56 protein-coding genes (2 of these 56 cut by a window edge) are annotated in these 56,812 nt (G+C 53.5%); 26 read left to right on the top strand and 30 right to left on the bottom strand.

All coding sequences use genetic code 11. The annotated features are described in order from the left end of the window. Positions 1-233: the 5' end (the start) of a 7-cyano-7-deazaguanine synthase QueC gene (gene queC / locus EYB48_RS04235; protein ID WP_162019066.1), read on the bottom strand. Its footprint begins 490 nt before the window's first position; only the first 233 of its 723 coding nucleotides appear in the window; its start codon is at positions 231-233; the stop codon falls past the left edge of the window. Between the two features lie 107 nt (positions 234-340). On the opposite strand from queC, the gene EYB48_RS04230 reads away from it, so the two are divergent. Continuing rightward, a complete protein-coding gene (locus EYB48_RS04230; protein ID WP_162019065.1) occupies positions 341-1,642 on the top strand; it encodes a lipopolysaccharide biosynthesis protein in 1,302 nt (433 codons plus the stop codon). On the opposite strand, the gene EYB48_RS04225 is transcribed toward EYB48_RS04230, so the two are convergent. From EYB48_RS04225 to EYB48_RS04185, 9 genes are all read right to left on the bottom strand, one after another. Then, positions 1,590-3,413, bottom strand: a complete 1,824-nt coding sequence (locus EYB48_RS04225; RefSeq protein WP_162019064.1) for a serine aminopeptidase domain-containing protein — start codon at positions 3,411-3,413, stop codon at positions 1,590-1,592. The two genes, EYB48_RS04230 and EYB48_RS04225, sit on opposite strands and share 53 nt — an antisense overlap. Beyond that, positions 3,410-5,977, bottom strand: a complete 2,568-nt coding sequence (locus tag EYB48_RS04220) for a glycoside hydrolase family 2 protein (RefSeq protein WP_162019063.1) — start codon at positions 5,975-5,977, stop codon at positions 3,410-3,412. The genes EYB48_RS04225 and EYB48_RS04220 overlap by 4 nt, the downstream gene beginning before the upstream one ends. Continuing rightward, positions 5,974-6,969: a DUF1839 family protein gene (locus tag EYB48_RS04215; RefSeq protein WP_162019062.1), complete on the bottom strand. Its 996-nt coding sequence runs from the start codon at positions 6,967-6,969 to the stop codon at positions 5,974-5,976. The genes EYB48_RS04220 and EYB48_RS04215 overlap by 4 nt, the downstream gene beginning before the upstream one ends. Further along, on the bottom strand, positions 6,966-7,877 hold the full coding sequence (locus EYB48_RS04210) for an amino acid--[acyl-carrier-protein] ligase (protein WP_162019061.1): 912 nt from the start codon (positions 7,875-7,877) through the stop codon (positions 6,966-6,968). Before EYB48_RS04210 ends, EYB48_RS04215 begins: the two co-directional genes overlap by 4 nt. A gap of 13 nt (positions 7,878-7,890) precedes the next feature. Continuing rightward, a complete protein-coding gene (locus EYB48_RS04205) occupies positions 7,891-9,054 on the bottom strand; it encodes an acyl-CoA dehydrogenase family protein (protein WP_162019060.1) in 1,164 nt (387 codons plus the stop codon). A gap of 2 nt (positions 9,055-9,056) precedes the next feature. Continuing rightward, positions 9,057-9,296, bottom strand: coding sequence for an acyl carrier protein (locus EYB48_RS04200; protein ID WP_162019059.1), 240 nt, complete (start codon positions 9,294-9,296; stop codon positions 9,057-9,059). Positions 9,297-9,312: 16 nt separating this feature from the next. Continuing rightward, positions 9,313-9,819 (bottom strand): holo-ACP synthase, encoded by a 507-nt coding sequence (gene acpS, locus EYB48_RS04195; protein WP_162019058.1) that lies wholly within the window; start codon positions 9,817-9,819, stop codon positions 9,313-9,315. Positions 9,820-10,041: 222 nt separating this feature from the next. Next, complete coding sequence (locus EYB48_RS04190; RefSeq protein ID WP_162019057.1) at positions 10,042-10,776, bottom strand: DUF3108 domain-containing protein; 735 nt, start codon at positions 10,774-10,776, stop codon at positions 10,042-10,044. After that, the gene (locus EYB48_RS04185) at positions 10,776-11,996 is read right to left on the bottom strand and encodes a DUF3108 domain-containing protein (protein WP_162019056.1); all 1,221 of its coding nucleotides are present in this window, start codon (positions 11,994-11,996) and stop codon (positions 10,776-10,778) included. The genes EYB48_RS04190 and EYB48_RS04185 overlap by 1 nt, the downstream gene beginning before the upstream one ends. Positions 11,997-12,199: 203 nt before the next feature. Between EYB48_RS04185 and EYB48_RS04180 the strand changes: the two genes are divergently transcribed. Further along, positions 12,200-13,093 carry a PhaM family polyhydroxyalkanoate granule multifunctional regulatory protein gene (locus tag EYB48_RS04180; protein WP_202927666.1) on the top strand — a complete coding sequence of 298 codons (894 nt, stop codon included), beginning with the start codon at positions 12,200-12,202 and terminating at the stop codon, positions 13,091-13,093. Between the two features lie 94 nt (positions 13,094-13,187). Here EYB48_RS04180 and EYB48_RS04175 read toward each other — a convergent pair whose 3' ends face one another. The 3 genes from EYB48_RS04175 to EYB48_RS04165 all read right to left on the bottom strand — a co-directional run bounded on the left by EYB48_RS04175 (position 13,188) and on the right by EYB48_RS04165 (position 17,712). Further along, positions 13,188-14,102 (bottom strand): hypothetical protein, encoded by a 915-nt coding sequence (locus tag EYB48_RS04175; protein ID WP_162019055.1) that lies wholly within the window; start codon positions 14,100-14,102, stop codon positions 13,188-13,190. A gap of 73 nt (positions 14,103-14,175) precedes the next feature. After that, the gene (locus EYB48_RS04170; protein WP_162019054.1) at positions 14,176-17,025 is read right to left on the bottom strand and encodes a serine/threonine-protein kinase; all 2,850 of its coding nucleotides are present in this window, start codon (positions 17,023-17,025) and stop codon (positions 14,176-14,178) included. 135 nt (positions 17,026-17,160) lie between these two features. Next, positions 17,161-17,712 carry an ECF-type sigma factor gene (locus tag EYB48_RS04165; RefSeq protein ID WP_162019053.1) on the bottom strand — a complete coding sequence of 184 codons (552 nt, stop codon included), beginning with the start codon at positions 17,710-17,712 and terminating at the stop codon, positions 17,161-17,163. A 306-nt stretch (positions 17,713-18,018) separates the two neighbouring features. On the opposite strand from EYB48_RS04165, the gene EYB48_RS04160 reads away from it, so the two are divergent. Next, entirely contained in the window at positions 18,019-18,834 is an 816-nt protein-coding gene (locus EYB48_RS04160; RefSeq protein WP_162019052.1) for a substrate-binding periplasmic protein, read from the top strand. Here the strand turns inward: EYB48_RS04160 and EYB48_RS04155 are convergent. Continuing rightward, entirely contained in the window at positions 18,821-19,372 is a 552-nt protein-coding gene (locus EYB48_RS04155; protein WP_162019051.1) for a PadR family transcriptional regulator, read from the bottom strand. The genes EYB48_RS04160 and EYB48_RS04155 overlap by 14 nt on opposite strands. A gap of 312 nt (positions 19,373-19,684) precedes the next feature. Between EYB48_RS04155 and EYB48_RS04150 the strand changes: the two genes are divergently transcribed. After that, a complete protein-coding gene (locus EYB48_RS04150) occupies positions 19,685-21,700 on the top strand; it encodes an NADPH-dependent 2,4-dienoyl-CoA reductase (RefSeq protein ID WP_162019050.1) in 2,016 nt (671 codons plus the stop codon). A gap of 101 nt (positions 21,701-21,801) precedes the next feature. Here the strand turns inward: EYB48_RS04150 and EYB48_RS04145 are convergent, their stop codons facing one another. The 8 genes from EYB48_RS04145 to EYB48_RS04110 form a co-directional block, all read right to left on the bottom strand. Beyond that, positions 21,802-23,103 carry an MFS transporter gene (locus EYB48_RS04145; RefSeq protein ID WP_162019049.1) on the bottom strand — a complete coding sequence of 434 codons (1,302 nt, stop codon included), beginning with the start codon at positions 23,101-23,103 and terminating at the stop codon, positions 21,802-21,804. Positions 23,104-23,292: 189 nt separating this feature from the next. Then, on the bottom strand, positions 23,293-23,724 hold the full coding sequence (locus EYB48_RS04140; RefSeq protein WP_162019048.1) for a nuclear transport factor 2 family protein: 432 nt from the start codon (positions 23,722-23,724) through the stop codon (positions 23,293-23,295). An 83-nt stretch (positions 23,725-23,807) separates the two neighbouring features. Continuing rightward, positions 23,808-24,575, bottom strand: a complete 768-nt coding sequence (locus tag EYB48_RS04135) for an SDR family NAD(P)-dependent oxidoreductase (RefSeq protein WP_162019047.1) — start codon at positions 24,573-24,575, stop codon at positions 23,808-23,810. After that, on the bottom strand, positions 24,572-25,150 hold the full coding sequence (locus EYB48_RS04130; protein WP_162019046.1) for a DUF3833 domain-containing protein: 579 nt from the start codon (positions 25,148-25,150) through the stop codon (positions 24,572-24,574). The genes EYB48_RS04135 and EYB48_RS04130 overlap by 4 nt, the downstream gene beginning before the upstream one ends. Positions 25,151-25,188: 38 nt before the next feature. Further along, entirely contained in the window at positions 25,189-25,821 is a 633-nt protein-coding gene (locus tag EYB48_RS04125; protein ID WP_162019045.1) for a chalcone isomerase family protein, read from the bottom strand. Continuing rightward, the gene (locus EYB48_RS04120) at positions 25,818-27,062 is read right to left on the bottom strand and encodes an SAM-dependent methyltransferase (RefSeq protein ID WP_162019044.1); all 1,245 of its coding nucleotides are present in this window, start codon (positions 27,060-27,062) and stop codon (positions 25,818-25,820) included. Before EYB48_RS04120 ends, EYB48_RS04125 begins: the two co-directional genes overlap by 4 nt. After that, positions 27,059-27,916 carry a DUF1365 domain-containing protein gene (locus EYB48_RS04115; protein ID WP_162019043.1) on the bottom strand — a complete coding sequence of 286 codons (858 nt, stop codon included), beginning with the start codon at positions 27,914-27,916 and terminating at the stop codon, positions 27,059-27,061. The genes EYB48_RS04120 and EYB48_RS04115 overlap by 4 nt, the downstream gene beginning before the upstream one ends. A gap of 8 nt (positions 27,917-27,924) precedes the next feature. Next, entirely contained in the window at positions 27,925-29,235 is a 1,311-nt protein-coding gene (locus EYB48_RS04110; RefSeq protein WP_162019042.1) for an NAD(P)/FAD-dependent oxidoreductase, read from the bottom strand. A 251-nt stretch (positions 29,236-29,486) separates the two neighbouring features. On the opposite strand from EYB48_RS04110, the gene EYB48_RS04105 reads away from it, so the two are divergent. Further along, complete coding sequence (locus EYB48_RS04105) at positions 29,487-30,110, top strand: TetR/AcrR family transcriptional regulator (protein WP_162019041.1); 624 nt, start codon at positions 29,487-29,489, stop codon at positions 30,108-30,110. Between the two features lie 112 nt (positions 30,111-30,222). Here EYB48_RS04105 and EYB48_RS04100 read toward each other — a convergent pair whose 3' ends face one another. Beyond that, positions 30,223-30,783 (bottom strand): glutathione peroxidase, encoded by a 561-nt coding sequence (locus EYB48_RS04100; protein WP_162019040.1) that lies wholly within the window; start codon positions 30,781-30,783, stop codon positions 30,223-30,225. Between the two features lie 280 nt (positions 30,784-31,063). On the opposite strand from EYB48_RS04100, the gene EYB48_RS04095 reads away from it, so the two are divergent. The 8 genes from EYB48_RS04095 (at position 31,064) to rfaE2 (ending at position 38,665) form a co-directional block, all read left to right on the top strand. Continuing rightward, positions 31,064-32,092 carry a sulfate ABC transporter substrate-binding protein gene (locus EYB48_RS04095; protein ID WP_162019039.1) on the top strand — a complete coding sequence of 343 codons (1,029 nt, stop codon included), beginning with the start codon at positions 31,064-31,066 and terminating at the stop codon, positions 32,090-32,092. Positions 32,093-32,417: 325 nt separating this feature from the next. After that, a complete protein-coding gene (gene ssuE / locus EYB48_RS04090; protein WP_162019038.1) occupies positions 32,418-33,014 on the top strand; it encodes an NADPH-dependent FMN reductase in 597 nt (198 codons plus the stop codon). 211 nt (positions 33,015-33,225) lie between these two features. Further along, positions 33,226-34,080 carry an EAL domain-containing protein gene (locus tag EYB48_RS04085; RefSeq protein WP_162019037.1) on the top strand — a complete coding sequence of 285 codons (855 nt, stop codon included), beginning with the start codon at positions 33,226-33,228 and terminating at the stop codon, positions 34,078-34,080. Between the two features lie 135 nt (positions 34,081-34,215). Beyond that, complete coding sequence (cysT, locus tag EYB48_RS04080; protein WP_162019036.1) at positions 34,216-35,076, top strand: sulfate ABC transporter permease subunit CysT; 861 nt, start codon at positions 34,216-34,218, stop codon at positions 35,074-35,076. Then, the gene (cysW, locus tag EYB48_RS04075; RefSeq protein ID WP_162019035.1) at positions 35,073-35,978 is read left to right on the top strand and encodes a sulfate ABC transporter permease subunit CysW; all 906 of its coding nucleotides are present in this window, start codon (positions 35,073-35,075) and stop codon (positions 35,976-35,978) included. Before cysT ends, cysW begins: the two co-directional genes overlap by 4 nt. A 21-nt stretch (positions 35,979-35,999) precedes the next feature. Continuing rightward, on the top strand, positions 36,000-37,064 hold the full coding sequence (locus tag EYB48_RS04070; protein WP_162019034.1) for a sulfate/molybdate ABC transporter ATP-binding protein: 1,065 nt from the start codon (positions 36,000-36,002) through the stop codon (positions 37,062-37,064). Between the two features lie 86 nt (positions 37,065-37,150). Beyond that, on the top strand, positions 37,151-38,092 hold the full coding sequence (locus tag EYB48_RS04065) for a CysB family HTH-type transcriptional regulator (protein WP_162019033.1): 942 nt from the start codon (positions 37,151-37,153) through the stop codon (positions 38,090-38,092). Positions 38,093-38,173: 81 nt separating this feature from the next. Further along, positions 38,174-38,665 carry a D-glycero-beta-D-manno-heptose 1-phosphate adenylyltransferase gene (rfaE2, locus tag EYB48_RS04060; RefSeq protein WP_162019032.1) on the top strand — a complete coding sequence of 164 codons (492 nt, stop codon included), beginning with the start codon at positions 38,174-38,176 and terminating at the stop codon, positions 38,663-38,665. Positions 38,666-38,688: 23 nt separating this feature from the next. Here rfaE2 and EYB48_RS04055 read toward each other — a convergent pair whose 3' ends face one another. From EYB48_RS04055 to EYB48_RS04045, 3 genes are all read right to left on the bottom strand, one after another. Beyond that, positions 38,689-41,454, bottom strand: coding sequence for a GGDEF and EAL domain-containing protein (locus EYB48_RS04055; protein WP_162019031.1), 2,766 nt, complete (start codon positions 41,452-41,454; stop codon positions 38,689-38,691). Positions 41,455-41,539: 85 nt separating this feature from the next. Further along, positions 41,540-42,010, bottom strand: a complete 471-nt coding sequence (trmL, locus tag EYB48_RS04050) for a tRNA (uridine(34)/cytosine(34)/5-carboxymethylaminomethyluridine(34)-2'-O)-methyltransferase TrmL (protein WP_162019030.1) — start codon at positions 42,008-42,010, stop codon at positions 41,540-41,542. An 8-nt stretch (positions 42,011-42,018) separates the two neighbouring features. Continuing rightward, positions 42,019-42,759, bottom strand: a complete 741-nt coding sequence (locus tag EYB48_RS04045; RefSeq protein WP_162019029.1) for a ComF family protein — start codon at positions 42,757-42,759, stop codon at positions 42,019-42,021. Positions 42,760-42,902: 143 nt separating this feature from the next. Here EYB48_RS04045 and EYB48_RS04040 point away from each other — a divergent pair, with 143 nt between their 5' ends. The 7 genes from EYB48_RS04040 (at position 42,903) to EYB48_RS04015 (ending at position 48,707) form a co-directional block, all read left to right on the top strand. After that, on the top strand, positions 42,903-43,814 hold the full coding sequence (locus tag EYB48_RS04040; protein WP_162019028.1) for a methyltransferase domain-containing protein: 912 nt from the start codon (positions 42,903-42,905) through the stop codon (positions 43,812-43,814). A 236-nt stretch (positions 43,815-44,050) separates the two neighbouring features. After that, positions 44,051-45,223 carry a cytochrome c oxidase subunit II gene (gene coxB, locus EYB48_RS04035; RefSeq protein ID WP_162019027.1) on the top strand — a complete coding sequence of 391 codons (1,173 nt, stop codon included), beginning with the start codon at positions 44,051-44,053 and terminating at the stop codon, positions 45,221-45,223. Positions 45,224-45,246: 23 nt separating this feature from the next. Then, entirely contained in the window at positions 45,247-46,842 is a 1,596-nt protein-coding gene (gene ctaD / locus EYB48_RS04030; RefSeq protein ID WP_162019026.1) for a cytochrome c oxidase subunit I, read from the top strand. A gap of 38 nt (positions 46,843-46,880) precedes the next feature. Then, entirely contained in the window at positions 46,881-46,994 is a 114-nt protein-coding gene (locus EYB48_RS19130) for a cytochrome oxidase small assembly protein (RefSeq protein WP_408058254.1), read from the top strand. 12 nt (positions 46,995-47,006) lie between these two features. Beyond that, entirely contained in the window at positions 47,007-47,594 is a 588-nt protein-coding gene (locus EYB48_RS04025; RefSeq protein WP_162019025.1) for a cytochrome c oxidase assembly protein, read from the top strand. A 7-nt stretch (positions 47,595-47,601) separates the two neighbouring features. After that, positions 47,602-47,814 (top strand): DUF2970 domain-containing protein, encoded by a 213-nt coding sequence (locus EYB48_RS04020; RefSeq protein ID WP_162019024.1) that lies wholly within the window; start codon positions 47,602-47,604, stop codon positions 47,812-47,814. Positions 47,815-47,846: 32 nt separating this feature from the next. Further along, positions 47,847-48,707 (top strand): cytochrome c oxidase subunit 3, encoded by an 861-nt coding sequence (locus tag EYB48_RS04015; RefSeq protein WP_162019023.1) that lies wholly within the window; start codon positions 47,847-47,849, stop codon positions 48,705-48,707. Positions 48,708-48,829: 122 nt separating this feature from the next. Here EYB48_RS04015 and EYB48_RS04010 read toward each other — a convergent pair whose 3' ends face one another. Continuing rightward, entirely contained in the window at positions 48,830-49,030 is a 201-nt protein-coding gene (locus tag EYB48_RS04010) for a twin transmembrane helix small protein (protein WP_162019022.1), read from the bottom strand. 142 nt (positions 49,031-49,172) lie between these two features. On the opposite strand from EYB48_RS04010, the gene EYB48_RS04005 reads away from it, so the two are divergent. From EYB48_RS04005 to EYB48_RS03980, 6 genes are all read left to right on the top strand, one after another. Next, complete coding sequence (locus EYB48_RS04005) at positions 49,173-49,892, top strand: SURF1 family protein (protein ID WP_162019021.1); 720 nt, start codon at positions 49,173-49,175, stop codon at positions 49,890-49,892. Next, positions 49,867-50,469, top strand: a complete 603-nt coding sequence (locus EYB48_RS04000; RefSeq protein ID WP_162019020.1) for an SCO family protein — start codon at positions 49,867-49,869, stop codon at positions 50,467-50,469. The genes EYB48_RS04005 and EYB48_RS04000 overlap by 26 nt, the downstream gene beginning before the upstream one ends. A 2-nt stretch (positions 50,470-50,471) precedes the next feature. Continuing rightward, entirely contained in the window at positions 50,472-51,563 is a 1,092-nt protein-coding gene (locus EYB48_RS03995) for a COX15/CtaA family protein (protein WP_162019019.1), read from the top strand. A 4-nt stretch (positions 51,564-51,567) separates the two neighbouring features. After that, positions 51,568-52,452 carry a heme o synthase gene (cyoE, locus tag EYB48_RS03990; RefSeq protein ID WP_162019018.1) on the top strand — a complete coding sequence of 295 codons (885 nt, stop codon included), beginning with the start codon at positions 51,568-51,570 and terminating at the stop codon, positions 52,450-52,452. Continuing rightward, positions 52,449-53,039 carry an SCO family protein gene (locus tag EYB48_RS03985; protein WP_162019017.1) on the top strand — a complete coding sequence of 197 codons (591 nt, stop codon included), beginning with the start codon at positions 52,449-52,451 and terminating at the stop codon, positions 53,037-53,039. Before cyoE ends, EYB48_RS03985 begins: the two co-directional genes overlap by 4 nt. Before the next feature lie 312 nt (positions 53,040-53,351). Further along, entirely contained in the window at positions 53,352-54,446 is a 1,095-nt protein-coding gene (locus EYB48_RS03980; protein ID WP_162019016.1) for a patatin-like phospholipase family protein, read from the top strand. Between the two features lie 92 nt (positions 54,447-54,538). On the opposite strand, the gene rpoH is transcribed toward EYB48_RS03980, so the two are convergent. The 3 genes from rpoH to EYB48_RS03965 form a co-directional block, all read right to left on the bottom strand. After that, positions 54,539-55,429: an RNA polymerase sigma factor RpoH gene (gene rpoH, locus EYB48_RS03975; RefSeq protein WP_162019015.1), complete on the bottom strand. Its 891-nt coding sequence runs from the start codon at positions 55,427-55,429 to the stop codon at positions 54,539-54,541. 296 nt (positions 55,430-55,725) lie between these two features. Beyond that, positions 55,726-56,640, bottom strand: coding sequence for a cell division protein FtsX (locus EYB48_RS03970; protein ID WP_162019014.1), 915 nt, complete (start codon positions 56,638-56,640; stop codon positions 55,726-55,728). Between the two features lie 23 nt (positions 56,641-56,663). After that, positions 56,664-56,812 carry the end of a cell division ATP-binding protein FtsE gene (locus EYB48_RS03965; RefSeq protein WP_162019013.1) on the bottom strand. It continues 526 nt past the right edge of the window, so the window shows 149 of its 675 coding nt (coding positions 527-675); the start codon falls outside the window, past its right edge; it ends in the stop codon at positions 56,664-56,666.

The following is a 56,812-nucleotide window of genomic DNA, read 5'->3' as shown; positions in this document are numbered from 1 at the left end:
TGGTCTTCACCCAGCCGCTCGCGCCATTCGGGCTGGATATCACGAATGCGTGACAATAACTGTGGTCTGACCGTGAGTTCTATCGCATGACGCTGGCCGTAATCAAAGCCTATGGTCTCCACCCGCGCATAGCGCTCCAGCGCCCAGGCCAGACAGGTGGTCGAATCCTGACCGCCACTGAATAAAACCAGTGCGGTATCGGACGTCATAGCAGAAGTAAGTAAATTGTTCATGTCGTAAAGTAAAAAACTGAGGGTTTTATGTAATATGCCGGAATGTTCTTCCCAGTATCTTCCCTCAATGTTATGGTGAGCGTTGAGTCCAATGTTAACGCAAGCCCATGAGTTTTCATAAAAAATTTCTTTCTTCCTCCATCTTATCTGTCATTGATCAGGGCCTGCTCAGCGCACTGAATTTTCTGATTGGCGCTTTATTAATCCGTTTAGTAGCCAAAGAAGACTACGGCTTATATGGACAGCTGTATGCGGGTGGTTTGCTGGCAGGTTTGCTGGTGGACTCCTGGATTGCCGGGCCGTTGACCACAGTGACCAGTGTGGTCAGTGAAAATACCCGTCGCCATTTGCTGCGTACTTTCTGGATGCGCCAGATTATCTGGACTTTGGTGATGGCGGTGATCGCCTTTGTGGTAGTCGAATTTATTCCTGCAGCCACCCATTATGGTGAAAAAAGCTGGGGGCTGGGTGCAGCATTTGGCCTGTATGTGATCGGCAATGGCTTGCGCGAATACGGCCGCACTGTCGGCTTTATCCAGTCTGCGATTCCCCAGGTGCTGCGTCAGGATGTGGTGTATGTCTTGCTGGTGCTGAGCGGTCTGACCGGCTTGTTGCACTTTGAATGCCTGGCGCTGCTGCCCTTGTTTCTGGTGCTATCCGCTGCTTCCCTGCTGGCCGCCTTATACGGACGCGGCGCACTGATGCAGTTGACAGCGACCCAGGTAGCGATCGAAGCCCATGACCAGGAAACCCTGCAGGCGCATCAGGAAACCATACGCAGTCATGGGCGCTGGGCGGTCGCCGGTGCGCTGGTGGGATGGCTGTCCAATTACAGTTATGTTTATTTGTCAGGCGCGATGCTGGGGGCGGCAGCGATTGCAGATCTGAATGCCTCGCGTCTGTTGCTGATGCCGATACCGCTGGCAGTAGCAGCCTGGACCCGGGTAGCGCGGCCAGAGGCCGGGCGTCTGATGCAGGAGCATAACTGGGCAGGCTTGCGTAAGCTGACTTTGATGTCAGTGATCGGTATAGAGGTGGTGGTATTCAGTTTTGTCACTGTACTCTTGCTGGCCTTGCCCTGGCTGCACACACATTTCATTGATAAAGATAAATACGCCGGACTGGATTTGCTGATCATGTTATGGGGCGCTTACTTTGCAGTAAATGCGGTACGCACTATCGGCACTTCGTGGCTCATGAGTGGCGGCGCATTCCGCTCTATGTTTAAGCTGGGCATGGTGACGCTGGTGCTGGTGATCGCGATCACGACGCTGACCATGCCTTTTTGGGCCAGCGCGGGTGCAATTGTGGCCTTAATTTGCGTCGAGGTGTTTGAGACAGTGGTGGTCTGGCGCTTTATTCTGCCTTCGTTGCGGAGGCAGGCAGAAAACGCACTTGCAAATGGCTGACCAGCAGATCGCTCACATACTGCTGCGTCCATAGCGGGGTGAACGTGTGGTCAGCGCCTTTGAATATCGTCAGGCGTATCCTTTCACTGTCACCCAGCAACACGCCATGCCGCCCCAGATTCTCCGTCATCAGATCGACGCTGGCGTCACCTGCATCCATGATCAGCATGACTTCTACGCCGCGCGCATCCAGCTGACGGAACTGGCGGGCCACCTTGCCTAAGAAATGGTGGTCCTTGATCAGTTTTCCTATCAGCGCCTGAGAAATGGTGCGCAGACGTTTTCCTACCCGTTCACTGAGCTTGCGTATGATCTGGCGTAGCCGGATATCGCCCTTGAACAGGCGTTTCCAGGTGTGCAGATTACGCACTGCCTTGACATAGAAATGGGTGGATTTAATCGATTCCTGTTTGCGCGCAGTAATGGTGTCACCGGCATGCCATTCGAACACCAGCTGATTCATCAGCACTACACCGCGCACCCGCTGATCCTCAAGCGCACTCAGGTAGGCGAAGTAAGCACCAGAGCATAAACCTGCGACGACAAAACCTTCACAATACACGCTGTTTTCCATGAAATACATGGCATTCCGGATATCGTTGACGCCGCCATCGGCATAGACATCGTTTTCTGTGTCTTGCGGCGTAGCCTTGCTATAACCGATCCCGGCTTTATCAAAACGTAATACCGGAAAGCCAGCCTGCGCCAGGACGCGGGCAAAACGCACGTACAGCCTGTGGGTGCCGACCCGGTGATTGGCACCTATATTACACAGTATGACTGCAGGTAAATGCGGAACGATGGGATGCACGGGTTGACTCAGTACACCAGTGTAACCATCGAACTGCACCAGTTTTTCCTGAATCTGTGTCGTCCCCACGTGCAGGATTTTGCTGGTTTCCCGGCTGCTGCTGACAGGTATTTCCTTGTCGCTGATGGGAAATGCGGGACTGAGCCAGGCCAGAATTTCGCTCCAGATTTCATCGGGTACCACGCTCTCATACGCATCGCCAGGCATCATCGCAGCATAACCGGGTGTACTGCTGAGCGTGATATTGGTGCCTGCTTCCTGCCATTGTGTATTCAGCTTGCCTTCCTGACCGCTCACATCATCACGGGCGATCAGCAGCACCGGACAGGCTGGCGCTGCCATGTTCAGCATATCGAGCTTTGCGAGGCTGGTGCGCATCTCTGCATCGAATATATAGCCAGTCAGCTCATCCTCACCCACCTGGCGTGCGCTGTCAGTTTCTTCGACTTGCGTGGTAGCGCCCATGGTACGTAACACCCGCAATTCACGGCTGTAGGCGCGGCCTGAGATCACCGGTGCCAGTCCGATGAGCGCACTCGCATCACATTCCTGCAGCACGCTGGCGGCCAGCAAGGCGCCCAGTCGTAAGCCGAACAAAGCAATCTGATTCACCTGCGCTATCTCGCGCAGCGTCTGACAGGCGCTACGGATATCGGCCTGCCACTGTTCTATCCGGTTACCCGCCTGATCGCCTGCATCGCCAGTATTGCGGTAATCGAAAAACAGTACATCGAAGCCCGCGCGTGCCAGCCGTTCTGCCAGATGTTTATATGAACGGTAAGCCACCATGTATTCATGCCCAAACGGTGCGCATAGCACCACGCCGCATTGGCGACTGCCAGCTGCTTCACGCAGATGGGCGGGATGGTACCAGCCCATCAGCGGTGCTTCCGGTTCACCGAACCAGAATGCCTCAGGCCTGAACAGAATCTGCTGGCTCGGAAATTGTTGCGAATTCAAACCTGGTCCCCGGGGTAGCTATGATGAGATGAATTGAATGCTTCAGCCGGCGGACGTATGCGCACAGCAAACAGCAGATTGATGGCGTTGACTTGCACTTTGACCTGCTCAGCAGAACCAGGCAGACGCAGTCTGACCGTGTACACAAGGCCCGGGCTTAAATGGAAGTAATTATCCAGTGCCTCGGCACCGCTGACTTGTAGCTGTACACCATGCAGGAAGCGGCGGCAGCTCAAATGCAGGCGCAGCATGCCATTGCCTTCCGGCTGCCAGCTGGCATCCAGTCCGGCATCGCTTTCCATGCCGGCTAAGCGCGCCGCCGGAAAGTGATGATCATGGCTGCAGGCCGTGCTTTCACCATCCCGTGTCAGATGGACGCTGGCCAGATGATGACCGGGCGGGCCGAAACGGTAGGCATAGCTGGTATCCATGAAATGCGGCAGCAAGGCATCGGCACGTAACATGATGCTGCTGTGCGGCGCCACCTGAACCGGCACGCTGATGTCCGCGATGTTGGTGTCGGCATGACGTGTCAACCGCAGACTCAGGCTACCATGCAGGCTGCTGGCCGCATCATTTCTGACGTGGATCGCCAGACCGTTCAGGCCTTCATCAGTGAAGAACACCAGTTGCGCTGCCATCGCACGTTTGACAAAGTAATAGGCTGCTTTAGGCTGACCCGATGCATCGACCAGTCCCCAGCCAGCACCGGCCCACAGATCGCGCCAGAACCAGATCAGCGCGCCATGACAAGCGGAACCGTGACGGCGCCATTCATGTAAGGCCTGTGCCATGACTTCACCGCTAGTCAGGCGTGACAGTGCGATGTAGCGTTCACGTTCGGCATAGCGCAGACGTGCCGGGTCTGATCCATATAATTGCTGCAGATAGTGATCGCGCACATCTTCAAAATCCCAGCCTGTGCCATGGTCACGTGGCACGGCTTTTTTCCAGGACGGATGCAGACCCGGGAAGTCGCCCTGTCCAGACATACTGTCGAGCAGACTGTCTTCCGGCATATTGGAAAAACCCAGGCATTCGGAAGTGAAGCGTACACCGCTACGACGCGCATCGTCGAGCGGGCGCAAATAGGCGCCGACGCCAAAATAATGCGCCACGCCGCTGTCGACCTGAAACGGCATCACGCCGCCGCTGGGGCTGGATGGCCAGTAAATACAGTCAGGCCGCAGCTCCTGACAAATTTGCGGCAAGCTCTCGCTAAAAAATGGATTGCTCCAGTTTTCACGCGGCTGACCCAGCATGGCGGCTTGTTGTTCGATTTCACTGTTGCCGCATAAGACGGCGATACAGGCAGAAGTTTGGGTGCGGCTTAAAAAAGATTTTGCTTCCTGACAGACTTGCAAACCGAAAGCGAGGTCGGCCACCGGGTAATCCATATTGGCAAACATGAAGTCTTGCCAGACCAGGATGCCGAGTTCATCGCACAGCCGGTAAAAGTGCGCGTTTTCATACACCATGGTACCGACTACGCGCAGCATATTCATACCGGCGTCACGTGCCAGTGTCAGCATCTGACGCTGCTTTTCTTCGCTGGCATTCAAAGACAGCACATCGGCTGGTGTCCAGCAGGCGCCGCGACAGAAAACCGCTACATCATTCACATGCAGTGAGAAATTGCCATCGCGGGTATCGACATGAATGTGGCGGAAACCCAGCTCACCGAGTGCAATCAGGCTTTGCCCGCGCGCCGTGGTCAGTGCCAGGCAGGCGGTGTACAACTGCGGTCTGCCATGGGTATGTGGCCACCATAACTGCGGTGAGGGGAACAGTAATTCGCCTTGTATCGCAGTGCCGCAGTCGCTCGTCTGGTGTAAATCCAGTTGCTGGGTATAGCTGCCCACATGCAGACTGACCTGCAGCAGCGGTTCTTCGCTGACACAGGTAGCAGAAAAACTGACCACGCCATCCTGAGCCGACAGTCGCGTCTGCAGTTGTACTTCACGCAGGCTTACAGGTGCCGCATATTCTATCCAGATATCACGGTAGGGACCGACCGGTGGCACCGGTGGCGACCAGCCCGGCATGCGGCCCAGCAGACTGGTGCGTAACCAGCGCAATTGCTGATGCTCGACCAGGCGGGTTTTCCAGCGTGGTCGCGGGCGTTTTTTTGCCAGTTCGGTATTTAGTGCGCAGCAGCGTATGGCCAGCGTACCCTGACCATGTACATCCAGTTCCTGCAAATTCAGCGTATAGCGCAGGAACATATTATCGGTACGCTGCAGCAGCCTGTCATTCCAGAAAATTTCTGTATGCGTGGCTAAACCATCGAAATGCAGGAACCGCGCCTCAGGCGACAAATCCAGCTGACAGCGGAACCAGACATCCTTATCATCCAGCTGCAAATCCTGAAACTGAAATTCCCCCGCCTGTGCCAGTGCAGAAATGACAGTACAAGGCGGCTGTACCGGATAGCCATTCAGAAATTCCTGTTCCGCTTCGCTGGCCAGTGCATAGCGCCCGGCATGGACGATTGCCATTTGCCACGCTGCCTGCAGCGCTTGCAGGCTAGGCACAGCGGAGGCTGAAGTGTAATGCCCGTTCATGTGGAAGCTAAGTGATCCAGACTATGTTGTAAGGCACGCATACCCTGATCCCAGTGTTCTGCCATCTGGCTGACCAGTGGCGCTAAATCAACTGCGCGCTTGCCCATGACGGCCCTGGCAGTTTTCAGCAGCAGGGTTTTGCAGTTTTCGGATATCGCCTGAAACTCATGTGCTGCCGTACTGAAATCGGCACCGGTACTGGCTTGCAGCCAGTGCAGATGTTGGCTGCCGAGGCTGAAGCCGGCACCCAGCTGGCGCAGGGTGGCAAATGCATACGCGTGATAAGCCGCCATCCCTTGTTCTTTAAGTGCTTCCACATCCTGTACGAAAACCGGCAGAAATGCAGAAACCGGGTTGCCGTGTGGACGGCGCGCCAGATGTTTGCGCAGCAGCTGCAATGCGATCGCGGCAAGCTCAGGCTCGGTTTTGATTTGTACCCGGTCCAGGCGCACGAATTCAGCAAACAAAGGCATGAACGTCGGATCATAGGGCTTGCCTATGCGGAAGGTCTCAATGAAATCCTCTCCCTGCAATTCATGGTAGCTGCTATTGTGGAAATAGCCCATGCGTTGCTGCTCCAGGTCGAGTTCCTGTATTGCGATCGTGGTTTTGACGTGATTGCTGCGATAGTCAGTGCCGGCCGTGTCCGGCAGGTAAAACGAATCGGTTTCGGTCAGCACCAGCCGCCCGCGCCTGAGCTGCTCACTTGCGTTGGGCAGCAAGCCGCGCCAGACATTGAGTTCTTGCACATCGATGCCGTATAGCGCAAACAAATCTTCATGCGGCGGCTTGTAAAATGTCCACTGGTCACCGTCGAAATCATTCGCAAATACCATGGACAAACAGGCCAGCGGATTGAGGCCTTGCGCATGCAAAACCTCAACCCAGACATCGATATAGCAATTGGTTTCCGCCCAGTCGCGATCCGGACCGTGCAGACTGTGCTGGCGGTACTCGCTCAGTACGATAGGGGGCAGGGCGTGCAGAGTCATAAGCCTAAAATATCGCGTGTCGCTGCAGGCCAGCCAGCGGTATCCATGCCATGGGTTTTGAATAATGCCATCACGATCCGTTCCAGCCCAAAACCCAGGCAGGCGGTATGCGCCACTTCACCATCGGCCGTCTGAATGTCAAACAATTTGCCGAAGTGATCCTGATGGTAATTGAAGGAGCATACCGCTGTCGGTTTCTCTTGTGAAATGACAGGAATCACGACTTCAAATTTCAATTGCTGTTCACGCTGATTCGCGGCCAGCATGCGGCCACCACGGCCAAAGAAAGGATCAGAAGCGACTTCAGAGTGCGCAGGCAGTCCCAGCGATTGCAGGATATCGAGGCCACGTTGCAACCACAGATCGCGCCATGCTACTACCATGTCCGGCGTACCTACACGCACAAACTCGCGCACACGGAAGGATTGCATACGGGTTGGCTCTGGCGAAGGTTCATTGCGGAATACCCAGTTTTGCATATCCACCAGACGACCACCTTCGGGCAGGGTACCGGTGAAACTCGGATATACCGGATAGCAGGCAGCTGGAGTCAGACAGACGCCAGTCATGGTTTGCAAATGGGTCCAGGGACGCCCTTCATGCACGTTTTCTATCAGTTCCTTGTGCTGGGCTTCATTGCCGGTAAAGCTGAATATGGTGCCTGCCAATTGCGGGAAAGAGTCCAGATATTCGCTGCGTTCCAGCACTTTGCGGTCCAGGCAGGGCGGGAAAGACATGCGGGTGGCCTGATCGGCTGCCGCGACGCGCGAGACATAATCATCAAAGCGGCGCAGTACTTCTTCAAACACCGGTCCGCGGCCAAATATGCCTTGTACGCCGACAGGAATAATATGACCGGCTGCGATCAGGTCATTGCTCAGTATTTCAGGAGAAAAATCGATAGACATGGCGCTTCCTTTATCAGTCGTCTTTGAGAACCAGCAACAGGTTGGCATTAGTCGCCAGTATCCGGTCATTACCCACCATCAGTGCGGCAGACAGGCCGTCACGCAGATGACGGCTCATGCTGAATTTGCTGTCATTTTTATAGGCCAGAATGCCGCAGATGGACAGGGCTTTGATCACGATTTGTGGCAAGGCCTGGGTCGCATCCACTTTCAGATTATTCATTTTGAGGGAATACGCAATCGAAGAAAGCGGGCCGGTAGCGGCATCGCTGGCAGCGGATAATTGTTCGTATTCGGTCAGGCAAGCCTGCACTGAAGTGCGCAGGCTTTGCAGCATGCTGACTAATTCCGCCAGGCGCAGTGCAGTTGGCGGGACAGTACCGGGATTGGATCTGGCTTGTCCGCGTACAAAACTGCGTGCCTTGTTGACCGCCGCAGTGGCGCAGCCCAGCCAGCAACCGCCCCACAGCAAATGCGATACCGGCACCACGGTACGCGCAGACATATCGCCGAAAGGAACTTCCATAATCTGATCGCGATGGCCGCTGGCCGTCATCAGGAAGGGCGGGCTGCACGTGCCACGCATACCCATGGTATCCCAGTTTCCTTTTTGCTCCAGCGTGTAATCTGCTTTGCGTACCAGGATCAGTGACTGATCGCTGTTGGCAGCGTCAGCATGGCGACGTGCCGTGACCAGCAAATCATCGGCCTGGGCACCATAGGAAATTGTGGTGGCATCTTTCACCAGACTGAACTGATCGCCATTGAGCTCGACCGCGCAACGGCTGCGGCGCATTTCGCCACCGACGCCGACTTCAGAAGTCACCGAAGCAATCAGATACTGATGTTTGACCAGATCCTGCAGATATTGTCGGTACCAGGGGTGATCGGCAGCATGTTCGACCAGGGTGATGACCTGAATCTGATGCATCGCGAATATCATGGCGGTGGCGGCACACTGGCGCCCCAGAATTTCACAGATCTCCACTAATTCACTCAGGCTGGCACCTGCGCCACCGAGTTCAACCGGTATATAGGCGCTCAGCAATTTTTCCTGCTTTAATGCGTCTATCGCTGCTTGTGGAAAACGTGCATCACGATCCACTGCATCCGCATGGGGTGCAGCAAAGTCTTTGGCTATCAGGCGTGCTGTTTGAATGAGTGAAGAGCTTTGCATGATCAGGCGCTCAATTCTTCAATGGCGGCATGAATCGCATTGATGCTTTCAAACACGCTGCGTTTCAGCATGCGGTCCGGAAACTCCAGATCGAAGGCATCTTCCAGAGCCAGCATCACATTCACGCTGGCATGTGAAGTCATGCCAGCTTCGTACAAATCTGCGTCATCAGACAGGCTGTCGATGTCAGTGCTGAATTTGCCTTGTTCCTTGAGAACCTGGCGGATTTTTTCTTTACTCATGGGCTAACCTTTTTTATCAATGAAATGGGGAAGAGAGAGAAGCTTTGCTGCAACTGCGAGCCGATTTTTTCAAAGATCTCGTTGCGATGACGGTTGCTGTTGCATAGTCGTGGTCGTGACTCATACTGAGTGCGCAGTGATCTATGCCTGCCTGTTTGGCCAGCGCGATAGCCGGCTCGTGCAGGCGTATCGAAGGTGATGTTCCACGGGGCCGTATCACTTCGATTGCGCGCCAGGGGATCGCTTGATCAGCGTGCAGGCCGAGAATTTTCATGACGGCTTCTTTCGCTGCAAAGCGTGCAGCCAGGCTGGCATACCGGCGCTCTGGTATGCCCTCACAGTCACGCAATTCAGTGGCGCTGAACAGTTTATTCAGGTAGCGTTGACCGAAGCGGGAAACTGAGTTGGCGACTTCAGGTATCCATACCAGGTCGGTGCCAACCACCACGGTGCCAGCTCCATGTTGCTGTGCAGAGCGGCGTCGACGAACTGAAAAATGTGGAAAATCCGTGGCGCTTAACATGGCAGCCTGCGAAAGTGTAACTAAAGGTAATAGGATAGCCGATAGACAATTTTTTTGAGTTAAAAACTGTCAAGTTTTATAAAAAAAAGACGGAATATTTTCCGTGTGGAAATTATTCCGTCTTTTTTAACAAGGTGTATGAAATTTGAAATTTCCTTTAGTTTCCACGTGGAAAGTAAAGCGAAAATGGATACAGCGAAATGTCTGCTTTTTTCACTATTTTCAGAGCTTGGTGACACTTTCCAGCACCTGATCGACAAAGTCACCATCTGCGTCATTAAAGCGCAGCCGCACTGGATACCAGTTGAGTCCAGGCGCAAGCCAGATATCGAGTTGCTGATCTTTGGAGTCAGGCGGTGGCGCCTTGCTGATATGGATGCACTGGTATTCTCCGAGCGCGGTGCGTACGTTTTCTGTACCTACTACTTTGAAGGTCCAGATTTCTGCATCCCGGCGGCCCGCAACAAACATTTTCCATTCGCTGCCGGTGGTGAAATGGGTACTGGCCGCCCTGGCCTGGGCGATCAATTGCCAGGTCGCGCTGCTGCGATCCTGTTCTCCACCTTTAATCGGATAGGTTTCGGCTGAAGTGCTGAATTTGATTTTTTTATTCTGGCGGTCAAAGATAGTCTGGGTTTCCGGTTTGCCGAAACGTTTTTCTGTGAACAGCTCAGGTGCCAGACCCTGTTCATCTATGCTGCCCTGACTACTGGTGGTTAGAATTTTCCCAACCAGTACCGCGCGGGTTTCGCTGTGTATGCTGTATTTTCCATCTTGCTGCTGCCAGCGTACCAGCGCTGAGCCGCCTATACTCAAGCCGCTTTGTCTGGCTTTGATGCTGTATTGCAGTTCTGCCGCAGGCGCCAGCTGGGTCGCCGGAAAACTGTCTGCTGCGAATGCCGCCAGACTTTGCCACAGACATACGCCAAGCAGAGTGCGGATGATTGCGTGAGACATCAGGAACTTCCTTTCTCGGGGTTGAGGATGGCGGTCACATATTGGCTGGTGACCGTACCATTCGATTGAGTATTACGGATTTGCACCGGATACCATTGCCTGCCGGGAGCCAGCCAGATTTCCAGTGTGGAGTTATATTTTCCGGCACGCGGCGGACGGATGATATGCCAGGTCTCCAGCTCGCCCATGCGGGTTTTCAGGATTTCTTTGGCCTGTACCTGAAACAGGAATTCCTGCGCCTCGCGGTCTTCAGCCACCTGTACCCGCAATTGCTGTCCCGCCTGGAATAACTGGGGTGAGCCCTTACCGAGTGCACTCAGTTGCAGGAAAATGCTGGCACGGTCTTGCGCACCAGCCTGTAATGCGGTGCTGCGATTGCTGGACGAAAAATTGATGGTCTGGCTGTCGTGCTGAAAGTGGGTGGCGGTCTCGCTGCGCTTACTCCGTTTCTCGATCATGGTCTGCGGCTGCAAGCCGAATTCCGTCCAGTTCCCCTCGCTTTGCATTTGATACAGATTTAGTGTGGTTAACAACAAATCCAGACCTGCCTGGACTTTCACCTGATAACGGCCATCCTGAATCTGAAACGTAATTTCACCCAAGCCATAAACTGGATTTTTGCCCGGGCTCTCGCTGACCAGCTTAGTCTTTAACACAGCGTTGTCCGGCGCTATTGCCGCATAGCCATGTAAGCTCAGACTTTGATCGGATTCGGTCAGTGGTGTCAGCACCGTGACTGGATCGAGCGTGATACTGCTGCTGAGCTCACTGAGTTGATGGAGCGAACCGGTTTGCGCACTTGCTTCCGATGCCGTACTTACGGCGCCGTTATTGTCGCTCCAGCTGACACTGGCCGCAGGCGGTGCAGGCATGGCCTGACTGCGCGCTGCGATTTGGGGCCGTGTACTTTCACGTGCACGTGGCAGTGCAGGCGGCGTAGCCCTTGCTGTGACCTTTGGTTTGACGGCCAGTTGCACCGTCACTGGTGCCAGCTTAGGGCTGACCGCGGGCGCTGGCCGGATGGCTGGTGTACTCCATTGCCACAGCAGCAGATGGCCCGCCAGCGCCAGGCCGGCAAACCACAGGTAGTGCATGCGTCCGGGCGGCATCGCGATCATCATCTGGCTTGGTGTTGAGGACATAGGCGTAGTGTAAACCGACTTAGCGACGGTCGCGATCAGAATTTGCCTGGCGCTCACAGACAGCGCGTAAGGGGGCATGGCATGCACCCGACTTGAGTTTTCATAGTTGACGGACTGTCATGGCTGGTGCAAGATGAAATCTGCTCATCTGTCTTTCAGGATGTAGTGAATCGCAGCGCTGAATTACAGCATTAACCTGCAGCAGTGACTTGCATCAGTGGCTGGCTACAGTGTTGAACATCACTGTGCGCGACTATCCATGATATTAACCGGAGTAACCCATGCAAAATCCCTTTACCGGTGCGGAAGCGCCCGGCATGTCTCAGATGGCTGATCCCCTGGGTTTTATTAAAAAACTGTGGGGCAGTATGCAGGTACCTGGCATGGTAGCGCCACCGATGTCGCTGGATGAACTGGATAAGAAAATTCAGGATTTGAAGACCGTAGAATCCTGGCTGAACGTGAACATGAATATGCTGCGCGGTACCATACAGACGCTGGAAGTGCAGCGCGCCACGCTGGCAGCTTTGCAGTCGCTGGGTGACAGCTTTGTGCAGCATACGCGTGAGGCGCAGCAGGCAGCTGCAGAAACCGCCGCCGCAGCCAGTGCCGGTGCTGCATTTTCGAACGCAGGCTGGCCGATGTCAGCGGCCAGTGACAAGAACACTGAAGTGGCCAGTGAAAGCGGCGATGAAGTGCCGCCTGCCGCAGCCGCAAAAGCAGCCGATGCCGCCGATGGAACGCAAGTAGCAGATACCGCAGCCAGCCGGGAAACATCTGCAGCTGAAGAGTCCGCCAACGCATTTTCTAATCCTGCGGTCTGGTGGAATTTGCTGCAGGATCAGTTTAAGCAGGCGGTCAGTAAGGCGATGCAATCTGAGCCGGGCAGCAGCGAAAACGTAGCAGCAGAAGCACAGCCGGAAGCTGTAAAAAAATCGCCTTCAGTCAGGCCAGCCGCCAAGTCAGCCAGCACGAAGCGCGCGAACTCTGCTAAACCAGCCTCGGGCAAAACTGCGGCGCGTGCCACCGTCAGCAAAGCCAGTTCAGCCAAACCTGCAACAGCAGCCAAAAAGAGCGGCACAGTCGCCACGAAAAAAACACAGAGCCGTTCTGCTGCCAGCACCCAGGTTAAGACCAGCGTGCCGCTCAAGACTAAGAAGCAGTCTGCCAAATAATCATATAAGGAGATCAGCGAACCGCTGACTGACAGAACATGGAAAAAACGCTGGCTTAGCTAACATACGCTATCCAGCGTTTTTTGTATCTGCCTCAGTTCTGTGCTGCGGTCAGCGCAGCTTTCAGATCAGCGTCAGTCCAGTTCAGCGTGCGGCTTTCTTTCGTCGCTTCACAAGTGATAGTCAGCTGGCTCAGGCTGATCAGTTGTACACCTACATTCACACAGGCAGTGCTGCTGCCGCCGACGGCGACATTGTATTTGCCTGCGCTGGGGCGGGTCGTCATGCCATTGGTTTCAGAACCAAATACGATATTGCCCAGATTGACCACACGATTTGCTGAGCCATTATTACGGGTATAGAAAAAACCATTGGCAATGCTCAGGCTGCTGCCAGTGTTGCTGGCATTGCCGCCTACCGCCGTCATGCTGTAATTGCCAGTGCCCAGGCTGAAGCTGGCAACACCGCTACCGATCTGGGTCACATCCTTACTGCTGTCGCTGGTGTCATCGGTCGTCGTGAAGCTGGCGCTACTGATTTGGTATTGGGTCACTGCCGGATTGTCACCGACATTCACCTTGATCGCCCCGCTACTTTGGAAGTTAAGCATTTTAATGCTGCCGATCTGGTTCGGCACACCGCTGAAGGCTCCCTGATACGCGTTATCGGCAGGGAAGCGGCGTACGCAATTGCTCATGCTGGTGGTGCCACCGGCATAGCTGACGCTGCCACCTTTGGGGCAATTGCCGGTGTTGCCTGCAATGACGGCAAAATCATGCAGGCCTGCGACCATTTGTGAAGCAGTCCAGCTCTCAGCAAATACTTTCAATGCCTCGGTCAAACCCGCAGAGCTGCCTGAACCTGAGCCACCTCCAGAACTGCCGCCAGAACTACCACCGCTGCTGCTATTGCCGTTCGAATTTCCTGCGTTGTCATTGCCGCCACCGCAAGCACTCAGTGCAGCAATCAGACTCAGGATAAGCAGGCTGGATGGAATACTTTTTTTCATACTGTCCTCGTTGTGAATGAATCAGAAATAATGGGTCTTCATTCGCTAAGACGGCGTTGTAAGAAAAAAAGCGTCACAGCTTGCGATTTTTTTCCTGTGCCTGCTGCAAAGCTGCACGTGTTTGCTGTTGCCAGATGCTGGTGGCAGGGTCATCCATACTCGCGCGCATTTGTAATGCCAGCCGGAAGGCAGCGATGGCTTGTGGATATTGCGCACGCTGCAGATAAATCCATCCCAAGGCTTCTTGCAGATTCACACTTTGACCGCGCCAGTAGGCAGCTTGCTGTGGTGTTTGCAAATCCAGATACTCAGCCTGAATCAGGCGTAAGTCTTCATCTGTTTTGCTGACGGGCAGACGTGCCAGTTCACGCCAGGCCAGACTGCGCGAATAGTCAGCGCGGTTGTTCGCATAGCTGATGCTTTGACGATAGAGTTGAGCGGCCAATGCAAACTCCTGCTTACGTGTTGCGAGTTGACCCTGCACCAACAGCGCACCGAGCGCACGTTTCCGCTGAAGTGGCCAGTACTGTTCGTGCAATTGCTGACTGCGGCGCAGATCTTGTTGCGCGAGTTCAGTGTCACCTTGTATGGCGGATGCGATGCCACAGTGATCGGCGGCCATTAAACGCAGCCGTGGATAACTGATGGCTGCCTGCATATCCATGCTGCGACAGACTTGCAGCATTTGCGGCAGCTCGCCGGTTCTGAGTAAGATGCGCAGGTACCCGACCTGTGCGCTTTCCAGATAATCGGGTTTTTGGGTGCTCCATTCCGGCAATAGCACGATGTCATAGGCGGTGCGCGCCTGTTGCAAAGCCTCGGGTCTTTGTGTCGAGTCGGCCAGTACATTGGCGATATACAGTCTGGCTTCTGAAACCCGGTAATGATGTATGCCCCAGACCTGCTCCATATTGTGCATGGCCTGGATCGCGACCTGGCTGGATTCGGCCGGGCGCCCCAGCTTGTCGAGGCAGATCGCCACGCCTTGACGCGCTTCTGCGGTTTGCCAGTTATTTTCACCGAATTCCTGCAGCCTGACTTGCAAGGCTTCCTGATACGCGGCCAGCGCCTTGTCGGTCTGGTCAGAATTCAGATAGGCCATCGCCATACTGACCAGTGCATAGCCCAGCTCGTTCCGGTTTGCGCTATTCCGTGCCAGCGTGATTGCCTGCTCCAGATGCTGGAAAATCCGTGGGTCATTCGCTGCATATAATTTGCTCGCGCATTGTCCGGCCTTTCTGTGGGCCTGGGTCAGCTGATCGCGGCTGGCCGCAGCATGCCGGTATATAGCCAGCGCCTGCGAGGTTTGCTGACATGCACGCTGATGCTGACCGACACTGGCCAGCCAGTCCACGCTATCGATCAGCGCATGTGCATACTCGCTGCTCTGTTCACCATAAACCTGTTTTGCCAGCGCCAGATTATGCTCATATAAGGTACTGGCCGCATCGCTCAGGCCCAGTTGTATGGCCAGTTGGCCCAGATCATGGGTCAGCTTGCTACTTTCGGTAGGCAGTGAAGAAAAATCCCTGACGGCGTTTTGTATGCCGGTCGCGACCAGATCTTTCAGGCTCAGATCGCGCCTGGCTAAGTCAGGGTCAGGTTTTTGTTCAGGATTAAAAATACGCAGCACGAATTGGTACATCGCTTGCGAGCGGTCCGCCTCCTGACGTGCCTTATTCGCCTGATAGACAGCGATGGCGCTGGTACTGAGTACCACACTGAGCAGCAACACGCTCAATGCAGTCAGCGCACGATAACGCTGCACGAAACAACTGCTGCGATACCAGAAACTGTCAGGCCGCGCACTGACGGGTTCCCGGTTCAGATAGCGGCGCAAATCACTGGCCAGCGCATGGGCAGTCGGATAGCGCAGCTCAGGCGATTTTTGCAGCGCTTTGTGCAGGATGGCATCCAGATCACCCTGCAATTCCTGACGCAGCTTACGGTCATTCGCACGGCTGGAGGCAGGCGCAGCTGGCTGCTGCAAAATGGCATGCTCGAGCGCGTGCCGTGAACGGTCTTCCGGCTGATATGGACTCTGACCAGTCAGCAGTTCGTAGAGCACCACACCGAGTGCGTACACATCGGTGGTAATGCCGATTTCTTCGCCGCGCAGCTGTTCCGGTGCCGCATAGCGCCAGGTCACAGGCTTGCCCTGAAATGCCTTGATGCCTGTCAGTGCCTGTGGTTCGTCGCTTTGATCTGCCTGCAAAATATGGGCAATCCCAAAATCCAGCAGACGTACATACCCTTCGCTGGTGACCAGAATATTGGAGGGTTTCAGATCGCGGTGTACCACCAGACGTGAGTGAGCGTACTGCACGGCGGAGCAAGCCTGCACCATCATCCTGACCCGCGCAGCAGTATCCAGCCCCTGGCTGTGACACCAATCGTCGATATGCATGCCTGCGACATATTCCAGTGCAAGCCAGCTTTGCTGAGCGCTATCCATACCGGCATCGTACAGACGTGCAATATGCGGATGCACCAGTTGCGCCAGGATGTCACGTTCGCGTGCAAAGCGCTGCAATACCCGTTCTGACAGCGTATCGGCATGCGGTAGTTTTAAGGCGACCTCACGCCGGAATTCACCGTCTTTGACTGCCAGCCAGACGCTCGCCATGCCACCCTCACCGAGTTTGCGCAGCAGGCGCCAGGGACCGATCTGGCTGTCAGGCTGGTAGTCGCGGCTCAGGCTCATGTGTCCGCTATCGGTTAGCGTGATTTTGGGAATCGTCGACATGAAATCTTCTTGCTCCGCTTGCCAGTGCGCCTGTGCCAGGCTGTGCAGACGCGCGCGCAGGTGCTGCTGTTGCGGCGGCAGATTTTGCAGGAAGTGCTGCTGCTGATCCGCAGTAAGGTCTAGCAGCTCATCGAGCAGGGCAGAGAGGATGTGCCAGTCTTGCGTGTGGGTGCTCAAGGCTGAACTCCGCTTAGTTTCCGTTGTGTCTGGATTTGCATATGGCTCATAACGCACTGACCGGCAAAAAAGCGCCATCGCGTGAAAAAAAAGAGGATGGGCGACGAAGATGGGCTAACAGTTTGGACAGATGGCTTAGCGGCGCAAAGCTTCATACAGCCAGGCGCGCGCTTTCAGCCAGTCACGTTGCACAGTACGTCGGGCGACGCCAAGGAATTCAGCCGCTTCTTCTTCAGTGAGACCGGCGAAATAGCGCAATTCAACCAGTTGAGCCAGCCGCGGCTCCAGTTGCTCCAGCTCAGTCAAGGCTTCATGGACACGCAACAGTTCAGAGGTGTCGGGATGACTGATGAGCAGTTCTTCATCGAGCGAAATATGATCTACGCCACCACCATGCCGCTGCGCCTGGCGTTTGCGTACATAATCGATGACTATCGTTCGCATTGCTTTGGCGGCATAGGCCAGGAAAAAATAGCGCTGTGAACCAGGTAATTGCTGCAGATTCTGTAAACGCAGCCATAACTCAGCGACCAGTTCTGTGGTGTTGAGCAAGGTCAGATGACCGCTGTGGCGCAGACGGGATTTCGCGAGCTGACGCAAGTCGGGATAGATCATTTGCATCAGGCGCCCGGTCGCGTCAGGATCGCCCAGACGTGCTTGTTGGAATACCGTGGCAAAGTCCTGCATAGCGTGTGAGCAGATTGGTAAAATGGCTATTGTATAGGACTTCACACTTCATCCCTATAGGACTTACGCAAAACCGCCCCAGCGGCGTTATGGCTTCTTGTCGTACTATGTGTACTGCCTGCGTCGCCAAGCCTTGCCGGGACAATTTTGCGTAAGTCCTAACCTATCTTCTGATTGCCAGCTGTGGTACGTCCAGCACGCCTAGTCCTGGGATGAGATTTGGTGAATCTGCGTAAATAAGGTATTTTCATGCACCGTATGACGGTATTGAAGTATTGCCGGGCTTAATCAACACCTAGATGAACAATGAAAATCAGACTGATACCGCCTCTGTTGAGTCCCATTCTGTTGCCAGTGCTTGTGCTGTTGTTTGTACTCTTGTCAGGTATCAGCAGTGCAGCCCACGCGCAAACTAAGCCGGTGCCACTGTTTTTGCAGGAAAACCTGGACATCCATGGACGGCAGTTATCCATCGATAAAGATCTGGAAAAAATCCTCATCTATTTCGAGCGCGAATCCGGTCTGCGCCTTGACTGGCGTATGTTGCCCTGGAACCGGGCGCAGATGATGGGGCGCAATGGTGAAGGCATCGTATTCGGACTGTCAAAATCACCGGAGCGGCTTAAATATTTTCAGTTTTCCCAGCCTGTCGTGAGTGAGAAAATCTGGGCTATCACCTATGGTGAACCACGTCAGAATTTCCGTACGCTGGAAGACTTACGAGGAAAAACGGTGAGCATAGGCCGGGGTTTCAGTCATGGGATGGATTTTGAAAAAGCCAGGAATGTGGTTTTTACGGTGCAGGAGGATACAGCTTCATCTGGTGCACGCTTCAAAAAGCTCATGAATAAACGCAGTGATCTGATGCTGTGGCCAGTGCGTCAGCTGAATACTGCGGCGCAGGTCGAGGATTATCTGAACAATAAACTGATCCCGGGTTTCAATGAACCGGAACTGAAGGGCAAGCGTTTTTATGTCTCGCGTAAGCCCGTCTTCTATGACACTGTGCATTTTGCAGTCGCCCACGGCCAGTATCAGGAAGAATTAGCCCGGCTCAATGAAGTGATACGGCGCGGTACCGAGAGTGGCGAGTTGCCGAAACTGATGGCTAAATTTTATTAGTAGCTTGAGCTAGCTGCTGCAAAGTCTGCAAGGCCTCTTTAGTCCAGGCGATGCGTCCTTCTTCATAGGCGATACCGGCTTTCAGTATCAGATAATGGATCTGCGTTTCGCGCGAGGTTTCGGTCACGCTGAAATCGCGTTGCTCAATAGCGCGGTAAGTCGCCAATTCCTGCTCGTGCAATTGCAGTCGTTTTTCCAGCTCTTCCACCATGCCCAGCGGCCCTATCGCCGCATCCGCCCTGAGTTTCAGCATCAGTTCATCACGCAGACGCAGCGGCGCACTGCTCTCAGCAGCCCAGCGTTGTAACTCAGCACGTCCGGCTGGCAGCACATCAAACTGCTTTTTACCGGAGCGGCCTCCTTCGACTTCACTGGACAAGACCCAGCCCTGCTGCTCCATCCGTGCCAGCTCACGGTAAATCTGCTGATGGGTGGCATGCCAGAAATAGCCTATCGACTTATCAAAGCGACGCGCCAGCTCATAACCTGAGCAGGGCTTTTCTATGATCGAGGTCAGCAGGGCGTGTTGTAATGACATAGGCAGACCTTAGAGTAAGTCTTCGAGGTGGTGTGGCTACATTTTATATGCAACTGGTTGCATAAACAAAATTTGTTCGCTATTCTGCGATGCACAGTCAGAATACTTCGCTATAAAGCCCGTACCAGATCAGCGCACTGTTGCTTACAAGCGCAAAGCAGCTGTGGTATCCGTTCTGACCGTATTAACCTATCGCGCTGTCGCCAAAGTGATACGGCACCGGGAATGATTGCAGAGCGACTGCGCATGCCGCCTGCATTTTCCTGCTGCTATAAGACTGTGGCTGTGGCGCAGACACATTGAGGAAAACCCATGGCATTCTATCCCCACCTGACCAAACCGCTGGACCTTGGCTTTACGACTTTACCGAATCGCTTACTGATGGGCTCCATGCACGTGGGGCTGGAAGAAGTGGACAATGGCTTTGAACGCATGGCCGCCTTTTATGCCGAACGCGCACGCGGTGGTGTGTCGCTGATCGTCACTGGCGGTATCGCACCGAATGAGCGTGCGCGTCCTATGCATGGCGGCGCCATGCTGACCACCGAAGAAGAAGCGAATCATCATAAAATCGTGACTGAGGCGGTACATCAGGCCGGTGGCCGCATCGCCATGCAGATCCTGCACTTTGGCCGCTATTCCTATCAGCCTTCATTGGTTGCGCCAAGCGCATTGAAAGCGCCGATCAATCCCTTCACACCGCATGCACTGAGCACCGCTGAAGTTGAAGAAACCATCAGCGACTTCGTCCGTTGCGCCGGTCTGGCGCAGTTCGCCGGTTATGATGGCGTCGAAGTGATGGGCTCCGAGGGTTACCTGATCAATGAATTCATCGCTGCGCGTACCAATCAGCGCGATGATGAATGGGGCGGTGCGTATGAAAACCGTATCCGCTTCCCGGTAGAAATCGTGCGTCGTATCCGTGAAAAAGTCGGCCCGGAATTCATCATCATTTACCGCTTGTCTATGCTGGATCTGGTGGAAGGCGGTTCTACCCTGGAAGAAGTGATACAGCTGGCGCAAGCGATAGAGGCGGCCGGTGCCACCATCATCAATACCGGCATAGGCTGGCATGAAGCGCGTATCCCGACGATCGCGACCAAAGTGCCGCGTGCGGCGTTTGCCTGGGTCACCAAAAAACTCAAAGGCCATGTCTCGATTCCGCTGGTCGCGACTAACCGTATCAATACGCCGGAAGTGGCTGAGCAATTGCTGGCAGACGATTATTGCGACATGGTGTCGATGGCGCGTCCGCTGCTGGCTGATCCGCTGTTCCTGCGTAAGGCCGAGCAAGGCCGTGCGGATGAAATCAATACCTGTATCGGCTGCAATCAGGCCTGCCTCGATCATACTTTCGGCGGCAAACTGACATCCTGTCTGGTCAATCCACGCGCCTGCCATGAAACCGAAATCATTGATGCACCTGTGACGCAGGTCAAGCGCATCGCCGTTGTGGGTGCAGGACCGGCCGGACTGTCGTTTGCAACCACCGCTGCCAAGCGCGGACACAGCGTCACTTTGTTTGATGCTGCATCCGAAATCGGCGGACAATTCAATGTCGCTAAACAAGTACCGGGCAAGGAAGAATTTTACGAAACCCTGCGCTATTTCGGTAAGCAAATAGAACTGACCGGTGTACAACTCAAACTCAACACTAAAGTCAGCGCAGATGATTTGCGTGACTTTGACGAAGTGGTGCTGGCAACTGGTATCACCCCGCGTGTACCTCCTATCCCGGGCGTTGATCATCCTAAGGTACTCAGTTATCTGGATGTATTACGCGATAAAAAAGCCGTTGGTAAATCGGTCGCGATCATCGGTGCTGGCGGTATCGGCTTTGATGTGGCGGAATACCTGAGTCACAGCGGCACCAGCCCTAGCCTTGATCCGGCCAAGTTCTTTGCCGAATGGGGTGTGGATACCAGCTATCAGCACGTAGGTGGCCTGACCACGCCACATCTGGAAGCACCTGCACGTCAGCTGTTCCTGTTGCAGCGTAAAACGTCAAAAGTAGGTGACGGTCTGGGTAAAACTACAGGCTGGATACATCGTACTGGTTTGAAAAACCGTCAGGTGCATATGATCGCCGGAGTGTCCTATGACCGCATCGACGATGCTGGTTTGCATGTAACGGTCAATGGTGAGCAAAAGCTGATCCCGGTCGATAACGTGGTGCTGTGTGCTGGTCAGGAACCTAAGCGTGATTTGCAGGCCGGTCTGGAAGCGCTGGGCAAGACGGTGCATCTGATTGGTGGTGCGGACGTGGCGGCAGAACTGGACGCCAAACGTGCGATTAATCAGGGTACACGTTTAGCTGCGGTGATCTGAGTCTAGCATCCATCATCCGCGAAACCCGTAAAAAAAAGGGAGCGCAACAGCGCTCCCTTTTTTCATGCCGGATTTTTACTGTCCTGACTGCGTACCCTTACTCAGGTATTGGCTGCTGCTTTTTTATCGCGTATCAGCAGATATACACCGATCAGGAAACCCAGCACGCTTAAGCTGCACACATAATAAGCGGGAGCAAATTTCTCGGTTTTCAGCCACAGCGAGACCATCATCGGCGTCAGACCACCGAAGATCGCATACGCCACGTTATACGAAAATGACAGTCCGGTAAAACGCACGGTAGCCGGAAAAGCATTCACCATCACATAGGGCACCGCACCGACCAGACCAACTGAAAAACCAGCCAGTGCATAGGCGCCGTACAGCGTGGACGGGTCTTGCAATACCGTGCTGTAGAAATAGTAAATCACCGTGCCAAGCAGACTGCTGCCCAGAATAAAGGTCCAGCCGCCGCCAATTTTATCGATCAGCCGTCCCGCCAGTATGCAACCCAGGGTGAGTGCTATCGTTGCCAGAGAATTCGCCTGCAAGGTCACGGCCGGTGCCAGTCCCAGCTGCTTTTGCAGATAGGCCGGTGTCATCAGTATCACTACCACAATCGCCGCTGATAACAGCCAGGTCAGTAACATCGATAAGACGACTGCGCTTTTATGATCCCTGAGTACGGTTTTGAGCGGGAATTCTGCAGCCAGTGCTTTTTTCTCTTGCAGTTCTTTGAACACCGGCGTTTCATGCAGCCAGCGGCGCAGATACATCGCGATAAAACCAAACACACCGCCGACGATGAAAGGAATACGCCAGGCCCAGGCTTCGATCTCAGCCGGGCTATAGCTGGTGTTAATCAGTGTCGCTACGATGGAGCCCAACAAAATACCGGCCGTCAGTCCGGCAGTCAGGGTGCCGCAGGCATAACCGGTATGCTGGCGCGGCACATGCTCCGCCACAAACACCCAGGCTCCCGGCACTTCACCGCCGATTGCAGCACCCTGCAGAATGCGCAAAGCCAGCAAGGCCAGCGGCGCTGCGATGCCTATCGTCGCATAGGTCGGCAGCAGGCCCATGGCAAAGGTGGGTAAGGCCATCAGGATGATACTCAGGGTGAACATCTTTTTGCGTCCCAGCAGATCACCGAAGTGGGCCATGATGATGCCACCCAGCGGACGCGCCAGATAGCCGGCTGCAAAAATACCGAAAGTCTGGAACTGACGTAACCAGTCCGGCATATCAGGTGGGAAAAACAGTTTGCCGATGACGACAGTAAAAAAAACGAAAATAATGAAGTCGTAAAATTCCAGCGCACCGCCCAATGCAGCTAATGCCAGCGTTTTCATATCCTGTCGGTTCAGTGGCCGTGCGGCCTGAGTGGTACTGCTGAGTGCCATTGCATGTCTCCTGGTTGGAATGGCTGCGCCTGGACAGACAGACCATCAGCAGCGTATTGCAGCCTCAGGTGTGCCTTGCGCAGTGTCGTATTTGCAAAGCAGCATAACGAGGCTGACCCAGAATTGCAATCGTGGATACATGCAAGATTTTCAGCTCAGGCTGGGCAGAGACGATGAAAGAGCAGGGAGTTACTGATTCGCCGCTTTTTTCAGCAGGCGCATCAGGCCACCAAGAACCGGCAATTTTTCATACAGTTCTTCGGCCGCATCCCAGTAGTCACGATGCATTTCAACCTGACCCTGTGCATTGAAGCGCACGTGAGTTGCACCGCGTATGCATTGTTCTGTGCGGTCGAAACGCTTCATGCGGAAATAGAATTCCCAGCACAAAAAGGCAGTATTGTCTTGCAATACCGTGCTGCTGACTTTAAAGCGTGGCTGATCGACTTGCACAAACATGTGCTCAAAAATGCGCGTGATGGCCGGCAGGCCACGCACTTCATTGAAGGGATCTTTGAAACTCGCATCCGCACTGTAAATCACGGCGAGCTGACTGACCGTCGCCGGGCTGATGTGTTCAAAAAACTGTACCAGGTTATGCAGACTGGTCTGATAAGACATGTGCTACTCCGGGAAAAATGGACAGAGATGACGCAAAACTGTATCAGCGCTCAGGTCTGCGTGCTGATACATTTGCGCATTGCTTAAAGTCCTGTGACTTTATGCACCAGATAAAAGTAACTACGATACGGCAGCAGACGTGCCAGCCGCAACCAGTTGGTGAAACGATGAGGAAAATGGATATGGAAATCACCGCGCTCCATGCCCTGTACAATCGCACTGGCCGCCTGAGGTGCAGTCATCAGCGCTGGCATCGCAAAGTCGTTATTGGCGGTCAGTGGGGTATCGACAAAGCCCGGATTAATCATATACACCGCGATATTTTTCGGACGCAAATCCAGAAACAGGGACTCACATAAATTGATCACCGCCGCCTTGCTCGGACCATAGGCCAGCGCCTTAGGCAGGCCTGACAGACCGGCTACAGAGCCAACTATGCCTATGCCGCCTGATTGCTGTCTGAGCAGCTCAGGCAGCACCACATCGAGGCAATGATAAACACCACGGATGTTGATATCGAGGATGCGGTTAGCCGCATCCAGGTCAAAACTGTCTGCCCGCATTTCATTGTAGGCACCGGCCACGACCAGCACCAGATCGATGCCCTGCCACTGTTGCATCAGGCGAGCATGTACCGCGCTGACACTGGCTGCATCGGTGATGTCCAGCGGTGCCACGCAGGCAGCGGAAAATGGTGCCGCCAGCTGTTGCAATGCTGACTCATTACGTGCCGACAGCGCCACCCGTGCGCCACGCTGCAGCAACAGGCGTGCGGTTTCAGCACCGATACCGGTCGAGGCACCGATAATCCAGATGCGTTTTCCCTGCCAGTCGTGGATGCGCGGGTTCATGGCCGTGGTCCGTCGCGTTTAGTGAAGGACAGGGTCACGCTGCCCAGATGCACACCGAATTTACTCATTTGTGCGCGGTTCAGCATCACTTTGTCGTCCATCTGTACCATCAGATCATCGAAGTCGACGTTGATGATGCGTCCATCCACCGGCAAGGCCAGCACATAATTCCAGTGCAGGGTATTACCGGAAACGATGCCTTGTGCTTCACCCACGACGTCAGGCGCAGTACCAGTGAAGCGGCCAGGCCCGGTTTTTTTCAGCGTCCAGATGCGGGTCTGTTTGCTGCCATCGGAATAGCTGAAGTCTTCATGCAGGGTGCCGGTATCACCTTGCCAGTCGCATTGCATGACGACGGTAAAGCGTTTCACGATTTCACCTGAGCGGTTTTGAAACATGCCCCAGGCATCCAGCTTACCATTGAAGTAGCGCTGTAAGTCCAGCACCGGCTGTTCCTTCGCATACAGCGCGGGATCATAGGTGCTGGCGCAGGAGCTCAGCAAAACGGCCAGCGTCAGTGCGCCAGCCAGCTTCAGGCCGGGCAGCGCCCATGTGCGTTGCAGACGTGTTTTCATGTGCGTTTCCTTCAGCCAGTCAGTGAGCGTGTTCAGAATCAGGGTGTAGTACCAGCGTTGTTGCCAGTACCGGCCAGTAATTGCTTGCGTAAGGCCGGTGCGGAGGTATTCGGATGCAGCCAGATCGCAAAGAAAGCCTGTGCAAATTCGCTGTCTTTGACTTCAGCGAGCAGTTTTCCATCCAGATAAAAGCGCGCTCCGTTGCTGCCATCAAAGATGCCGGTGATATGCGTGCCTTCTTTCACGTCTGGGAAAATCTGCTGCATAGTAGCCAGCCATTGCTGCCGTTTTTCCGGTGTGCCGACCTGCAGTTTTTCCATTTCATCCAGACTGGCTTGCGCAATCTTTTTACCGACCAGACTGCGCGCATAGCGCAAATCCAGCGCATAGCGTTTCAGATCGGGACGCCAGCCTTCCGGGCCAGTCCACAGGCTGGCCTGGTAAATCGCCAGTCCAAACCAACGGTAGCCGCCGCTGCCGGACAGACGCGCCTTGCCTAATTCTTGCTGGATATGGGATGGTGCGCTTTCGGTCTGGGTCTGCGCTGGAGTTTGCGCCTGAGTCTGACCGCTGGCATGCAGCGGACTGAAGCAGCTAAGCAGCAGTAATCCAGTCTGCAGCCAGCGTCGCAGCAAGGCTGGCCGATGAGTGTGTATGGGTTGCGGTTTCATCGTTTGCGTAGCGTGAATTGAGCGACATCGATATTCCCGGCGCGGAATCCGGCTTCGCAATAGACCAGATAAAATTCCCAGGTGCGCAGGAAAGCCTGATCAAAACCCTGAGCCCGGATTTCTGGTAATTTTTCCAGGAAGGCCAGCCGCCATTCCTGTAAGGTTCTGGCGTAATCCAGCCCGAAGGTAAAGGTGTCTTCCACCTCCAGACCGTATTCCTTCGCCAGCGCATGGAAGCGTGCGATGGAAGGCAGCATGCCGCCCGGGAAAATATATTGTTGGATGAAGTCAGTGCCGTTGCGATAGCGGCTAAACAAATCGTCGGCAATCGTAATGCTTTGTATGCAGGCGCGGCCACCACGCTTCAGGTTACGTTGCAGGCAGGCGAAATACGAAGGCCAGTATTGTTCGCCCACCGCTTCAAACATTTCTATCGAGGCGATCGCATCAAACTCGCCGCGCACATCGCGGTAATCAAGTATTTGCAGATCGCTTTGCGCGTGCAGTCCGGCACGCTGCAGCCGCTCGCGCGCGAAATGCAATTGCTCGGTAGAGAGTGTCAGCCCGGTCACGTGGGCACCGGCTTCACGCGTCGCCATTTCAGCAAAACCACCCCAGCCACAGCCGATTTCCAGCACCTTGGCAGAAGCTGGTAATTGCAGCTGATTCAGAATACGGCGGTATTTCATGAGTTGTGCATCATGCAGATTGCCGACCTGATCGCCATCGAACAAGGCACTGGAATAGGTCATGGAAGGATCCAGCCACAGCCGGTAAAAATCATTCCCTATATCGTAATGCGCATGAATATTTTTCTTGCTGCCGGTGCGTGAATTGCGGTTGAACAGATGCTTGATGCGATACAGCAGGCTGCCCCACCAGGTACCGTAAATCACCGATTCCAGCTGCGCCCGGTTACGCGTGATCAGCTCGATCAGACCGACCAGGTTTGGGCTGTTCCAGTGTCCGGCGATAAAACTTTCGGCAAAACCGATATCGCCTGACTTCAACACAGAACGTATCATTTGCCAGTCATGCATATGCAGTTGCACATGCCGGTTGCCATCATCGGCACGTCCAAAACAGGCGCTCTGCCCATCGGGGAAATGCAAGGTCAGGCTGCCTTGCTCCAGCTTGCTCAACAGGTTCAGTACGATACGCATTTCAGCCGGAAAGTGGCTGGTATCCAAATGGGCGATGGCCTGGTTTGCGCTGGACAGGGTGGGGTGTAGACTGCTCATCGGCTGACCTCTTGTTGGGGTGGGCTGGGTTTAGTAAAAAAAGGAACGCGCTTCATCCACAGACGCAATGCCTGCCAGTGGATACGCCACATGACGGCTAAAGTCATCAGCGGATAGCGCAGCATGACAAAGGCGATGCGGCGGTCACTGAGTGGCCCGGCCTGACCGGATACGCTGGTCAGCAGTAAGGGGCCAGCGGCATCGTCATAATCGATTTTCGCCAGATAACGCGCAGCGGTCTGTACGCTATCTGTGCGCTGTGTGTTATCCGCGTTCTGAGTGTGCTGTGTTGGGTGACGGTGCAGGAAACGGAAGCGGTAGCGTCCCTCCACTTCGCAGAATGGCGACACATGGAATACTTTTTCAGCCTGACTTTCCTGGCCATTCGTCAACGCCGACTCCTGTGCCAGTAAGTAGATATGCTTTTCTCCGAAGGTGTTATTCACTTCGCACAGAATCGCGCGCAGTGTGCCGTCCTGACGGTGACAAAACCAGAATGAGACTGGGTTAAACACATAACCGAATACACGCGGGAAGCATTGCAGCACGATCTCGCCATCGGCATCATGTACGCCATGCGCATGCAGTATCTGCTGCGCCCAGGTCAGCAAGGCACCCTGACCATCGCCGTGATCGCGGCTGTAAAACGACAGGCAATTCCAGCGGTTGAGTGAGAACAGGCGACAACCGGTGTCTGCGCTTTGCTGTTCCAGATTTTGCAGCGGTATGCGCAGAAAAAACACGCCGTAACGGAAGGCATGCACGGCAGGACGCAAGCGCTGATGGATCACTACACCGCGGCACAGTTCTATCTGACGCGCGCTGTGGTTTGTTGTGGTGTGTGCGTTATCCATAGTCAGATTCAGGCTGCGGCCGACCAGGTTTCGCCAGTTTCGGAAGAAGCGGCGCGTGCCAGGATGTTTTTCGCCACAAACAGTCCCGATTTCAAGCCATCTTCATGGAAGCCGTAACCGGTCCAGGCACCGGCAAACCAGGCTGACCGCTGACCTTGTAACTGCGTCAGCGCCTGTTGTGCAGCAACGGCTTTGCTGTCAAATACCGGATGTGCATAGTCATAGCGCGCCAGCACTTTGTCAGCGGCGGGTTCGCGAATCGGATTCAGTGTCACGATGACCGGTGTCTGACAAGGTAGCGGTTGCAATTGATTGATCAGATAGTGTACGCAAACACGTGGCTCCGCCCCATTTTCGCTTTCATAATTCCAGGCCGACCAGGCTTTGCGGCGTGTCGGCAGGAAGCTCGCGTCGGTGTGCAGCACTGCGTGATTTGGCTGATAGCCAACCGCCGACAAGACACTGCGCTCTGCGCTGCTGGCATCTTTCAGCAAGGCCAGGGTCTGGTCGCTGTGGCAGGCAAATACAACCTGATCAAAGGTTTCTATACCGCGTGTTGATTCAACGATCCAGCTGCGCTGCGCATTTTGATACACCGCATGGACCGGCGTTTTCAGATAGCTGTGGCTGATCACAGGCAGCATTTTTTCTACATACTGGCGCGCACCGCCTTTGACGGTTTGCCATTGCGGCCTGTCATTCACTTGCAGCAAACCGTGGTTATGGCAGAAATTGACAAAGGAAGACAGCGGAAACGCCATCATGGTTTCGGTGGGGCAGGACCAGATGCAGGCCGCCATCGGCAGCAGATACCAGTTCCGGAATTCGTCGCTGTAACGATGCTGATCCAGGAACTGTCCCAACGGTGTGTGGAATTCCTGCTGGCTGGCCGACTGGGCCATTGCAGTCGTTTGCTGATTGAAGCGCAGAATATCGCGCAACATGCGCAGGAAGCCAGGATTGAACAGATTTCTGCGCTGTGCAAACACAGTATCCAGATTGGCGCCCGCCCACTCCAGCAAGCGTTTGCCTTGCGGCATTTTGACCGAGAACGACATATCAGTCGCCACTGTCTCTATCTGCAAATCCTGAAACAGCCGCACCAGATTTGGATAGGTTTTGTGATTAAACACCAGGAAGCCGGTATCGACGCCAAAGCTTTTGCCTTCCAGGCTGACATCGACGGTATGCGTATGTCCGCCAAAATAATCGTTCGCCTCAAACAGGCTCACCTCAGGTTTGACTGCAAGTTTTGCCTTGGACAATTCGTAGGCGCAAGACAAGCCGGAGATGCCGGAACCGATGACAGCGATTTTCATAGGGGCAGAGATCGTTGTTGAAGTTTCATTATCACACCTTGATGTGACGCTTAGTTTGCATTGCAGTTATTTCTTGCAGGAACGTTGTTATTCGCACCTGCATCACTCGGGATATCTTTTTTTTTCACAGTTTTACGCCGGTTTTCCTGTGCTTGCAGCCGCTCTGGAGTAAAATGTGACCATCAATTTCAAAACGTGACTCATCAGTCATAAAATATACTACAAAGTTTTATTTTGTGCAGAAAAATATCATGCAGATAAAAATTCCCTTTAAAAAACAACAGTTTGATGCGCGTGAAGAGGCCATCATCGATGCCGTGAATCGCTTGTTATCGGAAAAAGGCTATGACCTGATGACCATGGATGATGTGGCCGATGCGGTGGGAATTGCCAAAGGCAGCCTGTATAAACATTTCTCTTCAAAAGAAAAGCTGGCGGCCGCAGCGCTGACCCGCTTGTTGAATGCCATCGTGGCCGAGCTCGATGGTCTGTCCGCCGACTTACCAGCGCTGGCGCAGATACGGCATATCCTGGCCTGGTCACTCAGATTGCGGCTGCAAGGCGGCGTGCCGCATTTACCTTCGACCAGCCTGACCTTGCAGCGCAGTCTGATGTTGAACCTGGAATACGTGATGGTGGCGCTGAAAGTGCATAAGCGCTTTCATGCCATGGTGGCGCGTGCGCGCGAACAGGGCGCGCTGACACCGTTGGTGCCGGATGATGTGCTGGTCTACACCCTGTATTCCCGCGCCTGTGATCCCACCATGGAATTCCTGCTCAGGGATAAAAAACTCAGCCATGAACAAATCGTAGATGCGATGGTGCATGCGACCATTGGTGGATTTTTATCAGAACAGGCGCGTGCGCAGTTTTGAGCGCAGCGCAGTGTAAAAAGTTTGGGCTGATTTGCGTGGTACTGAAATAATAAACCCTGCCGTAGCAGGGTTTATTTTTTGCAGGGTGTTGAGCCTGTAGCTTGCGTGAAGATTACTGCGCCAGCGCCTTCTCAATATCGGCCACCAGTTTCTTATCATCCGGTGTCGTCATGCTGGAGTAAGCTGCGACCACATTGCCTTTGCGGTCGATCAGGTATTTATAGAAATTCCATTTCGGGGTGGTGCCGGTGGCTTTGACTAGTTCGGCATAGAAGGGATTGATATCCTTACCACTCACTGCGGTTTTAGCAAACATGGGGAATTTCACGCCATAGGTGTTAAAGCAAAAATCCGCGATTTCCTTGCTGTTACCCGGCTCTTGTTTACCGAAATCATTCGATGGAAAACCCAGCACCACCAGACCCTTATCGCTGTATTTGGCAAACATCTTTTCCAGCCCTTCATATTGCTTGGTGAAGCCGCAATAACTGGCGGTATTCACGACCAGCGCCACTTTGCCTTTGTACTGGCATAAGTCCTGAGGCGCATCATCCTGCAAGCGGTTAAAACTGTGTTTCAGCACTGCCGGGCAGGCATCCTGTGCGCTGGCATAGCCGCTCGCCAGACTGAGTCCGGCGAAACTGATAGCGAGCAACTGTGTACGTAGCAACATGGCGAACTCCTGGATAAAGATGTATGACCGCAAGCGCGGTCTTATGGCTCCTGCTTGCCAGCCAGACCAGATGCGGAGTGCACAAGCTGAATATGGCATCGGTGCGGATAGAAATCAAAAACGGCTTAGTGTAGCCGAGCCACGGATTTTGTGCCGTGCGTTCCTTTATGTGAAATTTGAATATTGAAAATCAAAAATCTTAGTTTTCAAATATATAGCCTGACTTTAAGCTGGATTTATTGACGAATCACCCCTTAAAGACGAAATGGAAGGTTTAAGCATGATCACTACTCGATTTTCCCGGGCAATACTGGCAACTGGTGTCGTACTGAGTTCAGCACTGGGGCTGAGCGCGACAGCGCAGGCCGCCGATATCTCTTTGTTAAACGTCTCCTATGATCCTACCCGTGAGCTGTATCAGGATATCAATCAGGCGTTTGCCAAACAATGGCAGGCTAAAACCGGTGATAAAGTCACCATCAAACAATCACATGGCGGTTCCGGCAAACAGGCGCGTGCCGTGATAGACGGGCTCGATGCCGATGTCGCCACGCTGGCTCTGGCTTATGACACCGATGCGCTGGCGGAAAAAAATCTGCTCGATAAAAACTGGCAAAAACGTTTGCCACACAATGCCTCGCCTTACACATCCACCATCGTATTCCTGGTGCGTAAAGGCAATCCGAAAGCGATTAAAGACTGGAATGATGTGGTGAAACCGGGTGTGGCAGTTATCACACCTAATCCTAAAACTTCCGGCGGCGCACGCTGGAATCATCTGGCAGCCTGGGGCTATGCGCTGAAACAACCGGGCGGCTCCGAAGCGAGTGCTAAAGAGTTCCTGAGCAAACTATATAAAAACGTACCGGTACTCGATTCCGGCGCACGTGGTGCCACCACCACCTTCGTAGAACGCGGCATCGGTGATGTGTTGCTGGCCTGGGAAAATGAAGCGCTGTTAGCGATCAAGGAACTGGGTCCGGACAAGGTAGAAATCGTTGTGCCTTCCACCAGTATTCTGGCCGAACCGGCGGTATCCGTAGTGGATAAAGTGGTTGACCGGCGCGGTACCCGCAAAGTCGCAGAAGCTTATCTGCAGTATCTGTACAGCGATGAAGGTCAGGACGCGATTGCTAAACACTACTATCGTCCGACCACAGAAAAAGCGACGAAAAAATATGCAGCGCAATTCCCGAGTGTGAAGTTGTTCACGATTGATGATGTGTTCGGCGGCTGGACTAAAGCGCAGAAAACCCATTTCGCAGATGGCGGTATTTTCGATCAGATATATCAGCCAGGTAAGCGTTAATAGTAAAAGTGTGCAGGCAGCAGTCTGCCTGCACACATGAAGTGAGCGACATGGAAAACGGGTGTGCGCCACGCAACAGCGTCGCCTGAATTCTTTTCCTTTAGGACTCACGAAAAACCGCCCCAGCGGCGTTATGGCTCCCCTTCGTATGGCTTGTACAGCTTGTACTGCCTGCGTCACCATGGTGTAGCCAGGGTTTCAGGCAACATGTTGCCTGCTGGCGAAACGAACATCGCTTACCAGCGATGTTTCCTAAAGCACCAAAGGAGTTTTAGCCTTGCCGGGACAATTTTGCGTCAGTCCTAACCTTGATGAAGGAGATGTGATGAGCGTGTTATTACTCTCTGGCAGCCCGGTGACGCCTTCGCGTTCGGCCCGGCTACTGGATTATGTGGGCGAAAGGCTCAATGCTTACGGACAGCGTACTGTCAGTGTGCCGATTCGTGAATTGCCGGTACAGGCGCTGTTCAACGCCGATTTTAGCGATCCGGAATTGCTGGCAGCGCGCCAGCTACTCGCAAAGGCAGAGGCAGTCGTGATTGCCACCCCGATTTATAAAGCGTCCTACAGCGGTTTGCTGAAATCTTTTCTGGACGTATTACCGCAGGATGGGCTGGCTGGAAAAGTCGTACTGCCTATCGCAACTGCGGGTTCGCAATCGCATATGCTGGCACTGGATTACAGCCTGCGTCCTATCCTGGCATCTTTATCGGCACGCTATATTTTGCCGAGTATTTATGCTACGGATGCACAAATACAATGGCATGAAACCGAAGGTCTGCAAATCGATCCGGTCATCGCTGAGCGCGTTCACAATGGTGTAGAACTGCTGCATGATGCACTGGAATCTATGCGCCAATATCAACTCTCCCGCCCTGCCACACGCAGTGCCGCCGCCGCAGAATTACGCTGTCGCGCCTAGCCTGAATTCCTTTTCAATTTCTGACTATATTCTGACTGCGGTCTGCAGGCGCTACGCGCGGACTCCAGGCGGAAATGCAAAGTGTATGCTCATCTGAGTCGTACCGACAATGCCTGTGCTTCACACGGGTAAAGGCAATTGAGCAATCACTGACGAAACGTAAACATTCAAAGTGACTGCCTGTGATACGGCAAAAACAGGAGAAATTTTTATGCATTATCCAACCCTGCAACATTATTTGAGCCGTTTGCAAAGCGCGCTGTCGAATTCCCAGTTGTGGCTGGATGAACAGGGACGCGCACGCGGACGCTATTTCAACGCCAGTCTGACCACTGCTTTTCAGGCGATACGCAGCGGCCAGGATCAGCAAGTGATTGCCTATGAAGCCTATGCACGCAGTTTCGATCCGACTGATCAGGGCTTGAATGTATGGCGCTTACTGGAGTTTGTCGCGAATGATGAAGAGTCGGTTGAGCTGGATCGTTTGTGCCGCTTACTGCATACCATGAATTTTTACCGTCAGTCCGGGGTGCGTCAGCTGGATCTGTATCTGAGTGTGCATAGCCGTTTACTGGCCGCGATAGAGGGCAATCACGGCATGGCATTTCGCCGTATTCTGGATGTGCTGGAATTGCCGCATCAGCACATCATTTTGCAGATGCCTGCCGCCACCGCCAGCCAGCGTTGGGTGCTCGCGCATGTAGTGGAAAACTACCGCCGCAATGGCTTCCGGGTCGGGGTAAATGCGGCCAATCTGGAACAAGCCATCGATTTACTGCAACGGGTCAGACCAGATGCGATCAAGATCGATATTTATGCAGCGAACCGGCCTGAATTACAGATCAGCTTGCTGGAACAGGCTGAACGTGCGCAATGCCAGGTCATCTTCAAACGCATAGAGCAGCAAGAAAAATTCGAAGCACTGCAAAACAGCCATGGCACAGCCAGCCCCTACCTGGTACAAGGCTTTTTATTCGATATCCCGGCCGCGGAACTGCCGGTCACATACAGCTTTACCCAGCCCTTGCCCAGAGCTGTGTATGCACAAGCCAGACCATCGGCCTGAGGATGCAGAGGCAGCTCGCTCAAAAACGGGCTTATGCATTATTAGTCTAAAGAAATAACAAAAAATTCGTTTTTCATATATGAAATTACTGCCAAGATTCGTCATCTTTAGTTAAATCAGTAATAAAGGCTGACTATGGCATTCCTGGCATTGAGTACGCAGGCCAGAGGAAAGCGGGTCATCCCAGGGTTTCATCTGTCTCTGGGATTTACCCTGTTTTACCTCGGACTGATCGTCCTGATCCCGCTTTCCGCGGTGTTTCTCAAAACTTTTACCATGAGCTGGGCGGATTTCGTCAATACCGTGACGTCGGATCGCGTGCTGGCGTCTTATCGGCTGACCTTTGGCGCATCTTTCCTGGCAGCGCTGATCAATGTGGTGTTTGGCGGCATTGTGGCCTGGGTGCTTGTGCGCTATTCGTTTCCGGGTAAGCGCTTTATCGATGCCCTGGTCGATTTGCCGTTCGCTTTGCCGACGGCAGTGGCTGGCATCACGCTGGCAACCTTGTATGCGCCGAATGGCTGGATCGGTAAGCTGCTCACGCCGTTAGGCATCAAGGTGGCATTTACCCCGCTGGGTGTGCTGGTGGCGCTGACCTTTATCGGCTTGCCATTCGTCGTGCGCACTGTACAGCCGGTGCTGGAAGAAGCAGAAAAAGAATTAGAAGAAGCTGCCCTGAGTCTGGGTGCGAGTCACTGGCAGACCTTTGCCAGAGTGATTTTCCCGACGATTTTGCCAGCCTTGCTGACCGGTTTTGCACTGGCATTTGCCAGAGCTACCGGTGAATACGGTTCTGTGATTTTCATCGCTGGCAATATGCCCATGGTGTCGGAAATTACACCGCTGTTTATGATCACCAAGCTCGAACAGTATGACTACGCAGGTGCTACCGCGATTGCTGTGGTGATGTTGCTGCTGTCTTTTGTGATGTTATTGACGATTAATGCCTTACAAGCCTGGACGCGTCGCCGTCAGCATGCCGGGAGAGAAGAATGAGTGCGACTGTGAGCCATCTGCAAAACCCTGTTGCGCGCCGTGCAGAACCTGCGATTCAGCCAACTGCCACTACCGAGGCACGCTGGATACGGATCGCGCTGACGCTGACTGCACTGGGCTTCCTGACTTTATTTTTGTTTGTTCCGCTGGCTGCCGTTTTTGCTGAAGCGCTCAAGAAAGGCTGGCGCCTGTATCTGGACGCGATCCTGGAACCGGATGCCTTGTCGGCGATACGGCTGACCCTGATCGCGGCCGGCATTGCGGTGCCGCTGAATCTGGTGTTTGGGGTGGCTGCTGCCTGGACCATTGCAAAGTTTGAATTCCGTGGCAAAAGCATCTTGCTGACGCTGATCGACTTACCGTTTTCGGTGTCACCAGTGATTTCCGGTCTGATCTACGTACTGTTATTCGGTGCCCAGGGCTGGTTTGGCGAGTGGCTGCGTGAACACGACATCAAAATTCTGTTCGCGGTGCCGGGCATCGTGCTGGCTACGATTTTTGTCACTTTTCCGTTTGTTGCGCGTGAGCTGATCCCGCTGATGCAGGCGCAAGGCAGTGAAGAGGAAGAGGCCGCGCTGGTACTCGGTGCCTCCGGTTGGCAAACTTTCTGGCATGTGACTTTGCCCAATATTAAATGGGGTCTGCTGTATGGCGTGATCTTGTGTAATGCACGTGCCATGGGTGAATTCGGCGCGGTGTCGGTAGTGTCCGGACATATCCGTGGTGAGACCAATACCATGCCCTTACAAGTCGAAATTTTATACAACGAGTACAACTTTGTTGCCGCGTTTGCAGTCGCTTCCTTGCTGACTTTGCTGGCGTTGCTGACACTGGCTTTGAAGACCCTTGTGGAATGGCGCAGTCATGAACAGCGTCGTCATCAGGCCGATCAAGCCGCTTAATTCAGGCAGGAGTAAAAGAGCATGAGTATCGCAGTCAAAGAATTACACAAACGTTTCGGCAACTTCACCGCGCTCGATAACGTATCGCTGGATTTTCCAAATGGCGAATTAACTGCTTTGTTAGGACCATCTGGCTGTGGCAAAACCACTTTGCTACGCATCATCGCGGGTCTGGAATATGCGGATCGTGGCCAGGTCTTGCTGGACGGGCAGGATGCTTCGCAGCAGCATGTGCGTGAACGTCAGGTGGGCTTTGTGTTTCAGCATTATGCGCTGTTTAAACACATGACGATTTTTGAAAACATCGCGTTCGGATTGCGGGTCAAACCGCGTGCAGTACGTCCATCAGAAACTGAAATTCGCGAGAAAGTCACGCGCCTGCTGGAGCTGGTGCAACTGGACTGGCTGGCTGACCGTTATCCGCCACAGTTATCCGGTGGTCAGCGTCAGCGTATCGCACTGGCACGTGCACTGGCAGTCGAGCCACGCGTGCTGTTGCTGGATGAGCCTTTTGGTGCACTCGATGCCAAGGTCAGAAAAGAATTACGGCGCTGGTTAAGACGTTTGCATGACGAATTACATGTGACCAGTATTTTTGTCACGCATGATCAGGAAGAGGCATTAGAAGTCGCGGATCAGATCGTGCTGATGAATCATGGTGTGGTCGAGCAGGTCGGCGCACCGGCTGAGGTGTATCAGCATCCGGCCACGCCTTTCGTCTATGGCTTCCTCGGTAATGTGAATTTGTTCCATGGCCGCGTACATGAAGGCATTTTGGATGCCGGTGGTGTGCAATTCTCTGCACCTGGCCATGCCGATACCAAAGATGCAGTCGGTACCGGCTATGTGCGTCCGCATGAATTCGATATCGACCGTTATTCGCCGGGTGCGGAAGGTCTGGTGGTGCAATTGCGCCGGGTACACAGCATAGGTCCGCTGGCGCAGCTGGAACTGGAACGCGATGACAATGGCGATCTGGTGGAAGCCATGATTTCCAGCGAACGCTATCAGCATTTGAATCTGAAAGTTGGCGAGGCACTGGTACTGCGTCCGCGCCGTTTGCATGTCTTTGTCAACTCACAATAAACAAGGAAGGAATCACGAAAAATTGTCCCGGCAAGGAGCCTTAAGGCTGCGGGGCGGTTTTGCGTAAGTCCTGATAGGAAGATACTATGAATTTCCAACAATTACGTTCTATCCGTGAGGCGTCGCGGCGCGGCTTTAATCTGACCGAAGTCGCAAATGTGCTGTTTACTTCCCAGCCTGGTGTGAGCCGCCAGATCCGCGAGCTGGAAGAGGAACTGGGTGTCGATATTTTCGAACGCAATGGCAAGCGCCTGACTGGTCTGACCGAGCCGGGTAAAGGTATATTGCCTATCATCGAAAGGCTGTTACGCGAAGCCGAAAATCTGCAAAAAGCCGGCAATGAATTTTCCGATCAGACCCGCGGTACGTTGTCGATAGCGACCACTCATACCCAGGCGCGTTATGTGCTGCCGGAAGTGGTGCAAAAATTCCGTCTGGCCTATCCGGATGTACGTATCGCCTTACAGCAAAGCAGTCCGGAACATATCGCGGAATGGGTGATTTCAGGCAAAGCCGATATCGGTATCGCAACCGAAGGTTTATCGCAATTCAAAGACCTGGTTTCATTCGCCTGCTATGAATGGAATCACATGATCGTGGTGCCGGATGGACATCCTTTGCTGAATCAGTCACTGCTGACGCTGGAAGAATTATCGAAATATCCTATCATCACTTACGACCGTGGTTTCACGGGGCGCAGCCACATTGATGCGGCATTTGAACAGGCTGGTTTGCAGGCAGATATCGTACTCACCGCGATGGATTCTGACGTGATTCAGCAGTATGTGAGCCTGGGTCTGGGCGTGGGTATCGTTGCCTCGATGGCGGTGGAAGCCAGCCGTGGTCAGGGCTTGCGTACCCTGTATGGCAAGCATTTATTCACACCGAATGTGACGCGGCTGGCAGTACGCCGTGGCGCATATTTGCGTAGCTACACCTATGACTTCATCCGCGAATTCGCACCGGCACTGAGCAAGGAAGAAATTCACCGCGTGTTGAGCGAAGCCAGTCAGGCCGATCCAGGCTAAAGCTATCCGGGCTGAGACGGCGACTGCAGGGAGCAGAGCGTGTAAAATACGCGTTCTGCTCCTTTTCCTTTTGCACGCTTTATGGCCTCCTTCGAAGACAAAGTCTGTTCCCGCGCACAACTCGCATCACGTGTCGCTGCCTTGGCAAAACCAGTGGTGATGACCAATGGCGTATTCGATATTCTGCACCGTGGCCATGTCACCTATCTGGCGCAGGCCAGGGCGCTTGGGGCTTCGCTGGTGGTTGCGGTGAATACCGATGCTTCGGTGCGGCGTTTGGGTAAAGGTGATGACCGGCCAGTCAACACAGCGGCTGATCGCATGGCCGTGCTGGCCGCACTGGAAGCGGTCAGTCTGGTGGTTGAATTCGAAGAAGATACTGCCTTAGAGGCGGTCATTGCAGCGCATCCGGACATCTATGTCAAAGGCGGTGACTATGACATGCGTGCGATTCCCGAAGGGCAGGCGGTGCTGGCCTATGGCGGTCAGGTTGCCGCAATCGATTTTGAGCATGACCGCTCGACCAGTAAATTGCTCGCCAAGGTGCGTGCAACTTCAGCAGCAGACGCCTAAGCCATAGCTTCATCACTGCCAGCTCACAACTTGCTGGCAGCTTGCAGCAGGAAGTGGTCGAAATCGCTGGCGGACAGTGGTTTGGAGTACAGATAACCCTGCACAAAATCACATTTCGCGCTGCGCAGTAACTGTTCCTGTTCTGCGTTTTCCACCCCTTCCGCTACCACCTGTAAGCCTAGTTTGTGCGCCATCATAATGATCGCTTCACACAAGGCCATATCGCTGCTGTTATCGCGCAGATTGCGTACAAAGGACTGATCGATTTTCAGATAGTCGATATCGAATTTTTTCAGATAAGACAGCGCAGAATAGCCGGTGCCAAAATCATCTATCGCTACCTGTATGCCTGCATCGCGAAAGCCGATGAGGTGTGAGGCAACTTTGTTATCTGCATCCAGCAACAGGCCTTCAGTGATCTCGATATTGATCGCCTGGCCCGGCAAACCCTGCTGCTCCAGATAGGCGATCCAGCTGGAGTAAGGGCTGTTCTCATTCTGGAATTCCACCGGTGACTGATTGATACTGATCTGGAAGTCAGGGTGTATGGTTTTGCGCCACTGGCTGACCCAGCGTACCGCTTCCAGAAAAACCAGTTCGCCTATCGCATGGATCTGGCCGCTGCTTTCAGCGATAGGGATGAATTCCAGCGGGCTGATCCAGCCCTTCTGTGGGTGGTACCAGCGTATCAGTGCTTCGGCTTTGCGTATGATGCCGCTTTCAGTTTCTACGATAGGCTGGAAGTAGACTTGTAATTGCTTGTCACTGATGGCGCTGCGTAATTCATTATTGAGGCGTAATCTTGCTAACGCCGCAGTTTGCAGATTCGGTGTGAAATAGCTGAAGCGGTTGCGGCCCGCGGCTTTGGCGGCATACATGGCCTGATCCGCATGCTTGATCAGATCGGCCAGATTGTCAGCATCGCGCGGATACAGTGTGATGCCTATGCTGGCCGATAAATAAATTTCTTCACCGGCCACATGGAAGGGGGAGGCGAGTTGTTCGATGATTTTGCGCGCTATTTGCTCGACCTGCACGGTATCGCTCTGGTCTGGCAATGACACCGTGAATTCATCACCACCCAGACGTGCCACGGTATCGGTTTCGCGCACGCACAGGCGCAGGCGCTTAGCCGCTTCCACCAGCAGGCTGTCACCGGTTGCATGTCCGAGTGTATCGTTGACTTCCTTGAAAAAATCCAGATCGATGAACAGCACGGCCAGCAAGCTGTTGCGCCGCTTGCTTTGGCGCAGGTTTTGCTCCAGTCTGTCGTAAAACATACGGCGGTTAGGTAAGCCAGTGAGCGGGTCGATATTGGCTTGCTGCCAGATGATGGCTTCCGATTGCTTACGCGCCGTGATATCGAGTACCGTTCCAAGCATGCGCAAGGGATTCCCCTGATCATCCCATTCGACCAGCGCACCTACCGATAAAATCCAGACCCAGCTGCCATTCGCGTGTTTTTGCCGGAACTCAGCACGGTATTCCTGCGCCTTACCATTGATGTAATCGCGGAACGCGCGTTCAGACGGCGCCAGATCTTCCGGGTGTAAGCGGCGTAACCAGTTTTGCCGGTTTTCAGAAAACTGTTCCAGCGGATAGCCCAGCATTAAGGCATAGTCGTCATTGACGATCGCCGTACCGGTCTTTACGTTCAGATCGTATAAGCCCTGATGCGTTGCTGACAAGGCCATGCGCAGGCGTTCCTCGCTGTCGCGTACATCAGCTTCGGCTTGCTTGCGTTCTGAAATATCGGTATGGGTGCCGACTACCCTGACTGGATCGCCCTGGGCATCGCGCTCAATCACGGTACCGCGCGTGAGTATCCATTTCCAGCGCCCATCTTTGCACTGTACCCGGTGTTCATTGATGTAGGTCGGTGTCAGACCGTCAAAGTGTGCTTGCCGGTCAGCTTGCATCTGCTCCAGATCATCCGGATGGGTGCGCCGGTCCAGCTCATCGGATAAATCCTCGATTTCATTCGGTTCGTAGCCATAAATAGCTTTCAAACGGTCGGACAGAATTTCTATGCCGGTTTGCGGATACCAGTCCCACACCCCGTCGCCTGAACTTTCCAGGGCCAGTTGCCAGCGTTCCTCGCTTTGCCTGAGCTGCTGCGTCAGTTCGGCATATACGGTGACATCGTGCATGATCAGGTACCAGCTGCGTCTGCCGGTCAGCGCTGTGGTCGACTCCTGACATCCGACGGCCAGCTCGCGCCGCTGCTGTAACTGCAAAGTGATATTTGGTTGTGTGCTGCCAGTCATTGCTGCATCTAACAGTCCGTCCAACAGACGGGCATTGACTGTGTCAAACAATTCGCTCATGGGCAGGTCTTGCAGCTTTGCGCCTGAAATGCCCAGCCATTGTTGCAGCGTCTGATTGATAAACAGTACACCGCCTTCAGCATTGACTTCGAGTATGCCTATCGGCAGCGCATGTAACAGCTGCTCAGGGTGGCTGGTCTGGTTGTCAGGCAGCCATTCTGCGCTACCTTCTATGACATGAGCATCACCCTGTAACACTTCGGCGACCACGCGCACACAGCCTGGCTGCTGCGCCGAGCGCAGGCTGAGCTGACATTCCAGCCCGGTTTGCTGTGCCAGCATCTGCTGTAAAGCCTGCTCCCAGCCTAGTGCAGATGCTGAGGTGAGCAAGCTGGCGACTTCGTTGAAAGATAAGCGGGAGGTCTGGTGCGGGAGTCCTGCGAGCGCGCACATGCCTGCTGACCAGTGCATTTCTCTGGTGTTGGGATACCATCTCCAAAGGCCGACTCTGCTCAATTGCATAGACTCTTGTCCGGTTTGCGCCGTATAGACGTAATGCAATATTGTGTCTTAAATCAACTTTTTAGTAAAAGTGAATTGTCGTGCTTCAGCTACCACCGGCGAAATCATGTTGGCGCCAAGCCTCATACACCACAACGGCAACCGTATTCGATAAATTCAGGCTGCGATTATCTGGGCGCATAGGCAGGCGTATGCGCTGGCTGGTCGGGAAAGAGTTGCGTAATTCCGGTGCCAGACCACGGGTCTCTGCACCAAATACAAAGTAATCACCAGGTGCAAAGGCGAGCTTGGCAAAACCGGTTGAGCCATGGGTAGTCATGGCAAACATGCGACTGCGGTCGGGTTGTTCCTGTGTCAGAAAAGCTTCCCAGTTTTTATGAACTTTCATGCTTGCATAATCATGGTAATCCAGTCCCGCGCGCTTCATTTTGCTGTCATCGAGCGGAAAACCCAGGGGTTCGATTAAATGCAGCTGGACGCCGGTATTGGCGCACAGACGGATAATATTGCCGGTATTCGGAGGGATTTCTGGTTCAACCAGGACGACATGAAACATGGACTTCCTTATTCAAAATGAGGCGGTGTGCGGGCAAACACATAATTGCTGACTTGCCTGACGCCATAGCGTTTCAGCATTGTAGCGATTTCATGCAAGGTCATGCCAGTGGTAATCACATCATCCACGATGGCGATATGTCTGCCCTGTAGTTGTGTCAGACAGTCGGCCGCCGGACTAAAGGCCTTGGCGATATTCCGGCGCCTGTCGGCAGTAGCCAGCATGGCCTGTTGCTGGGTATGCCTGACTCTGTGTATCGCATACGGCAGGCAGGGCACGCCCAGCATGGCTGCCAGCGGACGTGCGATTTCCAGTGCCTGATTAAAACCACGTTCCTGCAAGCGCTGCGGACTCAGTGGAACCGGGCAGATCAGATCCGGCAGAACCAGGCCGGGCTGGCGCAGTATCGCATCGCGGATAGCACGCGCCAGCAGCGCGGCCAGTGGCAACTGATGCGCAAATTTCAGCGCCAGTACCAGTTGATCCTGGGGTGGCTGATAGTCGGTGGCGCAGATGGTGTTATCGAAAGCAGGCGGATGTTGCAGGCATGCGCCACAGCGCTGATCGTCTGTGCTCAGTGCGATCCCGCATTGCAGACAGGCTTTGCCGCTGCGCGGCAGCGAACTTTGCAGACAGGCTGCGCATACCGCTTCCGGGCTGGCCTGGCGGCACAGCAGGCAACTGCAGGCTGCGATTTGCGACAGTCCGGTAAGGGCGCGTTGCAGAACGGGTGGCAGACGGGTATTCATGCTTATCAGCAGCTAATGACACAAGCGTGTAAACTCTGGCCTTTACTGTAGCAGATTCTCTGCGCCACACAGCCAGCATTCGTGCTCTGCTCGTTGACTGGTGTGGCCGCGTAGCTACCCCTGAACTGTTTTTTTTACGTCTTATGCAAAGCGCTCCCATTGATCTCCAGCTGGTCCCTCGTCTGTTCTCTGATCCTGCAAAAATAGCTGCATCGGACTTTTTACGACGTGAAATCGCTGCGCGTATGCGTGACAAGCTGGAACTGGTGCGTATCAGTCCGGCGCATGTACTTGACGCGGGTTGTGGCACTGGCGCGGATTTGCAGGAATTGCAAAAACTTTATCCTGAGGCACAACTGAGCGGCATGGATAGCTCTGAGGCCATGCTGCAACAAGTCAGGGAACAACAGGCGCAGGCCAGGACCGTATTCGGCAAATTGCTGGGAAAGTGGACGCCGGTCGCTTTGCGCGGCGCGCCTGAAGCCAGTTTGCTGTGTGAAGATTTTGCCGCCACCAGCCTGGCGCAACAAAGTCTGGACCTGGTCTGGTCGAATCTGGCGCTGCACTGGCATCCTGAACCCGACCGTGTATTTAACGAGTGGCGCCGCCTGCTCAGAACCGAAGGTTTGCTGATGTTTTCCTGTTTCGGACCAGATACCTTCGTCGAGTTACGCGATGTATTTGCCGCAATCGATAGTTGGCCACATACCTTGCCCTTCGTCGATATGCATGATTTTGGCGATATGCTGGTCAATGCCGGATTCTCTACCCCGGTGATGGATATGGAAAAGCTGACCCTGACTTACGACAGTCCGCATAAGTTATTGCAGGACGTACGTGCGCTGGGTGGCAATCCGCTGGCGACCCGTGAACGTGGTTTGTTTGGCCGTCAACGCTATCAGCGCCTGTTGGCATTACTGGAAAAACAACGCGGCGCAGATGGGCGTATTGCGCTCAGCATAGAAGTGGTGTACGGACATGCGTTTAAACCTGTCAATACCCGCACCGCCGCAGGAGAATCCATCGTACGCTTTGATTTGCCACGCAAAAAATAGTCATTTTTTCCAGAGGAATTTCACAGTTTTTCTGAAAAACGACAACATATTTGATGTGAATTCTCATTTTGTTTGCGTTGCATCATAGAAATTGCAGAAGTATTCTGCTTGATGTGCGTTTAAATTCCGCCTTATACTCATGCCGTTGTAGAAGTTGCCAGCACGCACTTTGTAACAATATCTCCGCGTTCTGGTGATCAATTCATAAGAATTCTAATCAGGGTTTTGGGGAAATCATGAGACACGCAAAGCGATACAAATCGTTCATGCTGAGTGCTGCACTTCTGGCAACAGGATTGCCAGCCTGGGCTGTGGTCGACAGTCAGGGCGGTCCGGCAGTCCGTCAGCTGAACTTGCAAACACCGGCAACACAGATTGCCGAACAGATCTACTCCTTACACAACTTAATGTTGGTTATCTGCCTGGCGATTTTTGTCGCTGTGTTCGGGGTGATGTTTTATTCCATTCTCAAACACAGAAAATCCCTGGGCCACAAAGCTGCGACTTTCCATGAAAGTACCTCGGTTGAGATTGCCTGGACGGTGGTGCCTTTCATCATCGTGATCCTGATGGCCTTGCCCGCTACTAAAACTGTGGTAGCCATGAAAGATACTTCCAATGCCGATATCACGATTAAGGTGACTGGCATGCAATGGAAATGGGGCTACGATTATCTCAAAGGCGAGGGCGAAGGCATTTCCTTCTTATCCACGCTGGCGACGCCACGTACCCAGATCGGTGCGCCTGGTGTAGAGCCGACAGAAGCGCGCGGCGATAACTACCTGTTGGAAGTCGATAATCAGGTCGTGGTGCCGGTCAATAAAAAAGTCCGCATGATCACCACTGCTAATGACGTGATTCACTCCTGGACCGTCCCGGCCTTCGGCGTCAAACAAGATGCAATTCCTGGCTTCGTACGCGACACCTGGTTTAAAGCCGACAAAATCGGTGTCTATCGCGGGCAGTGCGTGGAATTGTGCGGCAAAGAACATGCCTTCATGCCTATCGTTGTGAATGTGGTGTCGGAAGACGACTACAAAAAATGGGTAGACGTCAAAAAGAAAGAAATGGCTGCCAAGGCGGATGATCCGGCCAAGGTCTGGACAGTGGACGAACTCAAACAACGCGGTGAAAAACTCTATGCAGCCAATTGCGTAGCCTGCCATCAGGCGACTGGTAAAGGCGTACCGGGTGCCTTCCCTGCACTGGATGGATCGGCGGTTGTGACCGGTGAAAAAGGCGCACAGATCGGTATCCTGCTGAACGGTAAAAATGCGATGCCAGCCTGGAAATCCACTTTGTCTGATACAGAAATTGCGGCGGTCATTACCTATACCCGCAACAGCTGGTCAAACAAAGCGGCAGAAAACATCGTACAGCCAGCTGAAGTTCTGGCTGCGCGTAAGTAATCACAGGAATAACAGGAGACAAGATGAGCACTACTACCGTTGATCACGCTCACGATCACTCTCATGACCACGCGCACGACCATCCGCATGGTTTCCGTCGCTGGTTATTTGCCACCAACCATAAGGATATCGGCAGCCTCTACCTGTGGTTTGCCTTCACCATGTTATTGACCGGCGGTGTGCTGGCGCTCGGTATCCGCAGTGAATTGTTCCAGCCAGGTTTGCAACTCATGCAGCCGGAATTCTTTAACCAGCTGACCACGATGCATGGTCTGATCATGGTGTTCGGCGCCATCATGCCGGCCTTTGTTGGTTTTGCGAACTGGATGATCCCGTTGCAAATCGGAGCTTCCGATATGGCATTTGCGCGCATGAATAATTTTTCATTCTGGCTGATGCCACCGGCTGCACTGCTGCTGGCGGGTTCCTTCTGGGTGCCGGGCGGCGCCACGGCTGCAGGCTGGACCCTGTATGCACCGCTGTCCACGCAAATGGGACCGGGTATGGATATGGCGATTTTTGCCGTACACATCATGGGTGCTTCGTCCATCATGGGTTCGATCAATATCATCACGACCATTCTGAACATGCGCGCGCCTGGCATGACGCTGATGAAGATGCCTATGTTTTGCTGGACCTGGCTGATCACTGCCTATCTGTTGATTGCGGTGATGCCAGTACTGGCCGGTGCGATCACCATGACGCTGACCGACCGTCACTTTGGTACTTCTTTCTTCAATGCGGCCGGTGGCGGTGATCCTGTGATGTACCAACACATTTTCTGGTTCTTCGGACATCCAGAGGTGTACATCATGATTTTGCCAGCTTTCGGTATCGTTTCCCAGATCGTGCCTGCGTTCGCCCGTAAGCCTTTATTCGGCTATGCATCGATGGTGTATGCAACCGCCTCCATCGCTATCCTGTCCTTCATCGTGTGGGCGCATCATATGTTCACCACCGGTATGCCAGTCACTGCGCAGCTGTTCTTCATGTATGCAACCATGCTGATCTCGGTTCCTACCGGCGTCAAAGTGTTTAACTGGGTAGCGACCATGTGGAAGGGCTCGATGACTTTCGAGACACCGATGCTGTTCGCAGTCGGCTTCATTTTCGTCTTCACTATGGGTGGTTTCACCGGCCTGATTCTGGCGGTCACACCTATCGACATTCAACTGCAGGATACCTATTACGTCGTGGCGCATTTCCACTATGTGCTGGTGGCTGGTTCTCTGTTCTCGCTGTTCGCCGGTTACTACTACTGGGGACCAAAGTGGACAGGTTTCATGTACAACGAAACACGCGGCAAAATCCATTTCTGGGGTTCGCTGATTACCTTCAATATCACTTTCTTCCCTATGCACTTCCTGGGCCTGGCCGGTATGCCGCGTCGTTATGCGGATTATCCGGCGCAGTTCACGGACTGGAATATGGTAGCGACGGTGGGTGCCTTTGGCTTCGGTCTGATGCAGGTCTACTTCATCCTGGCGGTGGTGATCCCATCGATCAGAGGTGGTCAGCCGGCAGCAGCTAAACCATGGGAAGGCGCGGAAGGTCTGGAATGGACAGTACCAAGTCCGGCACCTTTCCATACCTTTGAAGAACCACCTGTCTTTAAATAAGACCTTGAGGGCAGTGCAGGTCGGAAGGCCTGCGCTGCATGATGATGAATAATGAAAAAAAGCCCAACAACCTCAGAACGGCGCTGATCCTGGCCTCAGTCGCACTGGTGTTTTTTATCGGTGTGTTTATCAAGCAGGGAATACTGCGTTAAGCGGGCTCAGGCATGGATGAACATACAGATCAGGCACAGGGCAATGTCGGCTTGAACCGCCGCATGTTAGGCAAATTGCTGGTGATTGCCGTCATGATGTTTGGCTTTGGTTATGCCTTAGTCCCGATTTACAAACAGATTTGCGAACTGACCGGCGTGAATATCCTGACGCCCAAAGATATTTCTCTGAAAGAGATATCGAACAGCCAGGTGGATCTGAGCCGCGAAGTAACTGTGGAATTTGATGCTAATACCCAGGGGCCATGGCGTTTCCGCCCTGTGGTGTCAAGCATGAAAGTGCATCCCGGTGAAATGGCGCAGATCGTATATGAAGTCGTCAATAAACAGGCTGTGAAGATGGATGCGCAGGCGATACCCAGCTATGCGCCGCAGCAGGCAGCAAATTATTTTAAAAAGATGGAGTGCTTCTGTTTTAAACAACAGACGCTGGAAGCCAATGAAGCACGGCAAATGCCGGTGGTGTTTTATATCGATCCGGCGATTCCCAAAGAAGTGAAGACAATTACTTTGTCCTATACTTTCTTTGAGGTCGGTGGCAAAACCCAGTCGCTTGCCATGGCAGCGCAGGAACAGAAATGAGTCATGAATGAGTGATTTAAAAGAAGCGGCGCAACGCAAAATGTCGTTTGTAGCGACGATGAAAGCGGTGTTCTGGTCGTTTCTGGGTATCCGCAAAAAAGGAGATTATGAACAGGATGCAGCCCAGCTCAATCCTGTTCATGTGATCATCGCAGGCATCATCGGCGCTGTGCTGTTTGTCATGACGCTGATATTTATCGTTAAACAGGTCGTCGCATAATAACAATCCGAGATACGTTTCAGGAGATGGAAATGAGTTCTTCAAAAGCAGCAGCACCTTATTACTTTGTGCCCGGCCCTTCCAAATGGCCTGTGCTGGCCGGCGCCTCTTTATTGCTGACGATGATAGGCGCATCCGCCTGGGTCAATAGTGTGAGCTGGGGTTCTTATGCCAATTTTGCCGGCATCATCCTGACCCTGGTCGTTTTATATAACTGGTTCGGCGATGCGATTGCTGAATCGGAAGGCGGCAAATACAGCACGCGTATTGATGTGTCCTACCGCTGGAGTATGAGCTGGTTTATTTTTTCTGAAGTGATGTTCTTCGGCGCATTCTTCGGTGCCTTGTTCTATGCGCGCAGTATCACCATGCCATGGCTGGGTGATCTCGATCACAAGGTCTTGTGGCCGGATTTCGCGGCACAATGGGGGAACACGGGGCCGGCCGGTACGGTCGATGCGTTTAAGACTATGGGCCCATTTCCTATCCCGACTATCAATACCGCATTACTGCTGACTTCAGGCGTCACACTGACGCTCTCTCACCATGCACTGCGTGCCGGCCAGCGTGGCAAAACTGCGGGCTGGCTGTTCGCCACGGTCGTGCTGGGTGCGGTGTTCATGGGCTTCCAGGTCTATGAATACATGCATGCTTACAGCGAACTGAATCTGAAACTGACTTCAGGCATTTATGGTTCGACTTTCTTCATGCTGACCGGCTTCCATGGCTTCCACGTGACGATGGGGGCAATCATGTTGTCTGTGGTGCTGTATCGTGTACTCAAAGGCCACTTCACGCCGGAACAGCATTTTGCGTTTGAAGGTGCGGCCTGGTACTGGCACTTTGTCGACGTGGTCTGGCTGGGACTGTATGTGGTGGTGTACTGGTTGTAAGCATTGCCAGGTTTGACGACGGGCAGGCATTTCGTATCGTCGTCAAACTACGCAGCACAGGCCGCAGGTTTGCTGCGGCTTTTTTCTGTCTGCTGTATTCTGTTTTGGTTTTCTCGTGACGTTCAGCGTATGCCGGTTGGCTGTATCCAGCCCATCTTGTTAGCGAACAGGATCAACAGGAACAGCGTGATGGAAAAGCCGACCCGGAATGCCAGTGCCTGCACCGTGCGATTACTTTTTCCCTTATCTTTCATCAGATAAACCAGTGCGGAACCCATGCTGAAAATGATCAGAAAAAAAGCGATGGCGACAAGAATTTTCATATTGAATCAGACGTTGCCGTCCCGTGAATTGAAGGATGGTTGACGCCATTACAAGCGTGCTGTCAACGCGTATGCAGAAGAGTTTGCGGCCTGGCCGGACGACATCCATCTGTGTTCTACATATTTTGAATTGTAATACTGAATGTCACTTTCTTTTCAATTTCGTCTGATCCCCAGTATCGCAGCCTTGCTGCTGATTTGCACGGGCTTGTCGCTGGCACAGTGGCAGACTCGGCGTGCCGAACAACGTGAGCAAGTTGCCCTGCAGCGTGAGCAGGCACAACGCGTTATCATGCCGCTCAATTTAAATTTGCACGCAGCGATCGAACCCTATACCCAATTGCGGGTGCGCGGCGAGTTTATGGCAGACTGGCCGTTGTATCTTGATAATCGCCCTTTGCATGGCGTGTCTGGCCGTTATCTGCTGATGCCTTTCCGTATCGCAGATAGCAATCAGTATTTGCTGGTGGCGCGTGGCTGGCAGGCCAGGGACCCACATGACCGGCTGAAGCTGGTACCGGTGCCGCTGCCTCAGGGGGAGACAGAGATTATCGGGACGGCGCGCAGCGGCTTCGATCATGTGATGCAACTGGGGCAGCCTGAGCCAGTCCGGCCCGGCGCGCTGTTGCAGAACATCAGCGCAAGTGAAGTCGCGCAGGCCAGCGGAAAGCAGTTTTTATCCATCATGCTGGAACAGACTTCCGATAGCGCAGATGGATTGCAGCGTGACTGGGCCAAAGCCAGCAGTGGTGCCGAAAAAAACCGCGCCTATGCTTTTCAATGGCTGGCTTTATCGCTAATGGTTTTTATCTTTTATGTCGTGACAGGAATACGCCGTGGACAACAAGCAGCAAACAACTAAGGGCCGTTGGAAATTATTGCTGGTGCTGGCAGTGTGCGCCGCGCCAATGATTTTCTCGTATCTGTCGTATTACGTGATTAAGCCTGAGGGCAGAACCAATTACGGCACCATACTCGATCCGCGCCAGTATCCTATTCCCGATTTGCAGTCGCATCGTTTGGGCGATGCCCCAAGCTCAGCGCAGACAGGATTGCGCGACTATGCCGGAAAATGGCTGTTAGTGACGATCAGCAGTGCCGACTGCGATGCTGCCTGTGAAAAGCGGCTGCATGATTTGCGCCAGTTACGGCTGGCACAGGGCAAGGAAATGGAGCGCATAGAGCGGGTCTGGCTGCTGACCGATCAGGCACCGGTCGAAACCCGTTTGTTGCGTGAATATGATGGCATGCGCGTGTTGCAGGTTGATCGTGCGCGTCTGGCTGCCTGGTTACCGGTAGCGGCTGACACGACGCTGAGCGAACATATCTATGTGATTGATCCTCTGGGCAATCTGATGATGCGCTACCCTAAAAATGCGGATCCGAATAAGATCAAAAAAGATATCTCTAAACTGTTACGTGCTTCGGCGATAGGCTGATTATGTGGTTGCAACTTGCTTTGATTGCGCTGGCGGTGGCGACGATACCGCTGTGTATTATCCTGTTTTCTTCCGATTCCGATAAACACCGCAAGCTGCTGGCGGTCACGCTGGCACTGACCTTTGAGCTGATCATGTTCGGCGCGTTTACCCGGCTGACAGATTCCGGTCTGGGTTGCCCCGACTGGCCTGGCTGTTATGGCGAATCCAATCCCTTCCAGGCACACAGCGATATCAAGGCGGCGGAAGCTGTGATGCCACATGGTCCGGTCACTGTGACTAAAGCCTGGATAGAAATGATACATCGCTACCTGGCCATGAGTGTTGGTCTGCTGTGTATTGCGCAAGTCGTCATGGCGTGGCGCGCACGGCGGCGCGGCTATCCGCTGAGTCTGGCCATCGCCTGTTTGCTCATGGTTTGTGTACAGGGCGCATTTGGTGCCTGGACTGTCACGCTCAAGCTGCAGCCTGTGATCGTCACTATCCATCTGTTGTTAGGCATGGGCTTGCTGGCCTTGCTGGCATCGAGTCTGGAACAATATCAGTGCTTTGCCTCATCCAGGATCAGCGCTCAGCCTCAGCAGCAGCCCAAGCCCAGGCATCTGCACTGGTTGGCTGGTGCAGCACTGTTGTTCGTCTTTGTGCAAATCGCTCTGGGTGGCTGGGTCAGTACTAACTATGCAGCCATGGCTTGCCAGGATTATCCACTCTGTCATGGCGAGCTCATTCCAGAGATGGATTTTCAGCATGGATTCAGTCTCTGGCGCCAGTTAGGGCAGACTGTAGGTGGCGATTACATTACTTATCAGGCTTTAGTCGCGATACACTGGGTGCACAGAAATTTTGCCTTGCTGGTAGTGCTGGTGGTGGGCTGGGCGGCTTGGCGCGCAATGCAGCTGGACGCTTATCGTCAACTGGGGAAAGTGATCTTGCTGGCCGTGCTGGCACAAGTGGTACTGGGCATTTCTACGGTCTTGTTATCCTGGCCATTGTTACTGGCTGTTTTGCACAACGGGATGGCGGCGGCGCTGGTGCTGTTGCTGACCATGTTAAACTACCGCATCCTGCACGCGCGCCGTGCTGCTGTAAATTGAATCCATGACCACACTCACTCTTCCCTCCAACCGTATTGCCCAGTACTGGGCATTAACCAAGCCGCGCGTGACTCAGCTCGCGGTATTCTGCGCCGTGATCGGCATGTTTCTGGCGACGCCGGACTTACCTGACTGGCGCATACTGGTCGCCGCAACCATCGGGATCTGGCTGCTGGCCGGTGCAGCATTTGCGGTTAACTGTCTGGTTGAACGTGAAATCGATGCGCGTATGGCGCGTACGGCGCGCCGTGCTACTGCCCAGGGTGAAATCACCGCGCCGCAAACGCTGGTGTTTTCCGGTGTGATCGGTGGCATGGGTATGTGGGTACTGTATAACTTTGTGAATCCACTCACGATGTGGCTGACTTTCGTCACCTTTGTGGGCTATGCGATTATCTATACCATCATCCTGAAACCGGCCACGCCACAGAATATTGTGATCGGAGGCTTGTCCGGCGCGATGCCGCCGGCACTGGGCTGGGCGGCTGTCGCCAATGAAGTGCCTATGCAGGCCTGGTTGCTGGTGATGATCATTTTTGTCTGGACGCCACCGCATTTCTGGGCGCTGGCGATGTACCGCCGTGATGACTATGCGCGCTCCGGCTTGCCTATGCTGCCAGTGACACATGGCCCAAAAATCACCTGCCTGCATATCTGGCTGTACACGATCGCTTTGTTTGCCACCAGCCTGTTGCCATTCGCGGTACATATGAGCGGTCTGATTTATCTGGGCAGTGCCATCGTGTTAGGTGCGGTATTCCTTTGGTATGCATGGAAAATGTATACAGACTATAACGATCTGCTGGCACGCAAAACCTTTGCCTATTCGATTATCTATTTGTCCCTGCTGTTTGCGGCCTTACTGGTCGATCACTATATCAAATTATGAAATTACTCTCGACACTGGCTGCCTGTTGTCTGGCACTCGGCCTGATCGCCTGCAGCCCGCCTGCTGAAAAATTCACGAATACCGATCTGACTGGTCTGGATTATGCGAAAGACTTCAAGCTGACCGACCACAATGGCAAGCTCAGAACCCTGGCTGATTTCAAAGGCAAGCTGGTACTGATCTTTTTTGGTTATACCCAGTGTCCGGATGTTTGCCCGACCACCATGGTGGAAATGGCGAATGTGATGCAGAAGCTGGGGCCGGATGCAGATAAGACTCAGGTCTTGTTCGCCACCATAGACCCTGAGCGCGATACCCAGGCCTTGTTAGCCGCTTATGTACCGAATTTCGATGCACGTTTCCTTGGCTTATACGGCGATGCGGCAGCGACCGCTCAGGTCGCCAAGGACTTTAAAGTGTATTACCAAAAAGTGCCGGGGAAAACGCCAGGCAGCTACACCATGGACCATACTGCCGGTACCTATGTATTCGACCAGCAGGGCCGCATACGGCTGTTCCTGCGCCATGGACAAGGCCCTGATCCTATTGTGCATGATTTGAAGCTGTTGTTAAAACCAGGCGCTTAAGTTCATTGAACTTCCCCGGGCCAGGTTGCAGCCGCCTTTAGCTTCGGCTGGCACACTTACCCACTACATGATGTCGGCTTAATCTGTTTGTGCTGCTGGTACGGTCTTCGTTTGCTGGCTGGTACGACTGTTTTTCTAATTTGCGTACCTCAATTTAAAGCCTGCACTTAGTATTTTATTTTCAAGTGTAAGAAAACAAATTTTTAATTTGATCAACAAGTTCTGTAGCGGCTCTTCAGTTGTTCAGTTACTATCGATTACAGGGAAATTTCAGTTTGTCCGCGTGATGGAAATATTTTTCTAAAGGGTCTCATGTCACAGCAAAAAACAGTATTGATACTGCAGGGTGGCGGAGCCTTAGGCGCCTATCAGGCAGGGGTTTTTCAGACTTTGCATGAACATGGAACAGACCTGGATTGGGTGATAGGAACTTCTATCGGTGCGATCAACAGTGCTTTGATCGCGGGCAATCCACCGGAACAGCGGCTCGCGCAATTACAGGCATTTTGGAACAGCCTGGCTCCGGATGCATTGCACAGAGAGCAGTTCTGGCCCTGGAGCGGTATGCTGAAAAATTTCAGTACCATGGGCATTTTGCTCAATGGCGTGAATGGCTTTTTCAAGCCACGACCCGGTGCGGCCTGGGATATGCAGCGTACGGTTCACTTGTCTGAGGCTGGCTTTTATGACACTTCAGAGTTGAAGACTACACTGCATCAGTATGTCGATTTTGATTACCTCAACCAGGGGCATATGCGGCTCAGCGTCTGCGCTGTTGATCTGGATGATGGGCAGAGTGTGGTGTTTGATAATACAAAACAAGTCATCACTGCCGAACACATTATGGCCAGCGGTGCCTTGCCGCCTGGCTTCCCGCCTGTACTGATTGATGGCCGTGCGTATTGGGATGGCGGGGTATATTCCAATTCACCGCTGAGCATTTTCCTGGATGAAGAAGAAAACGAAGATGCCCTGTGCTTTATGGTGGACTTATGGGACCCGACTGAAAGCAGACCAGCCTCGATTGCTGACGTGATGACGCGCTACAAAAACATACAGTATGCCAGCCGCTCACGGGAATTATTGATGATGCATCAGAAAATGCAGAATATGCAGCGTGCAATTCGTACGCTTACTGCTCACCTGCCAGCCTCAGCGCGCAAGGATAAGCAATTGCAGCCGCTGATGAAAATGGGCTGCGATCATACGGTGAATGTGGTGCATCTGATTATGAAGGCACTGCCGGATGAACAATATTTTAAAGACGTAGACTTTAGTGCCAGTACCATTCAGACCCGCTGGCAGGCAGGTGTGCATGACTGTGAACGTGCATTGCGGCATAAGTCCTGGCTACAGCCTTTGCCGCCCCATGCCGGATTGGTCATACACGAGCTGCCTCAGGAATAAAGTACAAAGCAGGTCTGCCAGCAGCGAAATGTACAGCATACAAAAAGGCACTCATCAGAGTGCCTTTTCGCATGAAAGGAGCAGTAAGCAACTTAATTAAAACTGCTGAGGGCACCCTTCATTTTTTTCAGTGCCGCACTTTCGATCTGGCGGATACGTTCTGCAGATACGCCATATTCATCAGCCAGTTCATGCAGCGTAGCGCCGGAGCCATCGTCGTTTTTCAACCAGCGCGATTCGATGATGTGACGTGAGCGTGGGTCCAGTTTTGCCAATGCTGATTCCAGCCCTTCGCTTTGCAATCTGTCGTACTGACGGGTTTCCAGTACGCGCGTTGGTTCTTCAGACTCGGTTTTCAGATAGGCGATAGGTGCAAATTTGTCGTCATCATCATCGCCAGGTGCATCCAGTGCGATGTCGTGGCCGGACAAACGCATTTCCATTTCGATGACTTCTTCGCGTTTGACGTCCAGCGATTTAGCCAGCGCATCGATTTGCTTAGGCGACATGGCTTCCAGGCCTTCTTTATGGCTGCGCAGATTAAAGAACAGCTTACGCTGTGCTTTCGTGGTCGCCACTTTGACCAGACGCCAGTTTTTCAGGATGTATTCATGCATCTCGGCTTTAATCCAGTGCATCGCATAGGACACCAGACGCACGCCCTGATCCGGATCGAAACGTTTGACGGCTTTCATCAGGCCGATATTACCTTCCTGAATCAGGTCAGCATGCGGCAGTCCATAACCCAGATAGCCACGGGCGATAGAAACCACCAGACGTAAGTGCGATAACACCAGTTGTTGCGCTGCAGCCAGGTCATTCTGGCTACGCAAACGCGTTGCGAGGTCGATTTCTTCTTCGTGGGTCAGCATAGGCAGCCGGTTAACAGCAGAGATATAGGCGTCAATATTACCGAGCGTGCCACTGAAACCCAGTGCCAGCGCGTTGCTGTCAGTTGCCGGGATAAGTTGTGTCGATGTCATTACTATTGTTCCTCCTCATTGCCGTCTGAGTCCAAGCACTCAGATCAAACATGTCAAGTACCTATATTAGCACTCTCCGGGAAAGAGTGCTAACAATCCGAAAAAATGCTGCTAGGCAATTGTTTTTGCCTGCATGAGCGATTTTCCAGACAGGGTCAGTGCTGCTGATTGCAGACACAATAGACTAAGAAAAACCTGGAAAGTTGCATTGCAATAGAAAATTACAATAGAGAACTGTTGCTCTGAGAATACAAAGAGGGAAGCCGGGCTGTGTTGGTGCAGCCCGGCATACGGACTCAGCTGGCGCGCGCGAGTTGCCTGCGTACTGAAAGATAAGCGCCGATCAGGCCCAGACAGACGCTGGCACCGAGCAAAGCCAGGCTGGGGAACAGGCCGAGCGGCAGCAGCCGGAATTCTGAGGCGTACAGCTTGGCAAATTCGGCGATGGCCTGGTTCAGCGGCTGCAGACTGGCTGCAATCACACCCAGTGCAATCGCACCTGCCAGGACGCCCAGAAAGGCACCCGTGTAGTAATAAGGCCGGTGAATAAAGGTATTGGTGGCGCCCAACAGACGCGTCACAGAAATTTCAGCCTGATGAGAAATGACTTGCAAGCGGGTCGCATTAAACACGACAACTACCACCACTACGCCGAGTGTAATCGCCATAAATAATAAGCCCATCTGGAAAATCTGCACCAGCGCTGCCAGCCGCTTAACCCAGGCAGAGTCCACCTGCACCACGTCCACATCCGGCAGGGTGCGTAACTGTTCCACTAATTTTTCCAGCTTATCGGTATCCTGATTCGATAAAGACAGCACATAGGCATCTGGCAGCGGATTGCCGCCCAGCGTAGACAGTACTTCGGCGATACTGGAGGCATCTTGCATCGCGGCCAGCGCTTTTTCTTTGGGAGTGAAACTGAGTTTAGCGCTGATGTTCTGGTCTTTCAGCAGCTTTTTGATCGGTATAGACAGGGCAGTTGCGCTGCTGCGCTGCGTATCCGGCGTCATGAAAATGCTGATTTCCGGTTCTATCGACAGTTGTGCTGACACCGGGCGTATATTTTCTATCAGGGTCAGCCCGGCAATCGGCAAGGCCAGTGCAATCGCGACCACCAATACATTAAATAAAAAATTCCCAGGAGCCGCACGTAAATGGGTCAGTGCGCTTTTGATCGCAAACAGATGTTCTCTCAACCAGATGGTCATGTCATTTCCTTGCAGGCTAAGGTTCAGGCGGCGACAGCGGCTTGCCAGGAATCGGCTACTTGTCCGTGACGCAGGTAAATCACGCGGCTGGCCTGATCCAGAAATTGTTCGTCGTGGCTGGAAATCACGCAGGTCACACCGGCACTCTGAAATATCTTGAGCGCACTGAGTA

Source organism: Cognatundibacterium crateris (genome assembly GCF_010078235.1).
Lineage (GTDB): Bacteria > Pseudomonadota > Gammaproteobacteria > Burkholderiales > Burkholderiaceae_D > Undibacterium > Undibacterium crateris.
This window is presented reverse-complemented; position numbering and strand designations above follow the sequence as displayed.

Excerpts from the sequence above, each read along its gene's own strand:
- EYB48_RS04230 (WP_162019065.1), top strand. The coding sequence starts at position 341 with ATGAGTTTTCATAAAAAATTTCTTTCTTCCTCCATCTTATCTGTCATT.
- EYB48_RS04220 (WP_162019063.1), bottom strand. The coding sequence starts at position 5,977 with ATGAACGGGCATTACACTTCAGCCTCCGCTGTGCCTAGCCTGCAAGCG.
- EYB48_RS04215 (WP_162019062.1), bottom strand. The coding sequence starts at position 6,969 with ATGACTCTGCACGCCCTGCCCCCTATCGTACTGAGCGAGTACCGCCAG.
- EYB48_RS04210 (WP_162019061.1), bottom strand. The coding sequence starts at position 7,877 with ATGTCTATCGATTTTTCTCCTGAAATACTGAGCAATGACCTGATCGCA.
- EYB48_RS04205 (WP_162019060.1), bottom strand. The coding sequence starts at position 9,054 with ATGCAAAGCTCTTCACTCATTCAAACAGCACGCCTGATAGCCAAAGAC.
- EYB48_RS04200 (WP_162019059.1), bottom strand. The coding sequence starts at position 9,296 with ATGAGTAAAGAAAAAATCCGCCAGGTTCTCAAGGAACAAGGCAAATTC.
- acpS (WP_162019058.1), bottom strand. The coding sequence starts at position 9,819 with ATGTTAAGCGCCACGGATTTTCCACATTTTTCAGTTCGTCGACGCCGC.
- EYB48_RS04190 (WP_162019057.1), bottom strand. The coding sequence starts at position 10,776 with ATGTCTCACGCAATCATCCGCACTCTGCTTGGCGTATGTCTGTGGCAA.
- EYB48_RS04185 (WP_162019056.1), bottom strand. The coding sequence starts at position 11,996 with ATGCCCCCTTACGCGCTGTCTGTGAGCGCCAGGCAAATTCTGATCGCG.
- EYB48_RS04180 (WP_202927666.1), top strand. The coding sequence starts at position 12,200 with ATGCAAAATCCCTTTACCGGTGCGGAAGCGCCCGGCATGTCTCAGATG.
- EYB48_RS04175 (WP_162019055.1), bottom strand. The coding sequence starts at position 14,102 with ATGAAAAAAAGTATTCCATCCAGCCTGCTTATCCTGAGTCTGATTGCT.
- EYB48_RS04165 (WP_162019053.1), bottom strand. The coding sequence starts at position 17,712 with ATGCAGGACTTTGCCACGGTATTCCAACAAGCACGTCTGGGCGATCCT.
- EYB48_RS04160 (WP_162019052.1), top strand. The coding sequence starts at position 18,019 with ATGAAAATCAGACTGATACCGCCTCTGTTGAGTCCCATTCTGTTGCCA.
- EYB48_RS04155 (WP_162019051.1), bottom strand. The coding sequence starts at position 19,372 with ATGTCATTACAACACGCCCTGCTGACCTCGATCATAGAAAAGCCCTGC.
- EYB48_RS04150 (WP_162019050.1), top strand. The coding sequence starts at position 19,685 with ATGGCATTCTATCCCCACCTGACCAAACCGCTGGACCTTGGCTTTACG.
- EYB48_RS04145 (WP_162019049.1), bottom strand. The coding sequence starts at position 23,103 with ATGGCACTCAGCAGTACCACTCAGGCCGCACGGCCACTGAACCGACAG.
- EYB48_RS04140 (WP_162019048.1), bottom strand. The coding sequence starts at position 23,724 with ATGTCTTATCAGACCAGTCTGCATAACCTGGTACAGTTTTTTGAACAC.
- EYB48_RS04135 (WP_162019047.1), bottom strand. The coding sequence starts at position 24,575 with ATGAACCCGCGCATCCACGACTGGCAGGGAAAACGCATCTGGATTATC.
- EYB48_RS04130 (WP_162019046.1), bottom strand. The coding sequence starts at position 25,150 with ATGAAAACACGTCTGCAACGCACATGGGCGCTGCCCGGCCTGAAGCTG.
- EYB48_RS04125 (WP_162019045.1), bottom strand. The coding sequence starts at position 25,821 with ATGAAACCGCAACCCATACACACTCATCGGCCAGCCTTGCTGCGACGC.
- EYB48_RS04120 (WP_162019044.1), bottom strand. The coding sequence starts at position 27,062 with ATGAGCAGTCTACACCCCACCCTGTCCAGCGCAAACCAGGCCATCGCC.
- EYB48_RS04115 (WP_162019043.1), bottom strand. The coding sequence starts at position 27,916 with ATGGATAACGCACACACCACAACAAACCACAGCGCGCGTCAGATAGAA.
- EYB48_RS04110 (WP_162019042.1), bottom strand. The coding sequence starts at position 29,235 with ATGAAAATCGCTGTCATCGGTTCCGGCATCTCCGGCTTGTCTTGCGCC.
- EYB48_RS04105 (WP_162019041.1), top strand. The coding sequence starts at position 29,487 with ATGCAGATAAAAATTCCCTTTAAAAAACAACAGTTTGATGCGCGTGAA.
- EYB48_RS04100 (WP_162019040.1), bottom strand. The coding sequence starts at position 30,783 with ATGTTGCTACGTACACAGTTGCTCGCTATCAGTTTCGCCGGACTCAGT.
- EYB48_RS04095 (WP_162019039.1), top strand. The coding sequence starts at position 31,064 with ATGATCACTACTCGATTTTCCCGGGCAATACTGGCAACTGGTGTCGTA.
- ssuE (WP_162019038.1), top strand. The coding sequence starts at position 32,418 with ATGAGCGTGTTATTACTCTCTGGCAGCCCGGTGACGCCTTCGCGTTCG.
- EYB48_RS04085 (WP_162019037.1), top strand. The coding sequence starts at position 33,226 with ATGCATTATCCAACCCTGCAACATTATTTGAGCCGTTTGCAAAGCGCG.
- cysT (WP_162019036.1), top strand. The coding sequence starts at position 34,216 with ATGGCATTCCTGGCATTGAGTACGCAGGCCAGAGGAAAGCGGGTCATC.
- cysW (WP_162019035.1), top strand. The coding sequence starts at position 35,073 with ATGAGTGCGACTGTGAGCCATCTGCAAAACCCTGTTGCGCGCCGTGCA.
- EYB48_RS04070 (WP_162019034.1), top strand. The coding sequence starts at position 36,000 with ATGAGTATCGCAGTCAAAGAATTACACAAACGTTTCGGCAACTTCACC.
- EYB48_RS04065 (WP_162019033.1), top strand. The coding sequence starts at position 37,151 with ATGAATTTCCAACAATTACGTTCTATCCGTGAGGCGTCGCGGCGCGGC.
- rfaE2 (WP_162019032.1), top strand. The coding sequence starts at position 38,174 with ATGGCCTCCTTCGAAGACAAAGTCTGTTCCCGCGCACAACTCGCATCA.
- EYB48_RS04055 (WP_162019031.1), bottom strand. The coding sequence starts at position 41,454 with ATGCAATTGAGCAGAGTCGGCCTTTGGAGATGGTATCCCAACACCAGA.
- trmL (WP_162019030.1), bottom strand. The coding sequence starts at position 42,010 with ATGTTTCATGTCGTCCTGGTTGAACCAGAAATCCCTCCGAATACCGGC.
- EYB48_RS04045 (WP_162019029.1), bottom strand. The coding sequence starts at position 42,759 with ATGAATACCCGTCTGCCACCCGTTCTGCAACGCGCCCTTACCGGACTG.
- EYB48_RS04040 (WP_162019028.1), top strand. The coding sequence starts at position 42,903 with ATGCAAAGCGCTCCCATTGATCTCCAGCTGGTCCCTCGTCTGTTCTCT.
- coxB (WP_162019027.1), top strand. The coding sequence starts at position 44,051 with ATGAGACACGCAAAGCGATACAAATCGTTCATGCTGAGTGCTGCACTT.
- ctaD (WP_162019026.1), top strand. The coding sequence starts at position 45,247 with ATGAGCACTACTACCGTTGATCACGCTCACGATCACTCTCATGACCAC.
- EYB48_RS19130 (WP_408058254.1), top strand. The coding sequence starts at position 46,881 with ATGATGATGAATAATGAAAAAAAGCCCAACAACCTCAGAACGGCGCTG.
- EYB48_RS04025 (WP_162019025.1), top strand. The coding sequence starts at position 47,007 with ATGGATGAACATACAGATCAGGCACAGGGCAATGTCGGCTTGAACCGC.
- EYB48_RS04020 (WP_162019024.1), top strand. The coding sequence starts at position 47,602 with ATGAGTGATTTAAAAGAAGCGGCGCAACGCAAAATGTCGTTTGTAGCG.
- EYB48_RS04015 (WP_162019023.1), top strand. The coding sequence starts at position 47,847 with ATGAGTTCTTCAAAAGCAGCAGCACCTTATTACTTTGTGCCCGGCCCT.
- EYB48_RS04010 (WP_162019022.1), bottom strand. The coding sequence starts at position 49,030 with ATGAAAATTCTTGTCGCCATCGCTTTTTTTCTGATCATTTTCAGCATG.
- EYB48_RS04005 (WP_162019021.1), top strand. The coding sequence starts at position 49,173 with ATGTCACTTTCTTTTCAATTTCGTCTGATCCCCAGTATCGCAGCCTTG.
- EYB48_RS03995 (WP_162019019.1), top strand. The coding sequence starts at position 50,472 with ATGTGGTTGCAACTTGCTTTGATTGCGCTGGCGGTGGCGACGATACCG.
- cyoE (WP_162019018.1), top strand. The coding sequence starts at position 51,568 with ATGACCACACTCACTCTTCCCTCCAACCGTATTGCCCAGTACTGGGCA.
- EYB48_RS03985 (WP_162019017.1), top strand. The coding sequence starts at position 52,449 with ATGAAATTACTCTCGACACTGGCTGCCTGTTGTCTGGCACTCGGCCTG.
- EYB48_RS03980 (WP_162019016.1), top strand. The coding sequence starts at position 53,352 with ATGTCACAGCAAAAAACAGTATTGATACTGCAGGGTGGCGGAGCCTTA.
- rpoH (WP_162019015.1), bottom strand. The coding sequence starts at position 55,429 with ATGACATCGACACAACTTATCCCGGCAACTGACAGCAACGCGCTGGCA.
- EYB48_RS03970 (WP_162019014.1), bottom strand. The coding sequence starts at position 56,640 with ATGACCATCTGGTTGAGAGAACATCTGTTTGCGATCAAAAGCGCACTG.